Source organism: Pseudomonas fluorescens, assembly GCF_001307155.1.
Classification (GTDB): domain Bacteria; phylum Pseudomonadota; class Gammaproteobacteria; order Pseudomonadales; family Pseudomonadaceae; genus Aquipseudomonas; species Aquipseudomonas helvetica.
The window spans coordinates 4,023,716-4,079,664 of the sequence record NZ_CP012830.1 but is presented as its reverse complement, the minus strand read 5'-3'; the positions used below and the strand labels follow the sequence as shown (position 1 = coordinate 4,079,664).

Here is a 55,949-nt window from a genome sequence, read left to right as displayed (position 1 = left end):
GTTGATCCAGCGGCCTTCTTTGGGTTTCGGCATTTTGTCGAACACGGTCGGACGGCCTTCCGGGTCGTCACGGGTGCAGATTTCGCCGTCGGGTTTGTTGTACATGATCACGCGGCGGACCGATTCGGCCGCTTCTTCACGCTTGATCACCTTGCCATCGATGGTGATGGCGTCGTGCAGGTCGACTCGCAGGCCAAGGGTGGCATCTTTGCCGTTGACCTTGATCCGGCCATGACTGATCCAGGCTTCTACGTCGCGGCGCGAGCCGACGCCGATACGGGCGAGGACTTTCTGCAGTTTTTCGCCTGCTGGGCCGATTTCCTGGTCGTCTTTCTGGTCATTGATACTCATCTGGGCACCTCCCGGTGTGGTCTGTTCAGGCCTGGCCTGAAGAGTTGAAATCTGGTCTTTGGGCGAAAGGATCGCCGAAGGGTCGCGAATCATACGCGCATGACGCCGCTCGCGCATCAGAGACTAGCGGATAAACGGTCGGTTAATTGTTTTTCCGCTGACCGGTGGTGCGCAAGGATCTTTTGGCCCCCTCAATCCTCAAACTGGCGGCGTTCGTTCTCGATCGCTTCGGCGAGGGCCCGGGCTTCGGCTTCTTCTTCGCTCAGCTCGGGTTCGGGTTCGGGTTCGGGTTTGGGTTTGGGTTTGGGTTCGGGTTTGGGCTGCTCCAGTGCGGCGACGGCGGCGAGCAGTTTCTCCCGAGCTTCGGCAACGCCGAGGACGTCGTCTTCAGCCTCCTCCTCAACTTCTTCAGTTTCGGCCTCGGCTTCAACCTGGTGCTCGGTCTCTACCGCCACTTCGACGGGCGCATCAACGGGCGGCTGCGGCTCGCTGTCGCTGACCGCGCCATCACGCAGCAAGTCGTCGAAGTCGGTCTTGATCCCCTCTTCCATCGAGTCCAGTTCGAGCAGCAAGGTATGGAAACTGGTCTCGTCTTTCGGCTCTTCCGGCTCGGCGCTGGCATCGGCCAGTTCTTGCAGGCCCTGCGGCACCGGTGCGTCGTCGAACTCGAGCATCGGCTCGGGCTCCAGCTCGCGCAGTTCGGCCAGCGGTGGCAGGTCGTCGAGGTTCTTCAGGTTGAAATGATCGAGGAACGCCTTGGTGGTGGCGAACATCGCCGGCTTGCCCGGTACGTCGCGATAACCGACGATCCTGATCCACTCACGCTCCAGCAGGGTCTTGACGATGTGGCTGTTGACCGCCACACCGCGCACATCCTCGATCTCGCCACGGGTGATCGGCTGACGATAAGCGATCAACGCCATGGTCTCCAGCATCGCCCGGGAATAGCGCTGCGGGCGCTCTTCCCACAGACGTCCGACCCAGGGAGCGAACTTCTCGCGAATTTGCAGACGGTAGCCCGAGGCGACTTCCTTCAGCTCAAAAGCCCGACCGTCGCAGGATTTCGCGAGAATCGCCAAGGCCTTCTTGAAGACCGGCGGCTCCGGGCGCTCGCCCTCCTCGAAGAGTTCGTACAGACGCTCCATCGACTGCGGCTTTCCCGAGGCCAACAGAAAGGCTTCAAGCAGTGGCGCCAGCTCGCGGGGTTCACTCAGATTCATTGATTTTGCTCGTTATTCGGCTCGCGCCCGCACATGGATAGCCGCAAACGGCTCATTCTGCACCAGCTCGACCAAGGATTCCTTGACCAGTTCGAGGATCGCCATAAAGGTCACGACCACACCCAAGCGTCCTTCTTCGGCGGTGAACAGCTCGACAAAAGGCACAAAACCGCCGCCCTTGAGCCGTTCCAGCACATCGCTCATGCGCTCGCGCGTTGACAATGCCTCGCGGCTGACCTGATGGCTTTCGAACATATCGCCACGGCGCAGCACCTCGGCCATGGACATCAGCAACTCTTCCAGACTCACGTCCGGCAGCAATTTGCGCGCCATCGCCTGCGGGGCATCGAGCTTGGGCACCACCACATCGCGGCCGACCCGGCTCAGGCCGTCGATGCCTTCAGCCGCGGCCTTGAAGCGTTCGTACTCCTGCAAGCGCCGGATCAGCTCGGCACGCGGATCGTCCTCTTCCTCTTCGATCTCGGCCGAGCGCGGCAGCAGCATCCGCGACTTGATCTCGGCGAGCATCGCCGCCATCACCAGATACTCGGCAGCCAGTTCCAGGCGCACCGACTGCATCAACTCGACATAACCCATGTACTGCCGGGTAATTTCCGCCACCGGAATGTCGAGGATATTGATGTTCTGCTTGCGTATCAGGTACAGCAGCAAGTCGAGCGGGCCTTCGAAGGCTTCAAGGAAGACTTCCAGCGCGTCCGGCGGAATGTACAGGTCCAGCGGCATTTCCATGACCGCCTGGCCATAGACCATGGCGAACGGCAGCTCTTGCTGTGCACCGGTCTGGCTATCGACGGGCTCTACTGCGGACATCTAGGCCTCAACCGTAAAGGGCGCGGGGTCACCGCAACCGACGCGAATCACTTCGGGCTCGCCATCCGCCAGGTTGATCACCGTGGAGGCTTTGATACCGCCAAAACCGCCGTCGATGATCAGGTCGACCTGATGCTCAAGCAACTGGCGCATTTCATACGGATCGCTCAATGGGTCGGTGTCACCGGGCATGATCAGGGTCACGCTCATCAGCGGCTCGCCCAGCTCTTCGAGCAACGCCAGGGCAATCGGATGGCTCGGCACCCGCAGTCCGATGGTGCGCTTCTTCGGATGCAGCAGCAGACGCGGCACTTCACGGGTGGCGTTGAGAATAAACGTGTACGGTCCCGGCAAGTGGGCCTTGAGCAAGCGGAAGGTGCCGGTGTCGATCTTGGCGAACAGCCCCAGCTGTGACAGGTCGCTGCAAATCAGCGCGAAATTGTGCTTTTCATCCAGCTGACGTAGCCGACGCACGCGCTCCACAGCATTCTTGTCACCGATCTGGCAACCAATGGCGTAGGACGAGTCAGTGGGATAAATCACCACCCCGCCATTGCGGATGATCTCGACAGCCTGTTTGATCAGGCGCGCTTGCGGGTTTTCCGGATGAATCTGGAAAAATTGACTCACATTGTCTACCTGTTCAGACGGCAATAACGGCTGGGTCATGTTTGAACCGACACCAAAGCGGTGGAAGGTCCTCCGGGAGTGGGCGGTACTCACCGATCTCGGACCAGCCTCCGGGTCCATGGAAATCACTGCCGGCACTGACCAGCAGACCGAACTCACGCGCAAGAATAGCCAGGCTGCCGACCTGCTCGGCCGGCTGATGGCCATTGACCACCTCGATTGCGTGGCCGCCTGCTTGAATATAGTCGGCAATCAGGCGACGGCGTTTGCTGCGGGTGAAATCATAGTGCCAAGGATGCGCCAGACTGACCCAGGCCCCGGCAGCGCGCAGGGTTTCGACGGTTTCTTCCAGGGTCGGCCAGTGCTGCTTGACGTCCCCCAGCTTGCCGGCACCCAGCCACTTGCGGAAGGCTTCGGCACGGTCCTTGACGAAGCCTGCACGGACCAGATAGTCGGCAAAGTGCGGTCGGGCCGGCGCATTGCCGCTGTCACCGAGCTCCTGCTGGATAGCTCGCGCGCCTTCCAGCGCGCCCGGCATGCCCTTGAGTTCGAGCTTGCGGCTGATTTCTTCGGACCTCAGCCAGCGCCCGTCACGCAATTTGGCAATCGCCTCGACCAGCGCCGGGGCATTGACGTCGAACCCGTAACCGAGCACATGGATGGTCGCACCCCCCCAGGTACAGGACAATTCGACGCCGTTGATCAGTTGCATCCCCAGCGCAACCGCAGCGCTGCGGGCCTCGTCGAGGCCTTCAAGGGTGTCGTGATCGGTCAAGGCCAGGACTCGCACGCCTTTCTCGAACGCACGCGCAACCAGTACCGCAGGCGCCAGGGCGCCATCGGAGGCCGTGCTATGGCAGTGCAAATCAACATTCACAGGACTGTGTAACCTCAAATCAGCTGGCGCTTTCGCGACTCAATATGTTTGTTATTATGCCGCCACATCCTGCTTCTGGCTGCCACTGTGAAACAATTCATCGACTTCATCCCGCTTCTGCTGTTTTTCATCGTCTTCAAAATCGATCCACGAGTCGTCGACATCGCCGGTTATCCACTGACCGTAGGCGGCATTTACAGCGCCACTGCGATGCTGATCACCAGCTCCCTGGTGGTCTACGGCACGCTGTTCATCAAGCAGCGCAAGCTGGAAAAGAGCCAGTGGCTGACCCTGATCGCCTGCCTGGTCTTCGGTAGCCTGACCCTGGCGTTCCACAGCGAAACCTTCCTTAAATGGAAAGCACCGGTGGTCAACTGGCTGTTCGCCCTGGCCTTTATCGGCAGCCACTTCATCGGCGAGCAGTTGCTGATCAAACGCATCATGGGCCATGCGCTGACCCTGCCGGACCTGGTCTGGAGCCGTTTGAACATCGCCTGGATCGGCTTTTTCCTGTTTTGTGGCGCGGCCAACCTGTTCGTTGCGTTCACCTTCCAGGACTATTGGGTCGACTTCAAAGTCTTCGGCAGCCTGGGCATGACCCTGCTGTTCCTGGTCGGCCAGGGCATTTACCTGTCCCGCCACCTGCACGACGCCGACACTTCTACGCCAAAAACCGAGGACTGACATGCTTTACGCAATCATTGCTACAGACGTCGCCAACTCCCTGGAAAACCGCCTGGCTGCGCGCCCTGCCCACATCGAGCGGCTGCAACAGCTCAAGGCCGAGGGCCGCGTGGTCCTGGCAGGCCCGCACCCTGCCATCGACAGCAATGATCCGGGCGCAGCAGGTTTCACCGGCAGCCTGATCGTCGCCGAGTTCGCCTCCCTCGAAGCCGCCAAGGCCTGGGCCGACGCCGATCCGTATATCGCCGCAGGCGTCTACGCCAACGTTCTGGTCAAACCGTTCAAGCAAGTCCTGCCATAACCCGGCCTCTGCGCGATGAACCTTCGGTTCATCGCGTGTTCAATTGCTCATTATTCTCGTTCCACGGCCGACAACCTGCCCAACACTCGATTGGAATCAGGAGTTTCGATGCGCCAAGGTCCGCTGTGCCTGCTGTTGGTCACGTTATCGATCGGGGCCTTCGCCCATGCCGAAGAGCATTCGGACTCAGGCTATTCAACGCCTCTGTCGTTAAGCGCCGGAAGCCAGATCACCGAATTGCAGCAGCGCTTGAAAGAGAGCGAGCGGCAACGAGAAGAGCTGAACAAACAACTGCAAAATGCCGATAACGAACGCGAAAGCGCCTTGCTGGGCCGGTTACGCCAAGAGAATCAGCGCCTCAAGCTGCAACTCAAGGAAGCCCAGGCAAACCCGCTGCCGCGCCTGCTGACCGATCAACAGCAGTGGTTCGTCACTGGCGCCGGAGTAGCGCTATTGGCCCTGCTCTGCGGTATCTTCGCCAGTGGTGGACGTAGAACACGTCGGCAATGGCTAAATTGAGTGAGTCATGAGCGAGCTGTTACTAATTGATGATGACCAGGAGCTGTGTGAGCTCCTGAGCAGTTGGCTGAGCCAGGAAGGTTTTGTCGTGCACGCTTGCCACGACGGTCTGAGTGCGCGCCGCGCCTTGGCCGAGTCTGCGCCAGCAGCAGTGGTGCTGGATGTGATGCTGCCCGACGGCAGCGGTCTGGAGCTGCTCAAGCAGTTGCGCAACGACCACCCGGACCTGCCGGTGCTGATGCTCTCGGCCCGTGGCGAGCCGCTGGACCGGATCCTCGGGCTGGAACTGGGCGCCGACGATTACCTGGCCAAGCCTTGTGATCCCCGAGAACTGACCGCGCGCCTGCGTGCGGTGCTGCGACGCAGCCATCCGGCAGCGGTGTCCAGCCAGATGGAACTCGGCGACCTGTGCTTCAGCCCGGTCCGCGGCGTGGTCAGCATCGACGACCAGGAATTCACCCTGACCGTCTCGGAAAGTCGCCTGCTCGAAGCCCTGCTCAAGCAACCCGGCGAACCGCTGGACAAGCAGGAGCTGGCGCAGATCGCCCTGGGGCGCAAGCTGACCCTGTACGACCGCAGCCTGGACATGCACGTCAGCAACCTGCGCAAAAAGATCGGCCCGCACCCCGACGGTCGCCCGCGCATCGTTGCCCTGCGCAGCCGTGGTTATTACTACAGCCTCTGAACCGTCTTTACCCAAGCTTTACGCTCTGCTGACCGCCGCTGACCTTGATCTCCGTATTCTGTACTCATCCGGAACACACCGGGAACGAGACAAGGAGACACACCATGCGCAAGACCCTTATCGCTTTGATGTTCGCCGCTGCACTGCCAACCATTGCCATGGCTGCACCAGAAGGCCCAGGCCCGATGGGCCCAATGGAAGGCCACGGCTACAGCGAGCACATGCATGGCGGCAAAGGCATGTACAGAGAGTTGAACCTCAGCCACGAACAACGCGAGCAGATTCGCAAATTGATCGGCGAGCAGATGCATGCACGTAAAGAGTTGGTCGAGCAGTACCTGCAAAAACTCTCGCCAGCCGATCAGCAGGCCATGAAAGACCAAATGGCGGCCGGCCGCCAGAAAACCGAGAAGGACATTCGTGCCCTTCTCAAGCCGGACCAACAGCAGAAGTTCGATGCGATCCAAAAGAAGCAGGCCGAACGCAAAGCCGAATGGGAGCAGTTCCAGGCCTGGAAAGCCCAACAACCGCAAAAAACGCAATAATGCTCTAGCGTTTCTCCCCAGCCCAATGGTCAATCGCCATTGGGCTTTCTTTGTTTGAGGACTTACCGTGCGTTCATTGTTCTGGCGCATCCTTGCCAGTTTCTGGCTGGCCATCGCTCTGGTTGCAGGGCTGTCGATCCTGCTCGGGCACATGTTGAACCAGGACGCCTGGATTCTCAGTCGCCACCCGGGCCTCAATACCCTGGCGCAAGAGTGGACGCAGCTCTACGAAGAAAAAGGCGAGGACGCGGCACAAGCCTTGCTCGAACAACGCAAACGGCGTTACCACATCGATGTTCAGGTACTGAACGAAGGTGGTGACCCGGTGGTGCGCGGGACCTTTCCTCGCCGCGCGGCAGCCCTGGAAGCACGGCAAAACGACAACCCCGACGACAGCGGCCGTCACCTGCCCTGGCGGCGTCTGACCGTCGAGTACACCAGCCCGAAAAGCGCCGAAACCTACTTGCTGATCTACCGTATTCCGCATCCAGAGCTCAACGCCTGGCACCGCAACAGCCTGCTTTGGCCCTTCAGTGCGCTGGCGATTGCCTTGGTGGTGCTGACACTGTTCAGCCTGCTGGTGACGCTGTCCATCACCCGCCCGCTGAGCCGTTTGCGCGGCGCGGTGCACGATCTCGGTCAGACGACCTATCAGCAAAACAGCCTGGCGCGGCTGGCCAACCGGCGTGACGAGTTTGGCGTGCTGGCCAACGACTTCAACCGCATGGGCGCACGCCTGCAAAGCCTGATCGGCAGCCAGCGGCAACTGCTGCGCGACGTGTCTCACGAACTGCGCTCACCCTTGGCCCGGTTGCGCATCGCCCTGGCGCTTGCGGAACGGGCCGGTCCCGAAGAACGCGGAAAACTCTGGCCACGATTGACCCGCGAATGTGATCGTCTGGAAGCACTGATCAGTGAAATCCTGGTGCTGGCACGGGTCGACGCCGACAACGCAAGTGCCGAAGCGGTCGACCTCAACGCGCTACTCAATACTGTGCAAAAAGACGCTCAGCTTGGCGCGCCAGAGCAAAGCATCCGTATCGAAGCCGAACGGCAATTAAGCCTCAAGGGCTGGCCGACCATGATCGAGCGGGCGCTGGACAACCTGTTGCGCAACGCCCAGCGCTTCAATCCGGCAGGACAACCGATTGAAGTGCTGGCATTGCGTCAGGGAGATCGGATTGTGATCAGCGTGCGCGACCACGGCCCCGGTGTAGAAGCCGAGCATTTGAAGCAATTGGGCGAGCCGTTTTTTCGGGCACCCGGCCAGACCGCCCCCGGACATGGCCTGGGATTGGCCATCGCCCGTCGCGCGGCAGAGCGCCACGGCGGCAGCCTGATTCTGGCCAATCACCCGGAAGGTGGATTCATTGCCAGCCTGGAGCTGCCATTAGAGCCCGGTATCGCACCGTAACGATCATCCCCACGCTCCCGCGTGGGGACGATCATGTTCAGGGCTTGGCAGGCCAGGCGCTGACAAACTCGGCGAGATCGACTTTCCCAGCCACCCGCGGTTCGTTCTGCGGTGTGCCCAGGTAAAGGAACGCAATCACTTCTTCACCTTCGGCCAGGCCCAACCCCTGGGCCACATGCTCCGAATAGACCAGCTCGCCGGTACGCCACACCGCGCCGATCCCCTGAGCGTAAGCCGCCAGCAAGATAGCGTGGGCCGCACAACCTGCCGCCAGCAACTGCTCGGACTTTGGCACTTTGACGTGGTCTTGAACGCGCGCCACCACAACGACGACCAATGGCGCACGCAGCGGGCCATTGCGCGCCTTGTCCACCAGGGCCTGAGGCACATCGGCGTCTTGCAGGCGTGCAGCCTGCGCCAGTATCTCGCCCAATTGCTCGCGCGCCGCGCCTTCGACCGTAAGAAAACGCCACGGCTGCAAATGCCCGTGATCCGGCGCGCGCATGGCCGCGGAAAACAACACTTCCCGTTGTGCTGCGGTGGGCGCCGGGTCGAGCAAACGCGGAACGGATACACGGTTGAGCAAAGCGTCGAGAGCCTGCATCGGCCACCTCCTGAAAAAAATGTCTGGCTATTCTAGCGGCAACTGCCGCCGGGATGCCGGTTTACATGCCCTGCCTCGCAGGTAGAATGGCGCCCTTCCCTATCAGCCCGAGCGGACTTCATGGCGTTGCCGACCTTACGGATCATTGGTTTCATCATCGGCATCTTCCTGATCACCCTGGCCATCAGCATGGTTGTGCCGATGGCAACCCTGCTGATTTACGACCGCACCAGCGACCTGCCGTCGTTCCTCTGGGCCAGCATGATTACCTTCCTCGCCGGCCTGGCGCTGGTCATCCCCGGGCGACCAGAGCATATACACCTGCGCCCGCGGGACATGTACCTGCTCACGGTGTCGAGCTGGGTGGTGGTCTGCATATTCGCCGCCTTGCCATTTCTGCTAACCCAGCACATCAGCTACACCGACTCGTTTTTCGAAAGCATGTCAGGCATCACCGCCACCGGTTCTACTGTGCTCAGCGGCCTGGACAGCATGTCTCCGGGAATCCTGATGTGGCGTTCGTTGCTGCACTGGCTGGGCGGTATCGGCTTTATCGGCATGGCGGTCGCGATTCTGCCACTGCTACGCATCGGCGGCATGCGGCTGTTTCAGACCGAGTCATCGGACCGTTCCGAAAAGGTCATGCCGCGTTCGCACATGGTGGCCCGGCTGATCGTCGCCGCCTACGTCGGCATCACCATCCTCGGCAGCCTGGCGTTCTGGTGGGCGGGCATGAGCCCGTTCGATGCCGTCAACCATGCGATGTCGGCAATATCCACTGGCGGCTTCTCCACCTCCGACCAGTCCCTGGCCAAGTGGACGCAACCGGCTGTGCACTGGGTCGCGGTGGTGATCATGATTCTCGGCAGCCTGCCATTTACCTTGTACGTGGCGACCTTACGCGGCAATCGACGGGCGCTGATCAAGGATCAGCAAGTGCAGGGGTTACTCGGCATGCTGCTGGTGACCTGGCTGGTACTCGGCACCTGGTACTGGTGGACCACCGACCTGCATTGGCTGGACGCACTGCGCCACGTTGCGCTGAACGTCACCTCGGTGGTCACCACCACCGGTTTCGCGCTGGGGGACTACAGCTTGTGGGGCACCTTCTCATTGATGCTGTTTTTCTATCTGGGCTTTGTCGGTGGTTGCTCTGGGTCGACCGCTGGCGGGATCAAGATCTTCCGTTTCCAGGTGGCCTTTATCCTGCTCAAGGCTAACCTCAACCAACTGATCCACCCCCGTGCGGTGATCAAGCAGAAGTACAACGGTCATCGTCTCGACGAAGAAATTGTGCGCTCGATCCTGACGTTTTCGTTCTTCTTTGCAATCACCATTTGCGCCATCGCCCTGGCGCTGTCGCTGCTGGGCGTGGACTGGATGACCGCCTTGACCGGTGCCGCCAGTACGGTTTCCGGAGTGGGTCCGGGACTGGGTGAAACCATCGGACCGTCCGGTAACTTCGCCAGCCTGCCCGACGCCGCCAAGTGGATTCTGTCCCTCGGCATGCTGCTCGGGCGACTGGAGATCATTACCGTGTTTGTGCTGTGTATCCCGGCGTTCTGGCGTCACTGAGTTCTTTGGGCGCGTCCATCAACCGCGTCCGGTATTCGCCGGGCGTGGTATCGAACCAGCGCCGAAAAGCCCGAAAGAAATTGCTCGGATCGGCGAACCCCAACAGGTAGGCAGTTTCCAGCAGGGTCATGTTCGGTTGCGCCAGGTACTGCTCGGCCAACTCACGGCGCGTGTCGTCGAGCAGCGTCTGAAAACTCGTACCCTCTTCCTGCAAGCGTCGCTGCAAGGTGCGCTGGGACAAGTGCAGGATTTGCGCCACCGTATCGCGCTTGGGCTCGCCTTGCGGCAGTAGGCGACAGAGCACTTGCCGGGCCTTGTGGGTAACCTGGCTTTCAGAAAACCGAGCCAGGTATTCGCCGGCAAACCGGTCATGCAACAACGCCATCGCCTCGTTGGCAGTCGGCAACGGGGCTTCCATGTCTGCCCGTTCGAAAATCAGCGCGTCATAAGGCGCGCTGAACTCCAGCGGCGCATGAAAGGCAAATTTGTAGGGTTCGAGGTCTTGGGGTTGATCGCCCTGCATCAGCACTTTGCGTGGCTGCAAGGTGCGCCCGGTCAGCCAGCCACACAAGCCCAGCGCGCAGGCGAGTGACGCTTCGGCACTTTGTCGGGTGGGCGGCAGGTGGTCGCCATGCACCGTCAAAATCAGTGCATACCCTTCGGGTAACAGGCGAAAACTCAGGTCGGCGCTTTCGGCGATGATCCGCTGATAACGCACCAGGCGCTGAAAACCTTCCGCCAGGGTCTGGCTCGACATCAAGGCATAACCGACCACATGAAACGATGCCGGGCGGACCAACTTGCCCATGTTCAGACCGATTGCCGGGTTGCCGGACAGCTCTACCGCACGCTGCCAGAGTCGCGTCATCGAATCTTGAGGAAAGCGCGCATCCGGATCATTCAGCGCCGCGTAGTCGAGCCCCAGCTGTTTGAACAAGACCCGGCAATCCAGGCCGTCCATCTCCAGTGCCTTGACAATCCCCATCGCCCAGCTTGCAGAAGTCGTTCGTTCGCTCATGGCGTTTTCTTACTTGATGTGCCGCGCATCACGGCCAATTTCAGAAGGATACTAAAGTGGCGCCCAAGGTCACTGGCTGTTGCCACTGATGACTCTAGACTTAAATAAGCTGCCCGCAGAACATCCGCTCGGCAGCACAATAACCACAGAGAATGCAGTCGTGGAAAACATCAAACGTTTCAGCAGCTTCGCCGAGTTTTACCCGTATTACCTCAGCGAACACAGCAACAGTGTCTGCCGACGCCTGCACTTTGTCGGCACCAGCCTGGTGCTTTTCATCCTGGCCTTCGCTATCGGCAACGGTGCCTGGCTGTTGTTGCTGGCCCTGCCTCTGGCCGGCTACAGCTTCGCCTGGGTCGGACACTTTTTCTTTGAAAAAAACCGGCCAGCGACATTCCAGCATCCGTTTTACAGCCTGCTCGGCGACTTCATCATGTATCGCGACATGATCCTCGGCAAAGTGCCTTTCTAGGCTCGCCGGGCCATCAAGCCGTCCCACATGGCCAGTGCAGCATTGGATCCAAGTTCTACACTGCACGACGTCCCTTCGAAAACAATAAGAGGATAGCTGATGAATGCGCACGCCCGTTTCACCCACATGAAGGAGGGTACGCAGGAAGACTGGGCGATCATCGCCGCGGACTTCAGTGCCTACGCCAAACAATTGCCGACACGGATTGTGGCGCACCTGAAACTGCTGGAGGGTGATTTTGGCGGTTTCCCGGTCGATCGGCTGACCCACTCACTGCAAACCGCCACCCGCGCCTGGCGCGATGGCCGGGATGAGGAATACGTGGTGTGTGCGCTGCTCCACGACATTGGCGATACCCTTGGCTCCTACAACCACCCGGACATTGCGGCAGCGATCCTCAAGCCATTCGTCAGCCCTGAAAACCTGTGGATGGTCGAAAAGCACGGGATTTTCCAGGGCTACTATTTTTTCCATCACCTGGGCATGGACCGGCACCTGCGCGAGCAGTTTCGCGAACACCCGCAGTACCGGCAAACCCTCGAGTTCTGCGCCAGGTATGACGCGGCAGCCTTTGATCCGGACTACGAGACCCTGCCGCTGAGTTTCTTCGAACCGATGATGGAACGCCTGTTCGCCCGGCCGAAAAACTCGATCTACATGGCAGCGATGGAAGAATACGCACCGGTCTGAAATATCCGCGGACCTGTGGCGAGGGAGCTTGCTCCCGCGGGTCGGTCCGCGCTCGGGCGAAGCGACCCTGATGTCAGCCGCCGCGAGTATTCGGATGGATCGCGATTGCCGGATTACGACCGCTTCGCGGTCGAGCGGGAGCAAGCTCCCTCGCCACAAAAGCTAAACCTGTCGGATCAAGCCGGTTCAGCAACCTTAACGGCCTTGAGTTGTGCCTCGCGCGCCTGAGCATCCGCCAACCGGTACAACTCGATCGTGCCGTCCAAATGCTCGATCAAGGCTGTGCACGACTCCACCCAATCTCCGCAATTGAGGTAATCCACCTCACCGACCTTGCGGATTTCCGCGTGGTGAATGTGCCCGCAAACCACCCCGTGCAGCTCGCGTTTGACACACTCGTGGGCGATGGCCTCTTCGAAATCGCTGATGAAGCTGACCGCGGTTTTGACTTTGTGCTTGAGGTACGCCGACAACGACCAGTAACCGTAGCCGTACCGTGCACGCCAGTGATTGAGCCAGCGGTTGAGGGTCAGGGTGAACTCGTAGGCCGAGTCGCCAAGAAACGCCAGCCAGCGGTGATAACGCGTGATCACATCGAACTGATCGCCATGAATCACCAACAGGTGCCGGCCATCCGCGGTGACGTGGACCGCCTCGTCCACCAACTGAATATTACCCAGGATCAGCTTCGAATAACGCCGCAAAAACTCGTCGTGGTTGCCGGTGACATAAATCACCTCGGTGCCGCGCTTGCTCATGGTCAGCAAACGGCGAATGACGTTGGTGTGAGCCTGCGGCCAGTACATGCCGCTGCGCAGCTTCCAGCCATCGATGATGTCGCCGACCAGATAGATCTTGTCAGCCTGATAGCCCTTGAGAAACTGCGACAAATGCTCGGCCTGACAATCCCGGGTGCCGAGGTGCACATCGGAGATCCACAAGGTGCGCACGCGTTGTTTACGGCTGGGTTTTGCACGTTCGGCGCTGGTCATGGGCAACCTCTGCGAGATTTTTCGCAAGCTTGCACCGCAGCGATTAATAGCCCATGACACAAATACGGCAGTCTGATGACAACCCGGACCCAGGCGCGGCCGGTGTAGACTGCGAGTCTGCCCAGGAGACTGCGATGAGACCGATCCTCACGCTACGCCAGTACACCCACGACCTGATCGTCCACAGCCATGACCACGCGCAACTGGTGTTCGGCCTGTCGGGCGCGCTCGACTTCGAGGTCGGCGGTCATGGCAGCCAGGTGGTGCAGCAGAGTTTTGTGGTCGTACCGGCAGGTGCTCATCACGCTTGCGGCAGCCCGAATGGCAGCCGCTGCCTGGTGCTCGATGTGCCGAGCGACCAATGGGTTTCACAATCATTGGGCGAGCATGCCGAGGCCAGTCGGCGCTTGCTCGACAACCCCGGACGCTTGCCGCTGGATGCCGGGCAAAGCCAGCTGGTGAGCTGGCTGGCGAGCAGCCCGGTCGCAGACCCGCTGATCGCCCAGCAAGGCGCCGTATTGTTGCTCGCCAGCCTCAACAACGCCGCGCCAAGCAGCATCGCCGGGCGCCGCTTGCCTTACGCCGCGCTCAACGCGCACATCGACCAATACGCCGCCTATCCGCTGCAAGTCGCCGATCTGGCGCGCGTCGCCGGGCTGTCCAGCGCACGTCTGCACGCACGCTTTGTCGCTGAATGCGGACAGACGCCGATGGATTACATCCGCAGTCGCCGCCTGCATATCGCGGTGAAGTTGCTCCGTGAATCCGCGCTGCCCATCGGCGAAGTCGCCTGCCGTGTCGGTTATGGCTCCCAGAGCGCCTTCGCCGCAGCGGTGATGCGCGAGTTCGGCGCCTCGCCGGGCGCACTGCGTCGTACGGCGGGCAAGCGCTAGGCTGACGATAAAAAACGCGAGTTTGACGACAGACAGATCAGGCCGTCACGCGGTTCAATGTCGTCATTGCCTCTATGGATTAAGGATTGAAATGACTCCGCGTACCGCCCTTGGCGCCCTGCATATCGGCGCATTGATGTTTGGCCTGACGGGTGTGTTCGGCAAACTCGCCGCGGCCTCCCCTGCCATCATTGTCTTTGGCCGTGCGGCATTCGCGGTGATCGCTCTGGCATTCTTTGCCCGTTTCGCCAGCAGCACTGGCTGGCAGAAACTCGAAGCCGTGGACTGGCGTCGCCTGCTCCTCAGCGGCCTGTTGCTGGCCGGGCATTGGGTGAGTTTTTTCATTGCGGTGAAAGTTGCCGGCGTGGCGATTGCGACCCTGGGCTTTGCCAGTTTCCCGGCGTTCACGGTGATCCTCGAAGGCCTGATCTTCCGCGAGCGAATTCGCGCCAATGAAATTCTCCTGGTGGCGCTGGTGAGCGTCGGCCTGGTGTTGGTTACCCCGGATTTTGACCTCGCCAGTGAAGCTACCAGCGGTCTGCTCTGGGCGGTGGGCTCGGGCCTGCTGTTCGCCTTGCTGTCGCTGACCAACCGTGCCAGCTCCGGGCGTATACCCGCCGTGCAGGCAGCGCTGTGTCAGAACGTAGTGGTCGCCCTCTGCCTGTTGCCGGTGGCAGCACCGGGCTTGAGTGAGGTGCGCGCCATCGACTGGCTATGGATCGGTCTGCTTGGGGTGTTCTGCACCGGCGTCGCCCACAGCCTGTTCGTTGCCAGCCTGGCGGTGATCAAGGCCCGTACCGCCGCGGTGGTGTTTGCACTGGAGCCGGTTTATGGCATCACCGTCGCCTGGCTGCTGTTCGATGAGAATCCGACACTGCGGATGTTGATTGGCGGTGCGCTGATCATCATTGCGATTGTGGTGTCCAGCAGTCTGTCTGGCAGCTCAAGCAAGAAAAGCGTGACGGCCGAAGCCGCCTCTCACTGAGTTCTATCGTTGTGTCCGAGATCACGGTCGGGATCGATCTGATCCCGGACCCGCTGCTTGAGTACCTTGGCTTCCGGGAAACCACCATCAGCCTTGCGCTCCCAGATCTGCACCCCGTCGCAAGTAATGAAAAACACCCCGCCAGTTCCCGGCACCAGTGAAACTTTGCCCAGATCATCACTGAAGGTACTGAGCAACTCCTGGGCCAGCCAGGCGGCGCGCAACAGCCACTGGCATTGCGTGCAGTAAGTGATGACAACTTCCGGTTTGTGCGTGGTCATGGCGTGCTGGACTCCTGAACTCGATGGCGCCGCTATAATAGCCGCCTTTGCCGCTCGATCTACCTGAGCCTTGGGCAGACGTACTGATCGCAGGTATTGCGAAAATTGATGGCGGCGCGAGACCTGTAGGAGCACAGCTGCTGGCGATAGCGATCTCACGGACGCCATCGCTGGCAAGCCATGCTCCTACAGGAGCTCAGCGTATGCTGGCCAACAGGCTGCGGGCGGTTTGCTTCAAGGATTCGTCACTGTCCTTGAGTAACTCGTTCAATAGCGCAATGGCGCTGTCCAGATCACCGTCGTCGATGCAGTTCTGCGCCTCTTCCAGTTTGCCGGGGTGGATCTCTTCGTGCGCAGGTACCGCGAATTCGCCCGACAACGGCTCAAGCTCCAGGGTCGGTGATGCATCGGCGAAATCGTCGAGAAAGCCATCGTCCAGCGGTTCCAGCTGATCCACGGGTTCAGCCATTGCCGCTGTTGTGTCGGACGGACAGGCCAGATCCCAGCTCGAATCCATCGACAAGTCATCCAGATTCAACTGGAACTCATCCTCTACCGAGGCAGCAGGTTCAGCCGTCGTTTCAGCCGTCGACTCAAGAGTCGCCAACGATTGTGCACTGGCCAGTTTCGGCGAACGTGCGCGAATCTGCTCCAGCACCTCGGCACTGTAACCCGCTTCATGCAAACTGTTTTCATGCTCCGAATAAGCTGCGCTGTCGCCCTGCAGTCCCAGCACCTCCAACAGTTTCAGGTTCAAATCGCTGCGCTGCGGCTCTTTGAGCAAGGCTTCGCGCAATAGACTGGCCGCCTCGGCGTAGCGGTCATAGGTCAGGTAGATACCGACGCTCTCAAGCACTTCTGCCCCATGAGCGGTTTCGCGGTTCGCAGGGGGAGACGGCGTCGCAGAAAGCTCAATCGATGGTTTCTGTGCACTATCGGGCGCTCCCCGACTGACCACCGGCTCATGTCGCGGCGCGGGTGCTGATACAGGCTGTACCCGCCGCCGACGGAGCGCAAACAGGCCCAGTAGCAATAGCACGCCAAGCACCAACAGGCCGCCGATCAGCCACAACGCCCAACCACTGCTCGTCTCATCCATAGGGGCTGTGGGCACCGGAATTGGCACGACGGGAATGACGGGGGCGGGTAAAGGTTTTTTGGCGTCGGCCAACTCGGTTTGCAGATCGCTGACTTGCTTGCGCTGGCTGGCGATCTGTTCATCCTGGGCTTGTAGCCGGCTGTTCAACTGATCGATCGTTTGTTTCAGTTGCTGGTTTTCCAGGACACTGGCTGCCAGCAATTCGGAAGTCGGATCGGTAGCCGCAGGCGCCGTGCTCGCTGGAGCAACAGCTGGCGTTTTGGCGGGTGCGGCAGCAGTGGGTTGCTGGGTGATCGCCGGGGCCGGCTCGACATCACTCACCGGTACGATCCCCGGTGAACCCGGTGGATCGATCAGCACCGTGTATTCGCGCAGCAGATGCCCATTGGGCTGGTTCGCCTGCACCAGAAAATTCAGGAACGGTTCATTGACCGGCTTGCTGGACACCACCCGAATCACGCTGCGATTGCCACGCAGAACGGCGGTAAAACGCAGGTCGTTGAGAAAAAATACTCGCTCGACACCGGCGCGGGCGAACTCATCCGCCGTCGCCAGGCTGACCGAGAGTTCACCGTCACTCAGGGCACCGGGATCGACCAAGGCGATTTCGGCATTCAACGGCTGGTTAAGGGCTGAGTGCAACGTGATGTCGCCCAACCCCAACGCGGGTGCCAATGCGGAGTAACTCAAGGCACCGGCGACCGACAACAGGCTGACGGAGCGCCGTAACACAGACTGCAAACTCTTGAGCATGAGCATTCCTTAGCTAACCAGAATCAACCTGTGCGCATTCGCACGTCCAGTGTGAACACGTTATTGCCTGGTAGTTCTTATAGTCTGCTCTGCGCCAGTTCTCAAAAGTCTGCGGTGTGGTTATGCCTCAAGATTTTTCCAGATTGGCCAAAATGTGCCCATGGACCCGCATACACACCCGCATATCTTCCTCGTTGACACCCTCGAACAGCTCATGGCGCAACTCGGCGGCAATGGTTTCAATTTGCTCGATCAAGGGACGGGCGGGCGCGCACAGCACGATCTTTTTCGCCCGGCGGTCTTCCGCCACCGCCTGACGCTGCACCAGGCCTTGGGTTTCCAGGCTATCGAGCAGGCGCGCCAGTGTCGGTCCTTCAACACCGACGCTTTGTGCCAACTCACGCTGAGTGGGGGCTTCTTCGAAACGCGCCAGGTGCAACAGCACCAGCCAGCGGGCCTGGGACAGGCCAAGACCGGCAAGACGGCGATCCAGTTCGGCGCGCCAGCCGCGAGACATCTGCGCCAACTGCATGCCAAAACGGTGTTGATCGGTTAACGGCATAAAAAAAACTCATGGTTAGACTGAAATAGGCTGAAACTAATTATTAGTCAGCTAAGCATGGCCCTCGACTCTAGGCAAGGCTCGGTCTGTACTGAATCGTTACATCTTGATCTTCGACACTTAAATTTCAAACTCCGACTGCAATGCCGCTCTCACACAGTACAAAACGCCCTCGGGAACACGACCGGCAAACAACGCGGAAATCTCCGACACCGGCGGCAACTCGCCCTCGCCGTCCAGGAAGGCGTCCTGGACTTCACCCATCAGGTCTTCCGGAAGGTCCAGTGCCTGCTCCAGCGACAGTTGCTGCTTGCCGATGGCCTCGGCGAGCATCGTGTACACGTTCTTTTCCGAACACTGCAACTGGCCGGCAATCTGCATCGGCGTCATGCCGGCGCGCGCCAGTGTGATCAATTCGTGACGCAGGTCGGCAACCACTTTCGGGGCCTCGGCCTGGCCGCCCAGCACTTCGAGGAAGGCCTCGCCATAGCGCTCCAGCTTGCGTGCACCGACACCGCTGACCTTGGCCATTTCCGGCAACGAGCTTGGCTGGCTGCGGAGCATTTCGAGCAAGGTCGAATCGGGGAAGATGACGTACGGCGGCACGCCATGCTCTCCGGCGAGCTTGCGGCGCAGGGCGCGCAAGGCTTCCCACTGCTCGCGTTCTTCGCCTCGCACCAACTGGCTGGCCTGGCTGGTGCTGCTGCTTTTCGCGGTGGTTTGCGGTTTGAGGTCGCGGCGCAGCTCCAGGGTCACTTCGCCCTTGAGCAACGGCCGGCAGCTGTCGCTTAAACGCAGGCCGCCGTAGCCTTCCAGGTCAATGTCCGCCAGACCGCGCGCCACCAACTGTCGGAAAAGGGAACGCCATTCACCTTCGGCCCGCGCCTTGCCGACACCAAATACCGACAGATGCTGATGGCCGAAGCTGCGGACTTTTTCGTTGTCCTTGCCCAGCAACACGTCCACCAAATGCCCGACGCCATAACGCTGGCCGGTGCGGTAGATCGCCGACAGCGCCTGACGGGCGGGTTCGGTGGCGTCCCAGGTCTGCACACCGTCGACACAGTTGTCGCAATGCCCGCAGGGCTGCGGCATGTCTTCGTCGAAATAGGCCAGCAGCGTCTGACGGCGGCAGCGGGTTTCTTCACACAGCGAGAGCATGGCGTCGAGCTTGTGCTGCTCCAGACGCTTGTGGCGCTCATCGCCTTCGGAGTTCTGCAGCATCTGCTTGAGCATCACCACGTCTTGCAGGCCGTAAGCCATCCAGGCATCTGCCGGCAGACCGTCACGGCCACCCCGACCGGTTTCCTGGTAATAGGCCTCAAGGGACTTTGGCAAGTCCAGATGCGCGACAAAGCGCACGTTGGGTTTGTCGATGCCCATGCCGAATGCCACGGTGGCGACCATGATCAGGCCTTCCTCGTTGAGGAAGCGCTTCTGGTGGTGAGCCCGCGTATCGTTGGGCAGGCCGGCGTGGTACGGCAGTGCCGGGAAACCTTGCTCGCTGAGGAACACCGCTACTTCGTCGACCTTCTTGCGCGACAGGCAATAGACAATGCCGGCATCGCTACGCCGTTCAGCCAAAAACGCCAGCAACTGCTTGCGCGGCTGCTCCTTGGGCACGATGCGGTAAAAAATGTTCGGCCGATCGAAACTCGACAGAAAGCGCTCGGCGTTCTGCAGATGCAGGCGCTCGACGATTTCTTCCCGGGTGCGCTTGTCGGCCGTGGCGGTCAGGGCAATGCGCGGGACGTTGGGGAACAGTTCCGCCAACTGGCCCAGTTGCAGGTACTCCCGGCGGAAATCGTGCCCCCATTGCGACACGCAGTGAGCTTCGTCGATGGCAAACAGCGCGATTTCAAGACTTTGCAGAAACGCCAGCATCCGTGGCTGGACCAGGCGCTCAGGTGCCAGGTACAGCATCTTCACTTCGCCGCGCTTGATCCGCGCCGCCAGATCGCGTTGTTGCTCGGCACTCAAGGTCGAATTGAGCGCTGCCGCGGCCACACCGAGTTCTTCGAGGGTCGCAACCTGATCGTCCATCAAGGCAATCAGCGGTGAAACCACCACCGCCAAGCCATCGCGCAACAGTGCCGGGACCTGGAAGCACAGCGATTTGCCGCCGCCGGTCGGCATCAGCACCAGAGCGTCACCGCCGCTGGCCACGCGCTCAATGATGGCACCCTGACGGCCACGAAAACTGTCGTAGCCGAAGATGTCCTTGAGGACGCGCTGAGCCTGTTCGAGCATGAAAAACTCCAAATGGTGCTGAATATCCCTGTGTGCAGGCTGGATCAAAAAACCACGTTGTCACGGACAGATCCGTAAGCGGATTTGTCCGGGACCGTCGCGACACCTGCAGGGCTTTGCAAAACGCGCGAGTATACCCGAGCGATACCGGGCAATGGGGGTCACTGACGAATAGCCTCCCCGCCCAGATCAACAATTCCCTACGGATCGGGATTAGACTGGTCTGGAATGCGGGCAAATCTGCCGTGCGGCTGGCCGGACCGCTCAAGAACGCCTAGAATTGGGCATCGTATATTCCCAAGGTAGCCCTTCAATGTCCTTCGCTGAGCAACTAACCCGCCTGCAAGCCTTCCTCGACGCCGACGAGCTGCATGACGAGGCGCTGGACTATGTGGCCGCCCACGGCTATCTGACAGCCCTGTCGATCTGTTCCGAGACGGTGCCTGATCGTGAGTGGATCGACGCGCTGTTCGCCGAAGAGCCGCATTATCGCGATGACGCCGAGCGTCAGGAAATCGAATCGACCCTTCTGGCCCTCAAGGCTCATATCGCTCGCCAACTGGCGTCCGATGAAGAGTTCGAGCTGCCATGCGACCTGGACCTGGGCGAAGAGCCGGATGATTCCGACCTGCGCGGCTGGTGCATCGGTTTCATGGAAGGCGTATTCCTGCGTGAAGAAGCCTGGTTCGAAACCGCCGAAGACGAAGTCAGCGAAATGCTGCTGCCGATCATGGTCGGTTCCGGCCTGTTCGACGAACAGCCGGAGTTCTCCGACATCGCGGCCGACGCCAACCTGATGGACGACATGATCGTGCAGATCCCGGAAGCCCTGACCGCGCTGTACCTGCTGTGCAACGCGCCAGACGAAAAACCGGCGATCCTCAAGCCTCGTCACCACTAAGTCGTTGCCTGTGGCTGAACCCATAGGCAAACGCCCCCTGATCCTGCGCTACGTGCTGCTGGCCATCGGCTGGCTGAGCGTAGCGTTGGGGGTGATCGGGATCTTCCTGCCTGTACTGCCCACCACCCCTTTCCTGCTGTTGGCGGCCGCCTGTTTCGCCCGCAGTTCGCCACGCTTTTATCAATGGCTGGTCGAGCATCCACGACTCGGCCCCTGGATTCGCGACTATCTGGACGGCAACGGCATTCCGCTCAAGGGCAAGGTCTACGCCATTGGCCTGATGTGGCTGAGTATCGGCCTGTCCTGCATCCTCGTCCCACTGCCCTGGGCACGCGGCTTCATGCTGACCAGCGCAGTGCTGGTGACGGTGTATATCCTGCGGCAGAAAACCCTGATCAAACCCTGAATACGCCTCGCCACCTAAGCTCAACGATCCCCCCACCCCCGACAATCTGCCCTGCTTCCCGCAAAACAGCGCCTAAACTCCAGGCATCTGCACGTCTGCGGCCAGACATATCCCGTCGTCCAGGAAGGTCAACGCTCCGGAGCGTCTCATGTCGCTACTCAAACAGTTGTTTTTGGCCATCTGCCTGTTCTTGCTGGTCGCCTTCAGCGGCAGTTTCTTTGTCGGCCTGGAAAGCTCGCGTGCGCAGATACTCAGCCAATTGCGCTCCCATGCCCAGGACACTGCCACCGCACTGGGGCTGTCGTTGACCACACAGATCGACGATCTGGCGATGATTGAATTGATGGTCAGCTCGGTCTTCGACAGTGGCTACTTTTCCAGTATCCGGGTCATCAATATCGAGGACGAGCGCGTCCTGGTCGAGCGCAATGCGGTCGCCACCACCGAACGCGTACCGGGTTGGTTCGTCGATCTGGTGAACCTGCATCCGCAAGGCGGGGATGCGTTGGTAATGCGCGGTTGGGAGCAAGCCGCGCGGGTTGAAGTGGTGAGCAACCCACAGTTCGTCCTGAGCAAACTGTGGGACAGTACCCTCGGCAGTCTGGTCTGGTTACTGCTGTGCGGGTTGCTCAGCGCGATGTTCGGCGGCTGGTTGCTGCGTCGGCAACTGCGCCCGCTGGACGCCATGGTCAAACAGGCCGAAGCCATCAACAAGCGCGAGTTTCTCAGCCTGCCGAAGGTGCCCAGAACCCCGGAACTCAAACGCGTGGTGCTGGCGATGAACCAAATGGTTGAAAAGCTCAAAGGGCTGTTTGCCGAAGAAGCCGCACGCAGCGAACAACTGCGCGCCGAGTCGTTTCAGGACAGCCTCACGGGACTGGCCAACCGCCGTTTGCTCAACGAGCAACTCACCGATCAATTGCTGGTGACCGAGCAGAGCAGCGCCGGACACCTGCTGATGTTGCGGATCAATGACCTGACCGGGCTCAACCAGCGACTGGGTGGCCAGCGCACCGACGTGCTGATCAGCGCCGTGGCTCAGTTACTCAAGCGCCTGACTCAACAGCCGGATCGCCATACCTGGCTGGCCGCACGTAATCGTGGCGGTGAGTTCAGCCTGCTGACTCCAGGTCTGGACAGCAAGGACGCCGCGCGCCTGGCCGCCGAGATCAGCGCCACTCTGGAAAACCTGCGCCTGACCGGCGCCAGCGACTGCATGCCGGTGGCGCATCTGGGAATCGTCGCCTACACACCCGGCGAAGCCTCCACCGACATTCTGCTGCGCCTCGATCAGGCACTGACTCAGGCCCAGCAGCATCCAGAACGGCCGTGGGTGCATCTGCAGCAGTCCGATAACCCACCGAACCATACGCAGCACGACTGGCGCACCTGGATCGATGACGCCCTGACTCACGGCAAAATGCAGCTGTACTTCCAACCCGTGGTGCAATGCGCCGACACCAGCCAGGTGCTGCACCACAAGGTGCTGGCGCGCCTGCTCGATCCGCAGGGCAAAGCCATTTGTGCCGGGCACTTTCTACCCTGGATAGAACGGCTGGGCTGGTCGGCGCGATTCGACCTGGCAATGCTCGAACACACCCTCGACTACCTTGCCGAACACCCTTGGCCGCTGGCCCTTAGCTTGTCCGGCAGTACCCTGCGCGATGCTGCACAACGGCGCCTGATCCTCGATATGCTCGACGGCCTGCCCAGCCTCGGCCCCTTGCTGACCCTTGAACTCGACGAACGCCAACTGCCGCCCCCCGAAGAGTTGCGTCAACTGTGCCTGAGCCTGCACAACACCGGCTACGGGATCGGCCTGCAGCACTTCGGTGGCAGCTTCAGCCAGATCGGCAACCTCGCCCAACTCGGTTTGGCCTACCTGAAAATCGACGGCAGCTACATTCGCGCCATCGACCAACAAAGCGACAAGCGCCTGTTCATCGAAGCCATTTTCCGCGCGACCAACAGCATCGATTTGCCGCTGATTGCCGAGCAGATAGAAACGCAGGGGGAACTGGAGGCAATCAGGTCGCTGGGACTGTTCGGCGTCATGGGCCGGCTGATCGGACCACCAGAACCCATGTAGTACGCAGGTGTAGCCGCCTCGTGGCAAGCTACGCCAGCTTGCGTCGTGGCCTCTAGACTTTGCCACCATGATTACGCTGGTACGTCTCCTCCCCCATCGCCGCAATCTGCCCTTCGATCAGCGCTTCAAACGGTCGCAATAGCGGCTCGAAGGTCGTCGGTGCCTCAAGCACCTGCAACGCCTGCACGATCGCCTCCACCGTCGACAACGCTCCCGGCCCGGGAGCCTTGCGCAAGCGATAGCGCGAGACAGCGCCTTCGGCCAGCGTCACTCGGGGCAACGCTGCCAGCAATGGATTGAGGTGCAGCATCTTGCGCGCCTTGCGCCAGGTGCCGTCGGGCACCACCAGCAGCAACGGTTGATCGTCAGGCGTATAGGCCTGCAACGGTTGTGCATCGTCAGCCGGGAACAACAAGCGGGCCCGGTAACCCGGTTGATTCAGCAGACGCGGTAAATCCTCGAACACTTCGCCGACGATCAGCTCGGCATTGTTCAGCCCCAACGCCGCTAGCCGAGCGGTGTTCAGCGCATGGTTCACCTCGCTTGGATGCTGCAACAGCAGCACCCGGGTGCGGCTGTCGAGGCTCGGAATCAACGGGCACAGGCAGTGAGTTTGCGGGCGCAGGCAACGGGCGCATTGGATTCTGGACATACGATTTCCCCATCAGACCTGATTGAGCTGCGCTTTGAGCAAATCGCGGAAGGTCTGGATCAATGGCTCGCGACTGCGCCCACGACGCACGATCATCGAAAACGGGGCCTGGTAGCCGAAAGTGGCCGGCAGCAGCACGCGCAAATCGCCCTTGTCGGCCCAGGCTTGAGCGTAGTGCTCCGGCAGGTAGCCGATGTAGGCGCCGGACAACACCAGAATCAGCTGTGCTTCCATACTCTCCACAGTCGCCGCGCTGTGCTTGAAGCCGTGGCGGGCCAATTCGGCCTGGCTCCAGTAACCGCGACCGACCATGCGCTGCTGGGTGATGACTTGTTCGGGAATGCGCCGCTCGTTGAACAAGGGATGACGATTGCTGCAATACAGCCAATGTTGTTCACGGTACAGCGGCATGTAGACCAGCCCGCTCATGCGCGTGGAGAACGCACCGATGGCCAGATCGAGGCGGTTGTCCTGCACGCCGAGTTGCAGTTCGTAAGGGCTCATCACCGACAGGTGCAAATGCACCGCCGGGTGCTCCTGGCTGTAGGCACCAATGGCTTCGGCGAACGGCAAGGCCTTGTCGCTGACGGTCGAGTCGATCACCCCGAGGTTGAGCGTGCCGCGCAACTCGCCCTTGAGCGCCGCGGCGTATTGCTCGAAACCTTCCAGTTCACCGAACAGGCGCAAGGTTTCCTGATGGAACAGCTCGCCCTTGCTGGTCAGGCTGAAACCGCCACGCCCACGATGACAGAGCACCAAACCCAACGCCGCTTCGAGCTGGCTCATGTAGGTGCTGATGGCCGATGTCGAGAGGTTGAGCTCTTGCTGCGCGTTGGCAAACCCCTGATGACGCACCACGCTGACGAAGATGCGCAACAGTTTCAGGTCGGGTAAAGCGTTGGCCATGGGGGGATCTCCAAACACGATCAGTGTGAAGTCTATCGCTGCCGGGGCCATTAGTTTAGAAAAACCTGAACTAAGTATTTGCCGGTAGCGATTCTTCTCCCGCAGCGTATTTCGCAGAATCCGTCCAACAGGTGCCCGTGCGATCCCTTTGCGCGGTGCAACCCCATAAATAAAACAATGATGATGAGGCCATACCCGTGGACAAGATTCTTCACCAACCACTGGGCGGCAATGAAATGCCGCGCTTCGGCGGCATCGCCACCATGATGCGACTCCCGCACTTGCAAACCGCTGCCGGCCTGGACGCTGCCTTCATCGGCATTCCGCTGGACATCGGTACTTCGCTGCGCGCTGGCACCCGCTTCGGACCGCGCGAGATCCGTGCTGAATCGGTAATGATCCGCCCGTACAACATGGCCACCGGCGCTGCACCGTTCGACTCGCTGTCGGTTGCCGACATCGGTGACGTGGCAATCAACACCTTCAACCTGCTGGACGCCGTGCGGATCATCGAAGAGTCCTACAACGAGATCCTCGAACACGACGTGATCCCGCTGACCCTCGGTGGCGACCACACCATCACCCTGCCGATCCTGCGTGCCATCCACAAAAAGCACGGCAAGGTCGGTCTGGTGCACATCGATGCCCACGCCGATGTGAACGATCACATGTTCGGCGAGAAGATCGCCCACGGCACCACCTTCCGTCGCGCCGTCGAAGAAGGCCTTCTGGATTGCGACCGCGTCGTGCAAATTGGTCTGCGCGCGCAGGGCTACACCGCCGAAGACTTCAACTGGAGCCGCAAACAGGGCTTCCGCGTGGTTCAGGCCGAGGAGTGCTGGCACAAGTCGCTGGAACCGCTGATGGCTGAAGTCCGTGAAAAAGTCGGCGGTGGCCCGGTGTACCTGAGCTTCGACATCGATGGCATCGACCCGGCCTGGGCACCCGGCACCGGGACCCCGGAAATCGGCGGTCTGACGACCATTCAGGCGATTGAAATCGTTCGTGGCTGCCAAGGCCTCGACCTGGTTGGCTGCGACCTGGTAGAAGTCTCGCCGCCGTACGACACCACCGGCAACACCTCGTTGCTGGGCGCCAACCTGCTGTACGAAATGCTCTGCGTATTGCCGGGCGTGGCGCACCGCTGAGGCAGCGCCCCCAGCCTGCTGCTTCAGCACCGCTAACGGTTTCGCTTTCTGCACCCCGGACAACCGCAGCTATCGCGCAATGCCAATCAGGCGTTGTGCGACTGCCGACGTTGTCGAGCCTGTTCCCAGCACCAGTGGCGGTGTTCGGGCAGCACGGGCAGTACGGGCACGGATTCGCTCGCTAAAGCGGTCATGTGCAAACCGCCAGATTCAAGCATTACTCGTAGGGACAGGACGTTTGTGGCGAGGGAGCTTGCTCCCGCTCGACTGTGCAGCAGTCGCATTTTTGGGGCCGCTACGCAGCCCAGCGGGAGCAAGCTCCCTCGCCACAGCAAGCCTTGCTCCTACGAGACTCTTATAAGAAAGACAATCGGAGACACGCTTCATGGCTTTGGATTTATTCGTTGTACTCATCTATGCCGCCGGCATGCTCGTGCTGGGCTATTACGGCATGCGCAAGGCCAAGACCCACGAAGACTACCTCGTGGCCGGTCGTAACCTCGGCCCAACCCTGTACATGGGCACCATGGCCGCTACTGTATTGGGCGGTGCATCGACCGTCGGCACCGTTCGCCTGGGCTACGTCCACGGTATTTCCGGTTTCTGGCTCTGCGCCGCACTGGGTTGCGGGATCATTGCGCTGAACCTGTTCCTGGCCAAGCCGCTGCTCAAACTGAAGATCTTCACCGTCACCCAGATCCTCGAAAAGCGTTACAACCCAATGGCCCGCCAGGCCAGTGCGGTGATCATGCTGGCCTACGCGCTGATGATCGGCGTGACCTCGATCCTCGCGATCGGCACCGTGCTGCAAGTGCTGTTCGGCCTGCCCTTCTGGATTTCAGTGGTACTCGGCGGTGGCGTGGTGGTGGTGTATTCGACCATCGGCGGCATGTGGTCGCTGACCCTGACCGACATCGTTCAGTTCGTGATCAAGACCGTTGGCCTGATGTTCATCCTGTTGCCGATCTGCCTGTACCGCGTGGGTGGCTGGGATGAGCTGGTGTTGAAACTGCCGGCGTCCAGCTTCAGCTTCACCACCATCGGCTGGGACACCATCATCACCTACTTCATGATCTACTTCTTCGGCATCCTGATCGGCCAGGACATCTGGCAACGGGTGTTCACCGCCAAGAACGAAAAAGTCGCTCAGTACGCAGGCACTATCTCCGGCTTCTATTGCATCCTCTACGGTCTGGCCTGTGCGCTGATCGGTATGGCTGCACACGTGCTGATCCCGGACCTGGGCAACGTCAACAACGCCTTCGCCGCAATCGTCAAACTGTCCTTGCCTGACGGTATCCGTGGTCTGGTGATCGCTGCAGCCCTGGCCGCCATGATGTCCACCGCCAGCGCCGGCCTGCTCGCCGCATCAACCACCCTGACCGAAGACCTGCTGCCAAAACTGCGCGGTGGCAAACAGTCGAGCCTGAGCATCAACCGGCTGTTCACCCTGCTGACCGGTATTGTCGTGCTGGGTATCGCGTTGGTGGTGAGTGACGTGATCAGTGCCCTGACCCTGGCCTACAACCTGTTGGTGGGCGGCATGCTGGTTCCGCTGATCGGGGCCATTTTCTGGAAACGTGCAACCACCTCCGGCGCTATCGCCAGCATGGGCCTGGGCTTTGTGACTGCCCTGGTGTTCATGTTCAAGGATGGCCTGGATGCCAACACCCCGATCTACTACAGCCTGGCCGTCGGCCTGGTGAGTTTCGTCGTGGTCAGCCTGCTGTCCCCTCGCCCGGTTGCCGTGGCGAACGCGATATAAGCTGAAACCAATAATGGCTTGAACCTTTTCTTCGGCGGGTGCAGCGTCGGTTGCTGCACCCGTTTTTTTCGCCTGGAGGAAAGCACGATGAAAATCGTCAGTCGCGACCAATGGTTCGAAGTCAAACACCTGAGCGACGGTATTCGGCTGATTCACGAGCCGTACATACAACCGTTCTACCGCTGCAACCTGTGGCACATTCAGGGCCGCGACAAAGACCTGCTGCTCGATAGCGGCTCGGGCCTGGTCAGCCTGCGCGAGCAACTGCCCTGGCTGACCGACCGGCCGCTGGTGGCCGTGGCCAGCCATTGCCATTTCGACCATATCGCCGGTCATCACGAATTCCCCGAGCGGCTGGTGCATCCGGCCGAAGCGCAGATCCTCGCCGAACCCGACGGCGACAACACCCTTTCCAGGGCGTTTGTCGGCGACGAGATGTTCGAAGCCCACCCCGATTGCCCACTGTGCTACGCCGAATACCGGGTCAAAGCTGCACCCGCCACCGGGCTGATCGAAGAAGGTGACGTGCTGGACCTGGGAAATCGAACCTTGCAGGTGCTGCACACTCCCGGTCATTCACCGGGTGGTATCAGCCTTTTTGAAGTTGCCACTGGCACACTGTTCAGCGGCGACATCATCTACGACGGACCGCTGGTCGAAGACGCCTATCATTCCAACCTTGAGGATTACGCCCGCAGCCTGCAACGCTTGCGCTCGTTGCCGATTCGCACTGTGCATGGCGGACATTTCGGGAGTTTTTCCGGGGAGAAGTTGCACACGATGATTGACCAGTGGCTGCAACAGCACGCTTGAGGCAAGTGAGCTAGCGCAGCCGCGCCTCCGACGCGGTGGTCGAAGGCTGCGATCCTTTCACGCCTTACCTCGTTTACCGGCGGCGTTGCTGACGGCGGCGTTGCTCATCGTCGGTGCGGATTGGCACGGGTTGCAGAGGTGGTTCGATCAAACCAAGCGCGACACCGAGGTCATGGAGCCAGTTTTGCAGTTTCTCTTTCATGGTGCCCCCCCTTCAGGGTAGTGCTGAGCGACCGGGTTCTATAGACGCTTCATACAGATAGTAGTCCGAAGTCTTACGCAATGCTCGCCTCAAAAGGCAAAGATCTGTTACCGAATTCATCAAAATCACTGTGGCGAGGGAGCTTGCTCCCGCGGGTCGGTCCGCGCTCGGGCGAAGCGGCCCCAAAACCATTCACCCAACCCTTTAGGGCTGAACCCGCCAAACGCTTTACGACTGCTGCGCAGCCGAGCGGGAGCAAGCTCCCTCGCCACAATCGTTCGCCGAAGATGAGACCCCATACACCGCTTGTTGCACCTCGATCCAGGCATTGAGATTGGCGCCGAGCATACCCTTTCGCCACATCAGCCAGGTGGTGGCACTGGCGAAAGGCTCGGCCAATGGATGCACGGCCACACTCTCGCGTCCCGGCAGACTGGCCAGCATCGACTCGGACATCAGCGCCACGCCGGAACCGGCAATCACACACGCCAGCATCCCCTGATAGGACTCGATTTCCATCGCCCGCCCCATCGCCGCATGATAATGGGCGAACCAGGCCTCCAGGCGCATCCGGTAGGAACAGCCCTGGCGAAAGGTGAACACCGAACGCCCCTGCACATCCAGCGCGCTGCGCACCGGCGGGTGATCGGCTTCGCTGATCAGCACCAGTTTTTCGTCACACAGCGGCACACCGTCGAGCCCGGCCAGTTGCAGCGGGCCATCGACCAGCGCGGCGTCAAGACGCCCGGTGAGCAGGCCTTCGAGCAATTCACCGCTGGGCGCCGACTGCACTTGCAGGTTCACCGCCGGATAAGTGCGGTGATAGCGCGCCAGCAAACCCGGCAGATGAATCGCCGCGGTGCTGTACATGGTGCCCAGCACGAAATCGCCGGCCGGTTGCCCGCCCTGCACGGCTGCGTGGGCTTCGTCATGCAGGGCAAACAGCTTGGCGGTGTAGTCCAACAGTACTTTGCCTGCGGGCGACAACTGCAAACGCTGACGCTCACGCAAGAACAGTTCTACACCCAGCTGATCTTCAAGCTGCTTGAGCCGGGTCGACAAATTGGACGGCACCCGATGCAAGCGTTCGGCGGCGCGGGTGATGGAACCTTCCTCGGCCACCGCCTGGAAGATGCGCAATTGGCTGAATTCCACATCATTCTCCAAATAAGAACAAGTTACTCACTATTATTCATTTTTAAAGAAAGTCAATCAGTCCTAGCCTGACGGTCATTGCTCCGCTGCAGGAATCCTGACCATGTCGCCGCTTATACGCTTACTCGCCAGCTTCATTGCCTTGATGATGGCCATGGGCATTGGGCGCTTTGCGCTCACTCCGCAGCTGCCGCATTTGCTCAGCGAAGGTCAGATCGACCTGACTGCCGCGGGTCTGATTGCGGCAGCCAATTACCTGGGCTACTTCATCGGTGCCGTGGACGCGATGTTCGCCCATCGCCCCGAGCAAGTCCGTCGACGCTTGCTCGGCGGTTTGTGGCTGTGCGTGCTACTGACCCTCGCCTCGTTCTGGGCCAAGGGCTTCTGGCCGCATCTGGTTTTGCGCTTCGGTACTGGTGTAGCCAGTGCCTGGGTGCTGGTGATGATCACCGCGTTGAGTCAGCCATTAGCGATGGCCGCCGGACGTCCACGGCTCGGCGCACTGGTATTCGCCGGACCGGGCCTGGGGATTTTTCTGACGGGTTTGCTCGCACTTGGCTCGAACCTGTTGGGACAAAGCTCTGCGACCCTGTGGCTGGTGTATGCCGGCGTGGGCCTGGCGATGCTGTTGGTGATTCTGCCGATCCTGCCGCAACCGACTGCAAGCGTGGCAGCCACAGCCACGGCCGGCGCTCCAAAGAGTGCCGGTATCCCGCGACTGGGTTTGATTTACGCGCTGTACGGCCTGGGCTACATCATTCCGGCGACCTTCCTGTCACAGATGGCCAGCGCCCATTTTCACGGTCAATGGCAGGCCGATCTGTTCTGGCCGTGTTTTGGTCTGGCGTCCGCCACCGGTGTGCTGCTGGTGAGTTTGCGCCGGCATAACCCCAACGCCACGCGTCACTGGCTGATCGCGACGTTGTGGCTGCAAGCCGCCGGGGTCTTCGCTTGCCTGCTGGGCAGCGGTCTAGGTCTGGCTCTGGGGGTGATTCTGTGTGGCACGCCGTTTCTGGCCTGCATGCAATTGGTGATGCAGCGCTCGCGAGAACTGGCGCCGCAGGCCACCCAGCGCAATGCCGGCCTGCTGACCGCGTGTTTTGCCGTGGGTCAGCTCAGCGGGCCATTACTGGCAGCGCTGAGCAGCCACTTCAGTGGTGGCTTGCAACCGGCGTTGATGGTGGCGGGCAGCGGCCTGCTGGTAGCCGGTGGTTTGCTGCTGCGTCCACTCAACGCTCCAGCATTGTGCGCAAACGACGGCGCACCCACTGTTCTGCGCTGACAAAGGTGATGCCGAGCAACACCAGCACGGCACCGACGACAAAGTTGACACTCAACGGCTCACCGAGCAGCAACACCCCGAAGGTGACACCGAACAGCGGCGTCATGAAAGAGAACACCGCGAGGTTCGATGCCAGGTAACGGCGCAGCAGCCAGAACCACGTCAGGTAGCTGAAAAACGATACCACCAGCCCCTGGAACAGCACGCTGGCCACCGCCACGTTAGTCAGGTGGACGTGGGTGATCTGCCCGCTTAGCGCGGCAATCAGCAGCAGGCCGAGAAAGCCGACGATCAGTTGATAAAACAGGGTCAAGGTCGCCGGCGCTTCCGACAACCGTGAGGCGCGCACCACCACAGTCGTCGCGCCCCAGGCGGCCCCCGCCAGAACGCCGAACGCATCGCCGAGCAGCATCCGCCGGTCCAGATTGTCCCAGGACACGCCCCCGGCAAAGGCCACGGCAATACCAATAAACGCCAGCAAAATCCCCAGCCATTGCAACCGTCGCAAACGCTCGCTTGGCAGCAGCCAGTGCACGCCCAATGCGGTGAAGATCGGCGCGGTATAGAGGAACACCGACATGTGCGCCGCCGTGGTCAGTTTCAGGCCTTCGGCGATGAACAGAAACTCGGTGGCAAACAGACCGCCCGCCAGCAAACCGCCGCGCCAGGTGCTGCCAACCTGATTCCAGCCGCCCTTCCAGCAGATCAGCAAACCCACCAGCAATGCGGAAATTCCGGAACGTGCGGCGGCCTGCATCACGGGTGCGATGTCCGCCGCCGCCCATTTGATCATGACCTGCTGGATACCCCAGATCAGACACAACCCGAGCATCACTTGCAGGGCAAAACCATCGGCGCTGCGCCGAGTGGCAATCACCGCGAAACCTCGCGAACGGTTAACGACATGGCAGTTACTCACTAAAAACAAAATGCCCCGGTACTTGGCCGGGGCAGTCAGGTCTGGTCAGCTCGGATCAACTCAGTTCAATGCGATCCGCATGAATGACGATCTGGCCATTCTTGTAGAGCGCGCCGATGGCCTTCTTGAAGTTGCCTTTGCTGACGCCGAACAGGCTGCTGATCAGCGCCGGATCGCTCTTGTCGCTGACCGGCAAGGTGCCGTTGTTGTCGCGCAGTTTGGCGAGAATCTTCGAGTTCAGGCTGGTGGCGGCTTCTTCGCCCACGGGCTGCAGGCTCAGGCTGATCTTGCCGTCGGCGCGGATCTCCTTGATGAACCCCTTCTCTTCCTTGCCGGCACGCATGAACTTGAAGATTTCGTTCTTGTGGATCAACCCCCAATGCTTGTTGTTGATGATCGCCTTGAAACCCATGTCGGTCGCTTCGGCTACCAGCAAGTCAACTTCCTGGCCAGGCTTGTAGTTGGCCGGGGTTTTGTCCAGGTAGCGATCCAGACGCGCGGTCGCGGTAATACGGCGGGTGTGCTTGTCGAGGTAGACATGCACCACGCAGTATTCGCCCGCGGTCATCTGACGCTTTTCTTCGGAATACGGCAGCAGCAGGTCCTTGGGCAGACCCCAGTCGAGAAACACACCGATGCTGTTGACTTCAACGACTTTAAGACTGGCGAAATCACCGACCTGAACTTTCGGTTTTTCGGTAGTTGCGATGAGTTTGTCATCGCTGTCCAGATAAACAAAAACGTTCAGCCAATCTTCATCTTCGCTGGGAATATCTTTGGGGATATAACGATTCGGCAGAAGGATTTCGCCATCCGCGCCACCGTCCAGATATAAACCAAAGTTAGTGTGTTTAACCACTTGCAAGCTGTTGTAGCGCCCGACTAAAGCCATTTCCAATACCCTCATTGCTTGGGCGCCATTCTACCCGGTTTTGCCGGTGCTGTTAGGTGACTGGCAGGCTTGCGAAGAAAAATCCGCTGCAAGGCTCATTTTTCCTGGGTTTTGCACCAGAGCAGAGCCCGCTCGTCAGACCGTCCAGACGGTTTTCTGCTGATATCGGTAAGCCATACACGGTACTTTTCAGGCCTGCGTTCTTATTCAAAACAGCAGCTTAGGTGATTATTGCGAACAGTAACTTATGAATAATCGACACCCGCCCCCGGTTATTTCAGGCAGATATTTACCAAGCAATTGTCAAGTATTTCCTGTACGATGCCTGGCCAAGTTAATTTTCTACAGGTTAATGGCCGCCATGCGTGTAAAAGCATCCAACAGCAAAGCAAAGCCAGCTCCAGCCGTTGAAACCAGCGAATCGATCAACAACCAGATTGCTGCTTTCCTCAAGTCCGGCGGCGAGATCCAGCAAATTGCCAAAGGCGTCAGCGGCCAGACATTCGGCCCGTCCAAACAGATCACCCTGGGCAAAAAGTAATACCCCCCCTCGCGTCACCCTGGTCCCTAAGCGCTTTGAGCTTCGAAGCGCTAGGACTGGAACCCTCCTCCCCTGCCACACCCTTCAAGACCAAACGTGCGTTCGATTTGATCAGCTGAACAGCCGGGTCCATCCTGCATTCAGATACCAGAACTACGCCCTTGCAAGGATTGGCTCATGTCGCGCTGGTTGAAACACCTGGCCCTGTTCCTGACCCTGTGTCTCTCGCTACCGGCCTGCAACCGAGTGAGCCTGGCCTATCGCAATCTCGACATCATCATTCCCTGGACGCTCAACGACTACCTGGACATGAACAGCGAGCAGAAAGGCTGGCTCAGCGAACGTCTCAAGGAACACCTCAGTTGGCATTGCTCCACACAAATACCCGGCTACGTCGACTGGCTCGACCGTTTGCAGCAGATGGTCGAAACCAATCAAGTCACAGACGCCGCACTGCAAGCCCGCATCCTGGAAGCCAAGCAAGCCATTGCCCAGACCGCCCGGGAAATCACCCCGTCGGCGGTCGAGTTGTTGCAAGGCTTGAATGACCAGCAGGTCAACGAGATGAAACAGGCCTTCGCCAAAGACCAGCGCGTGCATCAGGAGAAATACCTCAAAGCACCGCTGGCACAACAGATCAAACATCGCATCGAGCGGATGGATAAACGCCTGGGCGACTGGCTTGGCCCGCTCAACACTATTCAGGCGCAGCGCGTTGTTGCCTGGGCCAACGCGCTGGGCGAGCAAAATCAGCAATGGCTCGCCAACCGCGCTCATTGGCAGGCACTGTTCAGCGCAGCAGTGGAACAACGCCACAGCAGCGACTTTGCGCAACGCATCGAAACCCTGCTGGTCGATCGCGAGACCTTATGGACCCCGGCCTATCGCCAGGCTTACAGCAACACCGAAGCCCAGGCACGCAGCCTGATTGTCGACCTGATGGCCGACAGTACCGCCGATCAACGTCAGCACTTGCTGAAAAAAATCGACAAGATGCGCAGCGATTTCAGCGCATTGAAGTGCTTGAAGGTCGCAGGAGCCTCTTAAGCGATCTGCGCTTTAGACGCCACCTCATCAAAGGTCGCCGGGTCCAATGCATCCACCTGCTCGTCGAGCACCTGCCGTGAATGATCATTGCCCGCACTGCTGCTGTCGATCATGTACAGCAGGCTCGAACCGCGCGGTGTCAGGATGAAGTTCTCGCCGTTACCACCTTCGTCCTCGGGGCGGGACTCGATATAGCCACGGTCGAGCAGGAGCTTTTCATATTCGGTGGCGGTCACTTTCAGCTCATCCAGATTGCCGATGGGCTCACCCTCTGCCGCCTTCTCTGCCGCATGCTGCTCGGCATAGACGCGCGGAGCAAAGCTGTGGTCGGCGCTGTTCTGCACTTCGTGCAGCATTCGTTCAAGCAAATCCCAGTTATAAGCCGTCATCCGATATCAACCTCCAGCCAGACAGTGAGAGGCCTCTCATAGGTTGTGACCGGCGCCATCGGCAGCCGTTCAGCCAGGTTGTCATGCGGGCAGATGACGGCGACAACCGATCAGCGGCTTGTCGATTACAGCGTCGATCAAACGACTAGGCTGTGTAAGCCACAACACGCCAACCTCGCAGGAGGGAAAGTCATGAACAGCGTGCAACAGCACAAGGTCGTGTCCCGAGAAGAATGGCTCGCGGCCCGTAAACAGCATCTGATCCACGAAAAGGCCTTTACCCGGGAACGCGACAAACTCAGCGCCGAACGTCGCGCACTGCCCTGGGTGAAAGTCGACAAGAACTATGTGTTCGAAGGCCCCGATGGACGGCAAAACCTCGCCGACCTTTTCGGTGGCAACAGCCAGTTGATCATCTATCACTTCATGTTTGCCAAGGGTTGGAAAGAAGGCTGTCATGGCTGCTCGTTTCTGTCCGACCACTTCGACGGCGCCAACCTGCACCTGGCCCACCACGACGTTTCACTGGTAGTGGTTTCCCACGCGCCATTGGCAGAATTCCAGGCGTTCCGCAAACGCATGGGCTGGAAGTTCAAATGGGTCTCATCGGCCGGCAGCGACTTCAACGCCGACTACAAGGTGACCATCAGCGATCAGGAACTCGCGGACGGCACCGCGACCTACAACTACGAAAAAAGCACCAGCACTGAAGGCGAACTGCCGGGGCTGAGTGTGTTTTATCGCAATGACGCCGGGGAAATCGTCCACACCTATTCCACCTACGCTCGCGGCCTGGACTTGCTGGTCGGTGCCTATAACTTCCTCGACCTGACGCCCAAGGGCCGCAACGAAGAGCACGGCATGGAATGGGTGCGCCATCACGATCGTTACGAGACCGCGCCGAGCGCCAAAGACTGTGGCTGCGAGTAATGCTGCCGGCCCCTCGCCCCGGCCGGGGCGAGGGAGTGCAAGCGCCCTCTCAACTCGAAGGCGTCCGCCACAGAAAATGCATTAACGCATTATAAATTTGCGCTAACGCATATTGCATCCTAAGGTTACAGCGAGACCCGATCGGAGCAGGCCATCGAAAATGGCAAATAGCGCAAGCCGATACCTCACCCGCTAAAAAGCAGTTTTATTTCAATTAGGTACATATACCCAAGCTGGACGCTTACGTTCATTCATGGAGGATGAATCATGTTACTGACTGAAGAAACACAGTTTAAAAGTTCGGCCACCGGCGAAGCACTTCCCAAATGCCTGTCCCAACACCTTATCAACCCTGAACTGACCGATATCGAAACATCGGTAGAGCCAGCAGCGTTGGCCGCTGCCAGTCTCAGCTTCAGCATGCAGCGGCAAACCCAAACCAACTGGTGCTGGGCAGCGGTTTCGGCGTCTATTGGCAACTATTACGGCACCGGGTCCTGGTCCCAATGCGTCGTCGCCAACTATGAACTCGACAGGAACTCCTGCTGTAACCAACCAGGCCCCTGCAACGTTTATGGCTATCTGGACTCAGCCCTCAGGACCACAAGAAGCTTTGCCAGCATGAGCCAGGGTTCGATTCAAATGAGCGCCATCGAAAACCAGATCAACATGGGAAGACCCATCGGCATACGCGTTGCCTGGTATGGCGGTGGCGCTCACTTCCTGACGTTTTATGGGACCAACGGCAACTATGTACTGGTTGCAGATTCCATCTATGGCTATTCCACGCGCGCATTAAATACGTTCCCCGGCTCATACAACGGCGGCGGCAACTGGACCAACACTTACTTCACCCGGAAAAACTAGGAGGGCAGCATGAAACTTTCTTACCCAATGGCGCCTTCCAACGGCGTACAAACACTGCGTCCTGCTCTTCAAGCGGCCTTGCAGACACAAGGTTTTGGCATCAACCGCCAGTTTGCAAATGCCGTCCCGAGCAAAATCAGCCTCTCCGAGCCTTACCGCGGTTATTCACTGAGCCTGGAAGACCTGACCCAGGGTAAAGGCTTGAAAGCGGCCACCCAAGGTAACTGGCACTACCTGGTGTTTTCCGATGGAACAACCATTGCCGATGCCGAACTGGCCGAAGTACACGGCAATGTCGAGTTCTCATCGCTGAACCATGGTGCTATGGCCCCCGCCACCGTCAGCGCGCTGAACCTGGCAGAAAACTCGGCGAGTTTGCAGGGGAAATCCTATGAGCTCAGAGTGTTGTTTGTCTCGGCACTGCACTTTGTGGCGATCTGGCTGCATGCAAACGACGCGGGTAATGAGGACATCATTATCCCGATTGAGCCGACACCCAAGAGCCTGGCCAGTACGCAGTTGTATAACGAGGCCAAACTACTTGCCCTGCTGACGCCTGCTGCCAACCAGACCAAAAAACTGTTTGATGCGGACACTACGGGATTGTTGGGGAGTTGAACCAGCTGTTGGTGAGCTGAAATGTAAAAAGCCCGGACAGTGTTTGCAATGCTGTTCACTTAAGGAAGTCTGGAGGCCTGAGAAGTATCTGTGGCGAGGGAGCTTGCTCCCGCTGGACTGCGTAGCAGGCCCAATTCAGGGCCGCTTCGCGCCCCAGCGGGAGCAAGCTCCCTCGCCACAACTGCGGATATGCCTGAAACATCGGCGTAAGTGAACAGCATTGCGGACACGTGTCCGGGCTTTTTGGTGAGTGTCTGGTCCTGAAACTGCTGTGAACCTTGATCAGGACGGGACCGGCTAATGGGTGTCCCCTTTTCCATATCGGTATCTGCGCACACGGCAACTGTCCGTTTCGGAACAAACCTACAAACAAACCACCTGCGTCAGACCTTAGGCCGATTGACTGACCTCGCCCCACTCCCTATCCTCGCGCCTGTCACGACTCATTCGTGATCGGGTTTGACGGCCCGTATTTTCTTACGACGCGCATAGCCTCTCTCTGCTCGAGCACTTTTGTGCCCGCTGCATTGCATTATGGCGACTGTGCGCGGGGCACCTTCGGGTGCGCCGGTGTTCGTGAGAGCCGGTCCGTCAACCCACGCACAGTTGCCACCCAATTTCGTTTGACGGCGTTTTTTGTGGTAGCTCTTTTGAATCTCACGGAGCTTCACCCATGACCGATCCAACCACAAAATCCACCCCCTTCGCCCGCTGCGACCATGTCGACCATTACCTGTTCGCCGTCCAACCCGACATCCCGTTACTCGACGCCCTCGAACACGCCTCGGTCTACCTGAGCTGCGCCGAAGCCCTCGCCCATCAAGCCCCCACCGCCACCACCCCGGAACACATCGTCTCGTTACGCTGGGCCAGCCAGCAGATGCTCGGCACCGCTCGATCATTACTCCAGGCGTCGATCGACGGACTGCACGCCGCCCAACCGGGAGATGACGCATGAACCCACACATGCCGATGACCAACAACGATTGCGACATCCCGGTGCTGCTGGTCGCCACCCAAGCGCCGCTGGATGTGCTGCACAGCAACGCTGCTGCACGGTTTCTGGCGGTCACGCAGATGATGGAAAGCCTGGCCAGCCTCGACATTACCCATGCCAAAGGCGCAGACGTGCAGCAAATCGCCCACGCAGCGGCCATGCTGCTGCGGGACGGTTGTGATGTGATGGATGTGTTGGGGCGCCAGATTCGGGCGCAGCACTGAAGTAACGCATAGGCTGTTCCCGCACGTAGTGGGGAAGGATCAACTGAGCCTTAGGTCGTGCGTGCAGAATCTTGCAAAGCGATGGTGTTCAACGCCGTACCCCGCGATAACTAGGTACCTCATCGCGGGGTGCGATTTATTTGTTGATGCAAACACGTCGATCGGCAAGGGCTGAGGTACGGAGGAATGGGCACCCGAAGAAGGTTAAGTAAGTGCCATTCAAATCTGTCCCCTTTTCACTGCGCCGCTAGAGCTTTTCAATGGTTTGCTCGCTACTTCTTTTGCACCGACAACTACCCGACAAAAAAGTACTGCCCACTACCGAGATCAATCAAATGACCTTCCAAGCACATTTCTATTAATAACGATGAAACTTTTCTCCTATCTACACATTTCCCACACGACTCTAGAAACTTGATTAGCCGCCATTCATCGATTCTTTTTGGCTCACCAAAAAACTTATGTACGTCCACAACCCAATGCGGCTCGCATGACGTTCTCTCAAAACGCAATCCTGCACCATGCTTAACAAATCGCCACTGAACACCATCAACTATCATTTCTCCACTCCGAGGAAAATCGATAAGCCATTTCAAATCCTTTACGTTGGGATGTAGCTCTGCGAACGCAAACACCAATTGGCACTGAAGCTCTACGAAAAGAAATACATCATTCATACTAATTGCCTCATAACTAGTATCTCACCCGAGCTTCAGCAGCCTCTCGCATAAGTTGGTCTGCCTCTTCCTTAGTCACGCTATGCACATTGACTGGCACGTCTTTGATCCCAGCTTTTGAAGCAGCCTCCGCGCGATGGTGGCCATCAAGGATAATCAACTTCCCGTCCACGTTAGCCGCATCGATAGGATAATTTTCATCATACCCATTAGCCTTAGAACAAAAAAGGGGACAGATTTATTTACGACAACAAAAATCAGTTATCCATAAATAAATCTGGCCCCGTCTCTCATAATAGCCATACAGAAATCAATTTATTTGACATTGACCACCATGGTCATGGCAAGCATATCGCCAAGACGTCGCCTAAACCCGAAAAACACAAAGACTGCGTCTAAAATACTAAACATCACTTTCGGAACGTTTCGTAAAAGCGACTGAAAAATCGTGCACTTCTTATTCACAGGAAACCCTACTACGGACATCTTCAACAACCGTTTACCCACACTCTGACCGTTCGGTAGAGCATCACAAAATAGAAAATAGCTGATCGCAAACACCAGCAGAATATTACTTATCACGCTGTAAAAAAGCGCGACGCCGTAGGAGCTACTCGCCATGAGCATATAACCAATCAATCCTTTCAAAAATATCAGAACAAACACAATAGACAGATCAATAAAATATCCAGCCAAGCGTTTGCCCGGACTGGCCAAATCGTATAACGACTTCAATGCTTCGGATTCAGTATTACGCATCAAACTCTCCACCATCTGAAAAAAACACAAAAAAACCTGACCAAAAGGAGACAGTTTTAATCTCAACGACCAAAATTGTTTGTCATTAAATAAACCTGCCCCCCTTTTTCAATAAATAACGCTCTTTTCTCGCTCAGCAACTAGCGTGAAGGAATATCCCTGATGTCGGACACGATAAATGTCGGCAAGGTACGAATATAGAAAGGCTCCACATCAGCATTATCTTTGTGAGTCAGCGCCGCCACCATCGTCTTCATATTGCGAAGCTGACCGAATGCACCGGCAGGCTGTAGACCCTCGCGAGCGTGGGAGAAATGCAAGACTTCGGTACCGGCCTTTTTGACCTTGACCTGATAACTGAAATCAACACTGGCGAGGATCGTATTGTCGTCGACAATGACCGACACCAATCCGCCATTGGAGTTACCGATCCGACGCTTGTAGACGGTGTTCACATCCAGCAGGTAATCGGCACTTTCCTTGCTCGTCGCGTAGCGATTAGCGCTCGACAATTGATTGATCAGCTCAACGCTGAGCTGCTCGCGCAACGCGTCTTGCGGCATAAACCGCTCATTCTTGCCGACCAGTTCAAGGTCGAAGTTGTCGATCCAGTAGGTAGCGGTCGCCGGGATCTGAACTGGCGTGGGGGAGATGTAGTAAGCAGGTTTCGAGGCGCAGCCCGACAAAAATAAGATCGCCAACAGTAAAGCCAACACACGCATGTCGATTCGTCCTTGAGGAGTTTCACGTTAGTTTAAGAGCGAGATTTTACAAACACAGAAGGGACTGATTTGTTTACGGCGACAAACGCCCTGATCGGTTTTTGCGCGACCCAATCGATGATACCAGATAGCCATCATTCCCTCGTAACGATATCCTTGCCTCACCCAATACATACACGCTGCGAGTCCTGTCCGACAGCCTCCGGCCACAAGGACAAACCATGAACGCCTTCCAGGGATGGCTCAAACGCATTTTTAATCGCACCGCTCATACTACTTCCACCATTGCGCTACACGACGAGACTCCGCTCCCAAGAGAGGTGCGCAATGAGGACCTGCGCACAGACGAAGAGATTCGCCGTGACCAAGCGATGGCTGTGCTCAGCACGGCTCAGAGCACCGGCGATTGGTGCGCTCTGAGTCGTCATCGTAATGGATTCGTCCGCGAGGCGGCCGTGCGCCGGCTCATGCAGGTTGAGGGCCGCGATGCACTGGCAGCGTTGATCGACAGCTTGAATGACTACGTGCCGCAGATTCGTACACTGGCCAGCGATCATGTGCAGCGCTTTCTCGATCCACAACATGCAGTAATGCTGATTCAGGTACTGGACTCATTCATCTCCCTGGCCCAGAAAAACCGTATCGATCACCAATCAACGCTGACAAACGTCATTCGTATTTTGGCGGCGCCTTCGGTGCGAGATACCACCCTTGAAGCGTTTAAGGCAACGCATGGTAAACCAGCACGCCTACTGCTGGAGGTATTAGAAAAGGCGTTTGCGCATGACCTCGCCCACATGCTGGAAATAGCCCTGAACCATCAGGACCCATCGGTCCAACGCCTGGCATTACAGGCAAGCCTGCAGTTGCCCGACGCACAGGTACAGGCTCTATTGCTCGGAGCATTGAGCAGTCACGCCGCAAACCTTCGGGTGAATGCGCTGCGCGCTTGGCTGAATCTGGCGAACACCCCGGACCAGATTCACTGCGTTTTGAAAAGAGCATTGTTCGACACTTCGACCTCGGTGCGTTCCCTTGCACGTTGGGCGTCGTCGAAGTGGCAACTCGACTGTCGAGAGGTGCTGCTGCAACGCCTGCAAGCGCCGTTACCGACTACCCAGCGTGAATGGATTGGCCTGATCGGGTTGGTTCGGGAGCTGAACGAACCGCAGGCCAGAGAGATGCTCGAGTCAGCCGTCGAATATTCCGCACCACGAGTTCGTGCGCAGGCTTTGGAGACATTCGAACAAGTGTGTGGCGAAGCTTCGTTGCCTGCACTGATCCGCGCACTGGGCGACCCCTCGCCTCGTGTGTTCCGTGTTGCAGTTGACGTGTTGAGAAAACAATCCAGTACCGCGGTTGATGGTCCGGTCTCGGATCTGCTCGAGTCCGGCTCACGAACGCTCAGTCATGAGCATCGCCGAGCACTGGTCAGCATCAAGGCAAGCTGGGAACAACTCAATTACTGGATGCGCGGTTTGAGTCAGGCCGACACCGATAACGGCGACTGGTTGGCTGAAATCAATCGATGGTGTGAGACACGCCACAAGACGTCGGACTACACGACACCCAAAGCCCTGCGCCTGCAATTGCTGCACGCACTGGGTGAACTCGAGAGTCAGGGCAAAGTAGCAGGTGGAACCGTCGCCAGTTTGCGTTGAACCCGGCGTACATCGAACATAAAAAACCCGGACACTGTCCGGGTTTTTTATGGGGTCGCCAAGGCGCGTTATTCAGCGGCCGGTGCTTGCGGCTTGCGGCGCTTGAGCGGCGCCATGCCGTCCTTGCTGACCAGCGACAAGGCGTCGGTCTTCGGGCGGTTGGCGATCTTGCGCTTGGTCGGAGCCTTGGCGCCGGTCTTTTTCTTGTCGCCTTTGGCGTCGACCTTTTTCTTCTTCACGCCAACGGCTTTGCCCGAGGCCTTGACCTTTTTCGGTCCGCCGTAGGTGCCTTTGACTTCCTTGATGGTGCGGCGCTCGAAGCTCTGCTTGAGGTAGCGCTCGATGCTCGACATCAGGTTCCAGTCGCCATGGCAGATCAGCGAGATGGCCAGGCCATCGTTGCCGGCACGCCCGGTACGACCGATACGGTGAACGTATTCGTCGCCGCTGCGCGGCATGTCGAAGTTGATCACCAGGTCCAGGCCTTCCACGTCCAGGCCGCGAGCGGCAACGTCGGTGGCGACGAGGATCTTGACCCCGCCCTGCTTCAGACGGTCGATCGCCAACTTGCGATCCTTCTGGTCTTTCTCGCCGTGCAAGACGAACGCCTTGTACTCCTGCGCCACCAAACGGCCGTAGATACGGTCGGCCATGGCTCGGGTGTTGGTGAAGACGATGGCCTTCTGGTAGGTCTCGTTGGCCAGCAACCAGTTAACGATCTGTTCTTTGTGCTGGTTGTGGTCAGCGGTGATGATTTGCTGACGGGTGGTGTCGTTCAACTGGCTGACCGCGTTGAGCTGCAAGTGCTCAGGGTTGTTCAGGACCTTGGCGATCATCTCGCGCAGGCCCGAACCGCCGGTGGTGGCAGAGAACAGCATGGTCTGCTGACGGTTGGTGCACTCGTCGACCAGACGCTGTACGTCTTCGGCAAAGCCCATGTCGAGCATGCGGTCGGCTTCGTCGAGCACCAGCACTTCAACTTCTTTCAAGTCGAGGTTGCCGGCGTTCAGTTGCTCGATCATCCGGCCCGGAGTACCGATCAGGATGTCCGGCACCTTGCGCAACATGGCGGCCTGGACCTTGAAGTCTTCACCGCCGGTGATCAGGCCGGACTTGATGAACGTGAACTGCGCGAAGCGTTCAACTTCCTTGATGGTCTGCTGGGCCAGCTCGCGGGTCGGCAGCAGGATCAGGGTCTTGATGCTGACGCGGACTTTGGCCGGGCCGATCAAACGGTTGAGGATCGGCAATACGAATGCAGCGGTTTTGCCGCTACCGGTTTGCGCAGTCACCCGCAGGTCACGCCCTTGGAGCGCGAGCGGGATAGCCGCTGCTTGCACTGGCGTTGGCTCGACAAATTTAAGCTCGGCCACGGCTTTGAGCAGGCGTTCGTGCAGGGCGAATTGGGAAAACACGGGTGCTACCTCGAAGAAATACAAAAAATCAGCTGCATAGGGTAACGGTTTCGAGCGCGAAGGCCGAGTTTCTTTATGCAATCGGACGCAAACAATGGCGATTTTGTTAGCGGATTTGTCCCTGAACGTAACTCGATGCGTCTTAAATGCTCTAATCACCCCCTCTCGTCCCACAGAAGAATCGTTTTAACCCATGGATCTCAAACAGCTCTGGCTCAATACCCAAGACCTTTGGGGCGCTCTCGACCAGCACCCGCTTCTGCATTCCAGCCTGGCGCTGATGGTGTTGTTGGTGATCGCCTTGCTGCTCGGACGAGTGGCGCGTTATGTGGTGCTGCACGCCGTCAAATTGCTTGGCCGGCAACCGGCGATGCAGTGGTTCAACGATTTGTTCCAGAACAAGGTGTTCCATCGCCTGGCGCAAATGACCCCGTCGCTGGTGATCCAGTTCGGTTTGAACCTGGTGCCGGAACTGAGCAAAACCATTCAAAACTTCCTCGGCAACGTTGCCCTGTCCTTCACCATTCTGTTCTTGGTACTGGCCCTGAGCGCCCTGCTCAACGCCATGCTGGACATCTACGCACGCACCGAACATGCCCGCACGCGCTCGATCAAAGGCTACGTGCAGTTGGCGAAAATGGTGCTGTTCGTGTTTGGCGCGATCATCATCGTCGCGACCCTGATCGACCGTTCGCCGCTGTTGCTGCTGTCGGGGCTGGGCGCCATGTCGGCAGTGATTCTGTTGGTCTACAAGGACACCCTGCTGTCGTTCGTCGCCAGCGTGCAGCTGACCAGCAATGACATGCTACGGGTTGGCGACTGGATCGAAATGCCACAAGTGGGCGCCGACGGTGACGTGGTGGATATCACCCTGCACACGGTCAAAGTACAGAATTTCGACAAGACCATCGTCTCGATCCCGACCTGGCGCTTGATGTCCGAGTCGTTCAAGAACTGGCGCGGCATGCAGCAGTCAGGCGGCCGACGGATCAAGCGCAGCCTGTTCATCGACGCCAGTGGCGTGCGCTTCATCCATGACGATGAAGAACAGAAGTTGACCCAGGTGCGCTTGCTCACCGATTACATCAGCCGCAAGCAGGCCGAGCTCAAGAGCTGGAACGAGGCCCAGGGCAACGTCGCGGCGATGTCGGCCAACCGTCGGCGGATGACCAACATCGGGACGTTTCGCGCCTATGCACTGGCGTATTTGAAGAGCCATCCGGAAATTCAACCGAACATGACCTGCATGGTCCGCCAGATGCAGACCACTGCTCAGGGTGTGCCACTGGAAATCTATTGCTTCACCCGCACCACGGCGTGGGCCGACTACGAGCGGATCCAGGGCGATATCTTCGATTATCTGCTGGCGGTGCTGCCGGAGTTTGGCTTGAGCCTGTATCAGCAACCGAGCGGCGGGGATCTCAGGGCCGGATTACTCCCGGCAGTACTCGGCGCCAGCCACATCCCCGAGCCAGAAAAACGCTCGATGTAATTGCCTATGCCGTTGTAGGAGCAAAGCTTGCTCGCGATGAACGATAACGCGGTGTATTTGACAGACCGCGGTGCCTGCATCGCGGGCAAGCCTTGCGCCTACGAAGAGCGGACCTCAATGGATCTTATACCCAACCGACTAATCCACACCGCCGCCAGTATCACCGAGCCGCCCAGGAACAACCGCCCCAGCGCTTCATGCTGATTCCAGATCAGCAAGTTGATCAGCAGCCCCACCGGCACGTGCAGGTTGTTCATCACTGCCAGTGTCCCGCCATTGACCAGACACGCCCCTTTGTTCCACCAGTACAGGCCCAACGCGGTGGACACCAGTCCGAGGAACACCAGCACGCCCCACTGCAAGGGTGCTTCCGGCAGGAAGTTCTGTTTGCCGAACAGCAGAAACGCCGGCAGGGCCACGGCCAGCGCGCCGAGGTAAAAGTAACCGAAGCGCCGATAATGCGGCAGGTCGCTCGGATGGCGCGCCACCAGATGTTTGTACAGCACCTGGCCTGCGGCGTAGGTGAAGTTGGCCAGTTGCAGCAGCAGGAACCCCATGAAGAAGTCCGGGTTGATCCGGTCGTAGCGAATCACCGCCGCGCCTGCGACCGCCACCAGTGCGGCAATCAGCGCCCACGGGTTGAAGCGTCGGTTCAGCGCGTCTTCAATCAGCGTCACATGCAATGGCGTGAGAATGGTGAACAGCAGGACTTCCGGCACGGTCAGTACGCGGAAGCTCAGGTACAGACAGACGTAGGTCACGCCGAACTGCAGCGCGCCGATCAACAGCATGCCGCGCATGAACGCCGGTTCCACCGAGCGCCAGCGGGTCAGCGGGATGAACACCAGCCCGGCCAGCAACACCCGCACCAGCACCGCGAAATAGCTGTCGACATGACCGGCCAGGTATTCACCGATCAAACTGAAGGAAAACGCCTGGATCAGCGTGACAAAAAGTAGATAGCCCATGCTCGCCTCGTTTCGAATGGCGGCGACGATAGCGGGTTTTGCCGGTTATCGCGAACAGTCAGCCACTACACAAAATCGCAGGCAAAAAAAAGCCCGATCTCGCTAAAGCGTTCAATCGGGCTAGAGCACTCATGAGCAACAAGTGCAAAGGGAGGTTCGATGCGCGAACCGGCTTGAAGGAGGTGCGGGAGCTACTTAACCATCAGGTGATTATCTGGCGATTAACGGCTCAGGCGACCTGGGCAAGCTTGGCGTTGGCCTGGTTCAGACCTTTTTCGTGGAAGTCACCGCCCAGGTTCATGCCTTCGGCGTGAATAAAGGTGACGTCGTGGATGCCGATGAACGCCATGACCTGACGCAGGTACGGTTCCTGGTGATCGGAGGTGCTACCGGCGTAGATGCCACCGCGAGCGGTCAACACATAAGCACGCTTGCCGCTGAGCAGACCTTGCGGGCCGGTTTCGGTGTACTTGAAGGTCACACCGGCACGCAGCACGTGGTCGAGCCAGGCTTTGAGGGTGCTGGGGATTGCGAAGTTGTACATCGGTGCGGCCATGACCAAGACGTCGGCAGCCAGCAATTCGTCGGTCAACTGGTTGGAGCGCTCCAGCGACGACTGTTCGGTTTCGTTGCGTTGCTCGGCAGGTTTCATCCAGCCGCCCAGCAGGTTGGCATCCAGGTGTGGAACCGGATGGGTCGCCAGGTCACGAACGGTGATCTGGTCGGCCGGGTGTGCGGCTTTCCATTGACTGATGAAGGTTTGGGTCAGCTGACGCGATACCGAGTCTTGCTGGCGGGCACTGCTTTCGATGATCAGAACGCGGGACATGGGATGTAGCCTCCATCGGTGAATGCTGTAAGTCGATGGAGTGGAGATTAAACAGTGTTGTATCGATGAAAAAGCACAAATAACTGCTATAAACCATCAATAAATTCGTTTATAAGCGGAGCGTATCTGCCCCGCTGGTGCAACGACCCTATTTGGGTTTGCAGGTCAGGGTGATGTACAGCTTGATGATTTCACGGTTGAACCTGGCCGAGAGGTCGGCGCTTTTGCCTGCCTCCAGGCTCACGCGGCGAGTACGCGGTAATTCCGGGCCATTGCGAAATGCCACCGTGCATTCGACGGCTTTACCGCTGGAGTTGTTCAGCGTAATGGCGCCCATGTCGCGAGCGGTGTCATGGGTGGTGTAGTCGATTTTCAGGCCGTTGAGTTGTTTTTGTACATCAATGGGGTAGGCAAACGCGGTCAGCGGCAACATCGCCAGCACCACACAACAGATTTTTTTCATTCGGCAGCCTCCAATGGAAGCTGCCAGCTTAGGACAAGAGGAGCTCATCATGAAAGCGCCCCGCGTGACCCTTGATCAATGGCGAACACTACAGGCCGTGGTCGACCACGGTGGTTTCGCCCAGGCCGCCGAAGTGCTGCACCGTTCGCAGTCCTCCGTCAGCTATACCGTCGCACGCATGCAGGACCAGCTCGGTGTGCCGCTGTTGCGCATCGACGGCCGTAAGGCAGTGCTGACCGAAGCCGGCGGCGTGCTGCTGCGCCGCTCGCGACAACTGGTCAAACAGGCCAGTCAGCTAGAAGATCTGGCGCACCATATGGAGCAAGGCTGGGAGGCGGAAGTGCGGCTGGTGGTCGACGCCGCTTACCCGAGCGCCCGCCTCGTCCGCGCCTTGACCGCGTTCATGCCGCAAAGCCGCGGCTGCCGGGTGCGTCTGCGTGAAGAAGTATTGTCCGGAGTCGAGGAAGTCTTGCTCGAAGGCGTAGCCGACCTGGCCATCACCGGTCTCAGCATTCCCGGTTACCTGGGCGCGGAATTGAGCGACGTAGAGTTTGTGGCCGTGGCCCACCCCGAACACCCGCTGCATCGTCTGAACCGCGAACTGAATTTCCAGGATCTGGAAACCCAGATGCAAGTGGTGATCCGCGACTCCGGTCGGCAGCAACCGCGCGATGTCGGCTGGCTCGGCGCTGAACAGCGCTGGACCGTCGGCAGCCTCGCCACCGCCGCGACCTTTGTCAGCAGCGGCCTGGGCTTCGCCTGGTTGCCCCGGCACATGATTGAGCGGGAACTGAAAGAAGGTACGCTCAAACTGCTACCGTTGGATCAGGGCGGCAGTCGAAACCCGAGCTTCTATCTGTATTCAAACAAGGACAAACCCTTGGGCCCGGCGACGCAGATTCTCATCGAGTTGCTGCGCACCTTCGACACCGCACCGCTCGATGCGCCGTTCGCGGCCCCGGAACAAGCCTGACAAGGAGTTGCGCGATGGCCTATTTCGAACATGAAGGTTGCACCTTGCACTACGAGGAATATGGCCACGGCACACCCCTGCTGCTGGTTCACGGGCTGGGCTCGAGTACGCTGGACTGGGAAAAACAGATCCCGGAGCTCTCGACCCGTTACCGGGTGATCGTCCCGGATGTACGCGGCCACGGTCGCTCCGACAAACCCCACGAGCGCTACAGCATTGCCGGTTTCAGCGCCGACCTGGTCGCGTTGATCGAACACCTGAAGCTCGGCCCGGCGCATCTGGTCGGGTTGTCCATGGGCGGGATGATCGGTTTTCAGCTGGCGGTGGACCAACCCTCGCTGCTTAAAAGCCTGTGCATCGTCAACAGTGCCCCCGAGGTCAAAGTCCGCACGGCGGATGATTACTGGCAGTGGTTCAAGCGCTGGAGCCTGATGCACCTCCTCAGTATGCGCACCATCGGCACGGCCCTGGGCGGCAAGCTGTTTCCCAAACCCGAACAGGCAGAGTTGCGGCATAAAATAGCCGAGCGCTGGGCAAAAAACGACAAACGTGCTTATCTCGCCAGCTTCAATGCCATTGTTGGTTGGGGAGTTCAGGAACGACTGGCAAAAGTCACCTGTCCAACCCTGATCGTCAGCGCCGACCGCGACTACACGCCGGTGGCACTGAAAGAAGCCTATGTAAAACTGCTGCCCGATGCGCAGTTGGTGGTGATCGAAGATTCACGCCACGCAACGCCATTGGACCAGCCACACCGTTTCAACCAAACCCTGCTTGAATTTCTAACCGCAGTCGACACCACTACTCAGGATCACTGACCCATGCTGAAAAAAATCGCCCTAGCCACAGGCGTAGTATTGTTCGCCGCCAACCTGATGGCCGCCCCGGCACCGCACGTGCTGCTGGAAACGACCAACGGCCAGATTGAAATCGAACTGGACCCGGTCAAGGCGCCGATCAGCACCAAAAACTTTCTCGCTTACGTCGACAAAGGTTTCTACAACAACACCATTTTCCACCGCGTGATTCCGGGTTTCATGGCTCAGGGCGGCGGCTTCACGACGTCGATGCAACAGAAGCCTACCGATGCACCGATCAAGAACGAAGCCAGCAACGGCCTGCATAACGTGCGTGGCACCCTGTCGATGGCGCGTACTTCCGATCCGGATTCGGCCACCAGCCAGTTCTTCATCAACGTCAAGGACAACGACTTCCTCGACCCGGGCCGCGATGCTGGTTACGCAGTGTTCGCCAAAGTCGTGAAAGGCATGGACGTCGTCGACATCATCGTCAACTCGCCAACCACCACCAAGCAAGGCATGCAGAATGTGCCCATCGACCCGGTGCTGATCAAGTCGGCCAAGCGCATCGACTAAACTGCATAAGGCGTCCTGAGCGGCAGCGGTGTATCACCGCGCCGCTCGCATCGAAAAAAGGAGAGCCCGTACGCGGGCGTTTATCTGATGCTCTATCGTCGTTTCGAAAAACTGATCGATATTTTCCGTGACGCCCCGACGGCGGCTCCGCCGAGCCGGGTTCTCCCCTTCTATACCTATTATTTGCGTCAGGTCTGGCCGAGTTTTGCCGCGCTGTTGGTCGTCGGTTTGATCGGCGCACTGATCGAAGTGGCGCTGTTCAGTTACCTGAGTCGAATCATCGATTTGGCCCAAGGCACGCCAAACGTAGACTTCTTCAAAATCCACGGCGTCGAGCTGGCCTGGATGGCGGTGGTCGCACTTTTTCTGCGGCCGATATTCGTCGGCCTGCATGACCTGCTGGTGCATCAAACCCTGAGCCCCGGCATGACCAGCATGATTCGCTGGCAAAACCACAGTTACGTGCTCAAACAGAGCCTGAATTTTTTCCAGAACGATTTCGCCGGACGCATCGCCCAACGGATCATGCAGACCGGCAACTCCCTGCGCGACTCGGCGGTGCAAGCCGTCGACGCGTTATGGCATGTGCTGATCTACGCGATCAGCTCGCTGGTGCTGTTCGCCGAAGCCGACTGGCGCCTGATGATCCCGCTGCTGACCTGGATCGCTTGCTACATCGGCGCTCTGTGCTACTTCGTGCCACGGGTCAAGGAACGCTCGGTGGTGTCCTCCGATGCGCGCTCCAAACTCATGGGCCGGATCGTCGACGGCTACACCAACATCACCACGCTGAAGCTCTTCGCCCACACCAACTTCGAACAGCAATACGCCCGCGAAGCCATCGCAGAACAAACCGAAAAATCCCAACTGGCGGGCCGCGTCGTCACCAGCATGGACGTGGTCATCACCAGCATGAACGGCCTGCTGATCGTCGGCACCACAAGCCTTGCGCTGTGGCTGTGGACCCAGTCGCTGATTTCGGTGGGTGCCATTGCCCTGGCCACCGGCCTGGTGATCCGCATCGTCAACATGTCGGGCTGGATCATGTGGGTGGTCAACGGCATCTTCGAAAACATCGGGATGGTCCAGGACGGCCTGCAAACCATCGCCCAACCGATCAGCGTCACCGACCGCGTACCGGCACCGCGCCTGGAAGTGGCCCGTGGCGAAGTGCGTTTCGAACACGTGACGTTTCACTATGGCAAGAAAAGCGGAATCATCGACGACCTCAACCTGATCATCAAACCCGGTGAAAAAATCGGTTTGATCGGCCCTTCAGGTGCTGGCAAATCGACCCTGGTCAATCTGCTGCTGCGCCTCTACGACCTGCAGAGCGGGCAGATCCTGGTCGATGGGCAGAACATCGCCAGCGTAGCCCAGGAAAGCCTGCGCGAGCGGATCGGCATGATCACTCAGGACACCTCGCTGCTGCACCGTTCGATCCGTGACAATTTGCTTTACGGCAAACCCGACGCCACCGACGAAGAACTCTGGGAAGCAGTCCGCAAGGCCCGCGCCGACGAGTTCATCCCGTTGCTATCGGATGCTGAAGGCCGCAACGGTTTCGATGCTCATGTCGGTGAACGTGGGGTGAAACTCTCTGGCGGCCAGCGCCAACGGATCGCTATCGCCCGAGTGCTGCTCAAGGACGCGCCGATCCTGATCATGGACGAAGCGACCTCGGCGCTGGACTCGGAAGTCGAAGCGGCGATTCAGGAAAGCCTGGAAACCCTGATGCAGGGCAAGACCGTGATTGCCATCGCTCACCGACTCTCGACCATCGCGCGGATGGATCGCCTGGTGGTGCTGGAAAAAGGCCACATCGCCGAAACCGGCAGCCATGCCGAACTGTTGGCCCATGGCGGGTTGTATGCGCGGCTGTGGCAGCACCAGACCGGTGGGTTTGTCGGCATCGATTGAGGATTGCGTCTGTGGCGAGGGAGCTTGCTCCCGCTCGGGCGCGAAGCGGCCGCAGATTCAGGTTGTCGGGTTTACCTGGCACAACGCCGTCTCGTGCATTGGGACAGCTTCGCTGTCCAGCGGGAGCAAGCTCCCTCGCCACAAGTGCCTCCGTCAGCTCAAAAAATCCGCCACAGCGCTCTGACATCAGCCCTGGCGGTAGGGCAAGGCGCTCTTCGCCTCTTCTGCATAGCCCATGACACCCAAACGTTCGCGCTCAAGAAAATCCTTCACCGCCGACTTCAATCCCGGGTGACGCAAGTAGTGCCAGGAATGGGTGATCACCGGTTCAAAACCACGAATCAATTTGTGCTCGCCCTGGGCACCGGCATCGAAACGCTGAAAACCGTTGGCGATGGCGTAGTCCATGCCTTGATAGAAACAGGTCTCGAAGTGCAGGCGGTCGAACTCCGCCAGGCAGCCCCAATAACGTCCATAAAAGCTATCGCCACCGACCAGACTGAAGGCCATGGCCACCGGCCGTGAGCCTTGCTTGGCCAGCACCACCCGGATGGCTTCGGGCATGCGTTCGGCCAACAGGCTGAAAAATTCCCGCGTCAGGTACGGCGACTGCCGACGCACTGCATAGGTGTTGGCGTAGCAGGCATAGACGAAATCCCACTGTGCCTGGTCAAGTTGATTCCCCTCAAGCCATTCAAACTCGATACCCTGCCCCGCCACTTGTTCACGCTCCTTGCGCATCTGCTTGCGCTTGCGTGAACTCAACGCATCAAGGAAGTCCTGAAAATCCCGATAACCGCGATTCTGCCAGTGGTACTGGCAACCGATGCGTTGCAACCAGCCCGGTTGCTCGGCCAATGCTGCGTCGGTAAAGGCGTCGGTAAAGTTGATATGGGCGCTGGAGAGCCCTTCAATTTCCAGATAACCCGGCACGCTGTTGAGCAGTTCGAAACCATCCTGCACATTCGCCGCCAACAACCGTGGCCCGCTGACCGGGCTGAACGGCACAGCCGTCAACAGTTTGGGGTAGTAATCGATCCCGGCGCGCTCGCAGGCATCGGCCCAGGCATGGTCGAACACGTATTCGCCGTAGGAATGCCATTTGCGGTAACTCGGCATTGCCGCGAGCAGCCGACCGTCTTCGATGTGCAGCAGATGCTCCGGCTGCCAGCCGGACTGCGGCCCCAGGCTGCCACTGTCTTCCAGCGCCCTGAGAAAAGCGTGCCGCAGAAACGGCTGAGTCTCGGGCACCAGCGCGTCCCACTCTTGAGGCGCGATGGCGGACAGACTGTGCAAAACATGTAACGGCATCCTGTTCCCCAGCGGTTATTGCCTACAGACCCGCCGAGTATCGCCCATCCCTCGACGAGCCGGAATAGCCCTGCCGCACGTTGCGATCACTGCCCCAGGTGCAATAGCAGGAAATCGATGAACGCCCGCGACTTGTGCGGCAGGTGTGGGCTGTTGGGGAATACCACATTGACCGACTGCGACGGCAGGGTGTATTCGGGCAGCAGATGGACCAGACTGCCGTTGGCAATATCGTCGTCCACCATCCAAACGGGAAGCACCGAAACGCCGAGAGACGACAAGGTCATGGCACGAATGACGGTGGATGAGTTGGACTCGAAGTGATTCGGCCCCGTGACCTCAACCTCACCCTGGAACCGATGACGCAAAACCCAGTGGGTCGGACCTTGCAAATTACTGTTGGCGATCCAGGGCACTGTATTCAGGTCCTGGGGGTTGAGCACCGGCCAACGCTTGAGAAACGTCTCGGTCGCCACCAGCACGATTTCATAGTCCGCCAGCTTGCGGCTCTTGAACGCTGAGTCCGCCAGATTGCCCAGACGAATAACCAGATCAAGTTTTTCGGCAACAAGATCATTGAGCGAAGCGTTAAAACTGTAACTCAAGCGTAGTTCCGGATAGCACTCGGTAAACCTGGAGAGGATCGGAAGAATGTACTTCTCACCGTACTCACTCGTTGAGCTGAAGCGCAACTTACCGGAAATACGATTATGCCCCTGCAACACATTTTCAAAGGCGTTATCGATAGTAGCGACAATACCCTTGAACTCATCATAAAAGTTCTGCCCTACTTCTGTCAGGGCAATATTTCGAGTATTACGGATCAGCAGGCTTACTGAAAGAACTTCCTCCAGCGCCTTGACATGAAGGCTGGCCATGGCTTTGCTGATGCACAGGTAGTTGGCAGCCTTGGTGTAGGAGCCGAAGTCGACAACCGCGAGGAATGTCTGGACGCGGTTAAGATGGGTGTGCATGTTATAACCCATTGTTAAATTCCATCAAACAATGTTTCAAGTATAGGCGCATCGACACTTTCGGTCTATCGCTCCTATGATCCCCGGCAAAAGGGAGATCATATGACTTATCGCTACACAGTGGCTCTTATATTCCTCATCGGCTTCTTTATCGACTGCGTCAATATATTCATGTCGGCAGTGGCATTGCCGAGTATTGCTGATGACATGCATGTCTCGACGTCCTCCGTGGCCTGGGTGGCCAATGCCTATATTCTCGGTCTGACGTTGATCATTCCGATCAGCACCTGGCTGGCGGGACGATTTGGCAGCCGGGAAATTCTCACCGCCTCAATGCTCGTATTCAGTGTCGCAGCCGGGTTGTGCGGCATGGCAGGCAGCTTTCACGAACTGGTCGGTTGGCGTTTCGTCCAGGGCATCGGAGGCGGCTTGCTGATTCCCGTGGGCCAGGCCTTGACCTTCAACTTGTTCAAGGGAGACCAGCGGGCGAAAATCTCCACGCTGGTGATGGCTGTCGCCCTGATCGCACCGGCCATTTCCCCGACCATCGGCGGCGTCATCGTCGACACCAGTTCCTGGCGCTGGGTGTTCTATTGCAACATCCCGTTTTCGTTGATCGCCGCCGGCTTGTCCTGGCTGTGGATCAGGGAAGAGCGCCCGGCCGGCCTCACGAGGCCCGACATCAAGGGGCTGTTACTGGTGAGCGCGGCGCTGGGCTGTGTATTGATGGGTATGTCACTGTACGGCGGCGATTACCCGGCCATGGCGGCGCTGATCTGTCTCGCGGCAGGCGTGACCTTTATCCTGCTGTACCTGCTGCATTATCGCCGTTGCAAGAACGCCATCGTTGAACTGAGTCTGCTCAAGAGCAAAAAGCTCAGCACCTCGATTTTCATTTATTACGCCATTCCCGGGGTATTCACCGGGGTCAACCTGCTCAACATTTTCTACCTGCAAAACAGCCTGGAGTTCAGCGCACAGCTGACAGGCATGTTCATGATTCTCTACGCCATCGGCGCCTTCGTCGCCATGCTGATCTGTGGCCGGGTCTACAACCGGCTGGGCGCAAGGTATCTGTTCACCCTGGGCATGTTGCTGCACAGCGCCGGTATCGCCACGCTGTATCTGGTGAACAGCCCGTCGGACCTTCCGGTCATCATCATCGCTTACTGCCTGATGGGCATCGGCGGCGGCATTGGCGCAAACACTGCGCAGACCACCTCGCTCATGGACTTCGAAGGCGACGCCACCCACAAGGGCAGCGTGATCTGGAATATCAACCGGCAGATGTCTTTCAGCATCGGTACCGCGTTGTTTCTGATGATCTACAACCTGCTACTCAAGCACCTTGAGTCGACCCAGGCCTACCACCTGACCTTCGCCATTGCCGCCTTGATCGGATTGTTTCCCCTGTTGCAGATGAGCAACCTCAACA

General features: G+C 58.9%; 61 protein-coding genes (2 of these 61 running past the window's edge). 32 read left to right on the top strand and 29 right to left on the bottom strand.

Annotation, left to right across the window (positions count from 1 at the left end; all coding sequences use genetic code 11):
- The 5 genes from rluB to AO353_RS18520 form a co-directional block, all read right to left on the bottom strand.
- Positions 1–351, bottom strand: partial view of a 23S rRNA pseudouridine(2605) synthase RluB gene (rluB, locus tag AO353_RS18540; protein WP_054596262.1) — the start only. 933 nt of this gene lie to the left of the window's left edge; the window shows 351 of its 1,284 coding nt (coding positions 1–351); it begins with the start codon at positions 349–351; its stop codon lies beyond the left edge, outside the window.
- Positions 352–542: 191 nt separating this feature from the next.
- Complete coding sequence (gene scpB / locus AO353_RS18535) at positions 543–1,571, bottom strand: SMC-Scp complex subunit ScpB (RefSeq protein WP_054596261.1); 1,029 nt, start codon at positions 1,569–1,571, stop codon at positions 543–545.
- Positions 1,572–1,583: 12 nt separating this feature from the next.
- Complete coding sequence (locus tag AO353_RS18530) at positions 1,584–2,282, bottom strand: segregation and condensation protein A (RefSeq protein WP_173859978.1); 699 nt, start codon at positions 2,280–2,282, stop codon at positions 1,584–1,586.
- Positions 2,283–2,402: 120 nt separating this feature from the next.
- Positions 2,403–3,032, bottom strand: coding sequence for an L-threonylcarbamoyladenylate synthase (locus AO353_RS18525; RefSeq protein WP_054598268.1), 630 nt, complete (start codon positions 3,030–3,032; stop codon positions 2,403–2,405).
- Between the two features lie 13 nt (positions 3,033–3,045).
- Positions 3,046–3,909, bottom strand: coding sequence for a PHP domain-containing protein (locus AO353_RS18520; protein ID WP_054596259.1), 864 nt, complete (start codon positions 3,907–3,909; stop codon positions 3,046–3,048).
- A gap of 87 nt (positions 3,910–3,996) precedes the next feature.
- Between AO353_RS18520 and AO353_RS18515 the strand changes: the two genes are divergently transcribed.
- The 6 genes from AO353_RS18515 (at position 3,997) to AO353_RS18490 (ending at position 8,057) form a co-directional block, all read left to right on the top strand.
- Entirely contained in the window at positions 3,997–4,593 is a 597-nt protein-coding gene (locus tag AO353_RS18515) for a septation protein A (RefSeq protein ID WP_054596258.1), read from the top strand.
- A 1-nt stretch (position 4,594) separates the two neighbouring features.
- Positions 4,595–4,894, top strand: coding sequence for a YciI family protein (locus AO353_RS18510; protein ID WP_054596257.1), 300 nt, complete (start codon positions 4,595–4,597; stop codon positions 4,892–4,894).
- Between the two features lie 108 nt (positions 4,895–5,002).
- On the top strand, positions 5,003–5,413 hold the full coding sequence (locus AO353_RS18505) for a hypothetical protein (protein ID WP_054596256.1): 411 nt from the start codon (positions 5,003–5,005) through the stop codon (positions 5,411–5,413).
- A gap of 7 nt (positions 5,414–5,420) precedes the next feature.
- Complete coding sequence (locus tag AO353_RS18500) at positions 5,421–6,098, top strand: response regulator transcription factor (protein WP_054596255.1); 678 nt, start codon at positions 5,421–5,423, stop codon at positions 6,096–6,098.
- Between the two features lie 104 nt (positions 6,099–6,202).
- Positions 6,203–6,643 carry a Spy/CpxP family protein refolding chaperone gene (locus AO353_RS18495; protein WP_054596254.1) on the top strand — a complete coding sequence of 147 codons (441 nt, stop codon included), beginning with the start codon at positions 6,203–6,205 and terminating at the stop codon, positions 6,641–6,643.
- 67 nt (positions 6,644–6,710) lie between these two features.
- Positions 6,711–8,057: a sensor histidine kinase gene (locus tag AO353_RS18490; protein ID WP_054596253.1), complete on the top strand. Its 1,347-nt coding sequence runs from the start codon at positions 6,711–6,713 to the stop codon at positions 8,055–8,057.
- Positions 8,058–8,094: 37 nt separating this feature from the next.
- Here the strand turns inward: AO353_RS18490 and AO353_RS18485 are convergent, their stop codons facing one another.
- Entirely contained in the window at positions 8,095–8,661 is a 567-nt protein-coding gene (locus tag AO353_RS18485) for an NAD(P)H nitroreductase (RefSeq protein WP_054596252.1), read from the bottom strand.
- 120 nt (positions 8,662–8,781) lie between these two features.
- Between AO353_RS18485 and AO353_RS18480 the strand changes: the two genes are divergently transcribed.
- The gene (locus tag AO353_RS18480; protein ID WP_054596251.1) at positions 8,782–10,236 is read left to right on the top strand and encodes a TrkH family potassium uptake protein; all 1,455 of its coding nucleotides are present in this window, start codon (positions 8,782–8,784) and stop codon (positions 10,234–10,236) included.
- Here the strand turns inward: AO353_RS18480 and AO353_RS18475 are convergent.
- Entirely contained in the window at positions 10,193–11,254 is a 1,062-nt protein-coding gene (locus AO353_RS18475) for an AraC family transcriptional regulator (protein ID WP_081013763.1), read from the bottom strand. The genes AO353_RS18480 and AO353_RS18475 overlap by 44 nt on opposite strands.
- 160 nt (positions 11,255–11,414) lie before the next feature.
- Here AO353_RS18475 and AO353_RS18470 point away from each other — a divergent pair, with 160 nt between their 5' ends.
- Both AO353_RS18470 and AO353_RS18465 read left to right on the top strand, forming a co-directional pair.
- Complete coding sequence (locus AO353_RS18470) at positions 11,415–11,726, top strand: DUF962 domain-containing protein (protein ID WP_054596249.1); 312 nt, start codon at positions 11,415–11,417, stop codon at positions 11,724–11,726.
- Between the two features lie 99 nt (positions 11,727–11,825).
- Positions 11,826–12,416: an HD domain-containing protein gene (locus tag AO353_RS18465; RefSeq protein WP_054596248.1), complete on the top strand. Its 591-nt coding sequence runs from the start codon at positions 11,826–11,828 to the stop codon at positions 12,414–12,416.
- A gap of 176 nt (positions 12,417–12,592) precedes the next feature.
- Here the strand turns inward: AO353_RS18465 and AO353_RS18460 are convergent, their stop codons facing one another.
- Complete coding sequence (locus AO353_RS18460) at positions 12,593–13,408, bottom strand: UDP-2,3-diacylglucosamine diphosphatase (RefSeq protein WP_054596247.1); 816 nt, start codon at positions 13,406–13,408, stop codon at positions 12,593–12,595.
- Between the two features lie 134 nt (positions 13,409–13,542).
- On the opposite strand from AO353_RS18460, the gene AO353_RS18455 reads away from it, so the two are divergent.
- Positions 13,543–14,301, top strand: coding sequence for a helix-turn-helix transcriptional regulator (locus tag AO353_RS18455; RefSeq protein WP_054596246.1), 759 nt, complete (start codon positions 13,543–13,545; stop codon positions 14,299–14,301).
- A gap of 91 nt (positions 14,302–14,392) precedes the next feature.
- Positions 14,393–15,286: a DMT family transporter gene (locus AO353_RS18450; protein ID WP_054596245.1), complete on the top strand. Its 894-nt coding sequence runs from the start codon at positions 14,393–14,395 to the stop codon at positions 15,284–15,286.
- Here AO353_RS18450 and AO353_RS18445 read toward each other — a convergent pair.
- The 4 genes from AO353_RS18445 to recQ all read right to left on the bottom strand — a co-directional run bounded on the left by AO353_RS18445 (position 15,280) and on the right by recQ (position 20,231).
- Positions 15,280–15,567 (bottom strand): SelT/SelW/SelH family protein, encoded by a 288-nt coding sequence (locus tag AO353_RS18445; RefSeq protein ID WP_054596244.1) that lies wholly within the window; start codon positions 15,565–15,567, stop codon positions 15,280–15,282. The two genes, AO353_RS18450 and AO353_RS18445, sit on opposite strands and share 7 nt — an antisense overlap.
- A gap of 196 nt (positions 15,568–15,763) precedes the next feature.
- On the bottom strand, positions 15,764–17,419 hold the full coding sequence (locus tag AO353_RS18440) for a FimV/HubP family polar landmark protein (protein ID WP_054596243.1): 1,656 nt from the start codon (positions 17,417–17,419) through the stop codon (positions 15,764–15,766).
- A gap of 127 nt (positions 17,420–17,546) precedes the next feature.
- Positions 17,547–17,981 (bottom strand): MarR family transcriptional regulator, encoded by a 435-nt coding sequence (locus tag AO353_RS18435; RefSeq protein ID WP_054596242.1) that lies wholly within the window; start codon positions 17,979–17,981, stop codon positions 17,547–17,549.
- A 120-nt stretch (positions 17,982–18,101) separates the two neighbouring features.
- Positions 18,102–20,231, bottom strand: a complete 2,130-nt coding sequence (gene recQ, locus AO353_RS18430) for a DNA helicase RecQ (RefSeq protein ID WP_054596241.1) — start codon at positions 20,229–20,231, stop codon at positions 18,102–18,104.
- 313 nt (positions 20,232–20,544) lie between these two features.
- On the opposite strand from recQ, the gene AO353_RS18425 reads away from it, so the two are divergent.
- The 3 genes from AO353_RS18425 to lapD all read left to right on the top strand — a co-directional run bounded on the left by AO353_RS18425 (position 20,545) and on the right by lapD (position 23,627).
- On the top strand, positions 20,545–21,132 hold the full coding sequence (locus AO353_RS18425) for a YecA family protein (RefSeq protein WP_019692442.1): 588 nt from the start codon (positions 20,545–20,547) through the stop codon (positions 21,130–21,132).
- A 10-nt stretch (positions 21,133–21,142) separates the two neighbouring features.
- A complete protein-coding gene (locus tag AO353_RS18420) occupies positions 21,143–21,538 on the top strand; it encodes a YbaN family protein (protein WP_054596240.1) in 396 nt (131 codons plus the stop codon).
- A gap of 148 nt (positions 21,539–21,686) precedes the next feature.
- Positions 21,687–23,627, top strand: coding sequence for a cyclic di-GMP receptor LapD (gene lapD, locus AO353_RS18415; RefSeq protein WP_054596239.1), 1,941 nt, complete (start codon positions 21,687–21,689; stop codon positions 23,625–23,627).
- A 52-nt stretch (positions 23,628–23,679) separates the two neighbouring features.
- On the opposite strand, the gene AO353_RS18410 is transcribed toward lapD, so the two are convergent.
- Positions 23,680–24,279: a tRNA-uridine aminocarboxypropyltransferase gene (locus AO353_RS18410; RefSeq protein ID WP_054596238.1), complete on the bottom strand. Its 600-nt coding sequence runs from the start codon at positions 24,277–24,279 to the stop codon at positions 23,680–23,682.
- A gap of 12 nt (positions 24,280–24,291) precedes the next feature.
- On the bottom strand, positions 24,292–25,185 hold the full coding sequence (locus AO353_RS18405) for a LysR family transcriptional regulator (protein ID WP_054596237.1): 894 nt from the start codon (positions 25,183–25,185) through the stop codon (positions 24,292–24,294).
- Positions 25,186–25,382: 197 nt separating this feature from the next.
- Here AO353_RS18405 and speB point away from each other — a divergent pair, with 197 nt between their 5' ends.
- The 3 genes from speB (at position 25,383) to AO353_RS18390 (ending at position 28,911) form a co-directional block, all read left to right on the top strand.
- Positions 25,383–26,333 carry an agmatinase gene (gene speB, locus AO353_RS18400; protein ID WP_054596236.1) on the top strand — a complete coding sequence of 317 codons (951 nt, stop codon included), beginning with the start codon at positions 25,383–25,385 and terminating at the stop codon, positions 26,331–26,333.
- Between the two features lie 385 nt (positions 26,334–26,718).
- Positions 26,719–28,098, top strand: coding sequence for a sodium:solute symporter (locus AO353_RS18395; protein WP_054596235.1), 1,380 nt, complete (start codon positions 26,719–26,721; stop codon positions 28,096–28,098).
- An 87-nt stretch (positions 28,099–28,185) separates the two neighbouring features.
- A complete protein-coding gene (locus AO353_RS18390; protein WP_054596234.1) occupies positions 28,186–28,911 on the top strand; it encodes an MBL fold metallo-hydrolase in 726 nt (241 codons plus the stop codon).
- Positions 28,912–28,984: 73 nt separating this feature from the next.
- Here AO353_RS18390 and AO353_RS31865 read toward each other — a convergent pair whose 3' ends face one another.
- Together AO353_RS31865 and ptrR are read right to left on the bottom strand one after the other, a co-directional pair.
- Positions 28,985–29,113, bottom strand: coding sequence for a PA1414 family protein (locus AO353_RS31865; RefSeq protein ID WP_009042667.1), 129 nt, complete (start codon positions 29,111–29,113; stop codon positions 28,985–28,987).
- Positions 29,114–29,341: 228 nt separating this feature from the next.
- Positions 29,342–30,268, bottom strand: coding sequence for a putrescine utilization regulator PtrR (gene ptrR, locus AO353_RS18385; RefSeq protein ID WP_054596233.1), 927 nt, complete (start codon positions 30,266–30,268; stop codon positions 29,342–29,344).
- Positions 30,269–30,371: 103 nt separating this feature from the next.
- Here ptrR and AO353_RS18380 point away from each other — a divergent pair, with 103 nt between their 5' ends.
- On the top strand, positions 30,372–31,550 hold the full coding sequence (locus AO353_RS18380; RefSeq protein WP_054596232.1) for an MFS transporter: 1,179 nt from the start codon (positions 30,372–30,374) through the stop codon (positions 31,548–31,550).
- Here AO353_RS18380 and AO353_RS18375 read toward each other — a convergent pair.
- Both AO353_RS18375 and AO353_RS18370 read right to left on the bottom strand, forming a co-directional pair.
- Positions 31,498–32,427, bottom strand: a complete 930-nt coding sequence (locus AO353_RS18375) for a DMT family transporter (RefSeq protein ID WP_054596231.1) — start codon at positions 32,425–32,427, stop codon at positions 31,498–31,500. The genes AO353_RS18380 and AO353_RS18375 overlap by 53 nt on opposite strands.
- A gap of 97 nt (positions 32,428–32,524) precedes the next feature.
- Entirely contained in the window at positions 32,525–33,361 is an 837-nt protein-coding gene (locus AO353_RS18370) for a S1 RNA-binding domain-containing protein (RefSeq protein ID WP_019692453.1), read from the bottom strand.
- 352 nt (positions 33,362–33,713) lie between these two features.
- On the opposite strand from AO353_RS18370, the gene AO353_RS18365 reads away from it, so the two are divergent.
- Positions 33,714–33,902 (top strand): hypothetical protein, encoded by a 189-nt coding sequence (locus tag AO353_RS18365; RefSeq protein WP_017337097.1) that lies wholly within the window; start codon positions 33,714–33,716, stop codon positions 33,900–33,902.
- A gap of 177 nt (positions 33,903–34,079) precedes the next feature.
- The gene (locus AO353_RS18360) at positions 34,080–34,949 is read left to right on the top strand and encodes a DUF6279 family lipoprotein (protein ID WP_054596230.1); all 870 of its coding nucleotides are present in this window, start codon (positions 34,080–34,082) and stop codon (positions 34,947–34,949) included.
- Here AO353_RS18360 and AO353_RS18355 read toward each other — a convergent pair.
- Complete coding sequence (locus AO353_RS18355; protein ID WP_054596229.1) at positions 34,946–35,338, bottom strand: hypothetical protein; 393 nt, start codon at positions 35,336–35,338, stop codon at positions 34,946–34,948. The two genes, AO353_RS18360 and AO353_RS18355, sit on opposite strands and share 4 nt — an antisense overlap.
- Before the next feature lie 192 nt (positions 35,339–35,530).
- On the opposite strand from AO353_RS18355, the gene AO353_RS18350 reads away from it, so the two are divergent.
- The 5 genes from AO353_RS18350 to AO353_RS18330 all read left to right on the top strand — a co-directional run bounded on the left by AO353_RS18350 (position 35,531) and on the right by AO353_RS18330 (position 38,974).
- Positions 35,531–36,268, top strand: a complete 738-nt coding sequence (locus tag AO353_RS18350) for a DUF899 domain-containing protein (RefSeq protein ID WP_054596228.1) — start codon at positions 35,531–35,533, stop codon at positions 36,266–36,268.
- Positions 36,269–36,535: 267 nt separating this feature from the next.
- The gene (locus AO353_RS18345) at positions 36,536–37,135 is read left to right on the top strand and encodes a papain-like cysteine protease family protein (RefSeq protein ID WP_054596227.1); all 600 of its coding nucleotides are present in this window, start codon (positions 36,536–36,538) and stop codon (positions 37,133–37,135) included.
- Between the two features lie 9 nt (positions 37,136–37,144).
- On the top strand, positions 37,145–37,753 hold the full coding sequence (locus tag AO353_RS18340) for a hypothetical protein (RefSeq protein ID WP_054596226.1): 609 nt from the start codon (positions 37,145–37,147) through the stop codon (positions 37,751–37,753).
- Positions 37,754–38,426: 673 nt separating this feature from the next.
- Positions 38,427–38,711: a DUF3077 domain-containing protein gene (locus AO353_RS18335; RefSeq protein ID WP_054596225.1), complete on the top strand. Its 285-nt coding sequence runs from the start codon at positions 38,427–38,429 to the stop codon at positions 38,709–38,711.
- A complete protein-coding gene (locus tag AO353_RS18330; RefSeq protein ID WP_054596224.1) occupies positions 38,708–38,974 on the top strand; it encodes a hypothetical protein in 267 nt (88 codons plus the stop codon). The genes AO353_RS18335 and AO353_RS18330 overlap by 4 nt, the downstream gene beginning before the upstream one ends.
- 293 nt (positions 38,975–39,267) lie before the next feature.
- On the opposite strand, the gene AO353_RS32190 is transcribed toward AO353_RS18330, so the two are convergent.
- From AO353_RS32190 to AO353_RS18315, 4 genes are all read right to left on the bottom strand, one after another.
- On the bottom strand, positions 39,268–39,651 hold the full coding sequence (locus AO353_RS32190) for a DUF6896 domain-containing protein (RefSeq protein WP_054596223.1): 384 nt from the start codon (positions 39,649–39,651) through the stop codon (positions 39,268–39,270).
- A 16-nt stretch (positions 39,652–39,667) separates the two neighbouring features.
- The gene (locus tag AO353_RS32185) at positions 39,668–39,838 is read right to left on the bottom strand and encodes a ParB N-terminal domain-containing protein (RefSeq protein WP_371917626.1); all 171 of its coding nucleotides are present in this window, start codon (positions 39,836–39,838) and stop codon (positions 39,668–39,670) included.
- Positions 39,839–39,966: 128 nt separating this feature from the next.
- The gene (locus AO353_RS18320) at positions 39,967–40,410 is read right to left on the bottom strand and encodes an RDD family protein (protein ID WP_054596222.1); all 444 of its coding nucleotides are present in this window, start codon (positions 40,408–40,410) and stop codon (positions 39,967–39,969) included.
- 140 nt (positions 40,411–40,550) lie between these two features.
- Positions 40,551–41,132, bottom strand: coding sequence for a hypothetical protein (locus tag AO353_RS18315; RefSeq protein WP_054596221.1), 582 nt, complete (start codon positions 41,130–41,132; stop codon positions 40,551–40,553).
- Positions 41,133–41,353: 221 nt separating this feature from the next.
- Here AO353_RS18315 and AO353_RS18310 point away from each other — a divergent pair, with 221 nt between their 5' ends.
- A complete protein-coding gene (locus AO353_RS18310) occupies positions 41,354–42,793 on the top strand; it encodes a HEAT repeat domain-containing protein (RefSeq protein WP_081013761.1) in 1,440 nt (479 codons plus the stop codon).
- Between the two features lie 68 nt (positions 42,794–42,861).
- Here AO353_RS18310 and AO353_RS18305 read toward each other — a convergent pair whose 3' ends face one another.
- Entirely contained in the window at positions 42,862–44,208 is a 1,347-nt protein-coding gene (locus AO353_RS18305; RefSeq protein WP_019692457.1) for a DEAD/DEAH box helicase, read from the bottom strand.
- A 193-nt stretch (positions 44,209–44,401) separates the two neighbouring features.
- On the opposite strand from AO353_RS18305, the gene AO353_RS18300 reads away from it, so the two are divergent.
- Positions 44,402–45,700 (top strand): mechanosensitive ion channel family protein, encoded by a 1,299-nt coding sequence (locus AO353_RS18300; protein ID WP_054596219.1) that lies wholly within the window; start codon positions 44,402–44,404, stop codon positions 45,698–45,700.
- A gap of 98 nt (positions 45,701–45,798) precedes the next feature.
- Here the strand turns inward: AO353_RS18300 and AO353_RS18295 are convergent, their stop codons facing one another.
- From AO353_RS18295 to AO353_RS18285, 3 genes are all read right to left on the bottom strand, one after another.
- A complete protein-coding gene (locus tag AO353_RS18295; protein WP_054596218.1) occupies positions 45,799–46,668 on the bottom strand; it encodes a carboxylate/amino acid/amine transporter in 870 nt (289 codons plus the stop codon).
- Between the two features lie 229 nt (positions 46,669–46,897).
- Positions 46,898–47,497, bottom strand: coding sequence for an FMN-dependent NADH-azoreductase (locus tag AO353_RS18290; protein ID WP_054596217.1), 600 nt, complete (start codon positions 47,495–47,497; stop codon positions 46,898–46,900).
- A gap of 148 nt (positions 47,498–47,645) precedes the next feature.
- Positions 47,646–47,960, bottom strand: coding sequence for a hypothetical protein (locus AO353_RS18285; RefSeq protein ID WP_054596216.1), 315 nt, complete (start codon positions 47,958–47,960; stop codon positions 47,646–47,648).
- 49 nt (positions 47,961–48,009) lie between these two features.
- Between AO353_RS18285 and AO353_RS18280 the strand changes: the two genes are divergently transcribed.
- The 4 genes from AO353_RS18280 to AO353_RS18265 all read left to right on the top strand — a co-directional run bounded on the left by AO353_RS18280 (position 48,010) and on the right by AO353_RS18265 (position 52,229).
- Positions 48,010–48,933 (top strand): LysR family transcriptional regulator, encoded by a 924-nt coding sequence (locus tag AO353_RS18280; protein ID WP_019648027.1) that lies wholly within the window; start codon positions 48,010–48,012, stop codon positions 48,931–48,933.
- Positions 48,934–48,947: 14 nt separating this feature from the next.
- The gene (locus tag AO353_RS18275; protein ID WP_054596215.1) at positions 48,948–49,751 is read left to right on the top strand and encodes an alpha/beta fold hydrolase; all 804 of its coding nucleotides are present in this window, start codon (positions 48,948–48,950) and stop codon (positions 49,749–49,751) included.
- Between the two features lie 3 nt (positions 49,752–49,754).
- Entirely contained in the window at positions 49,755–50,309 is a 555-nt protein-coding gene (locus AO353_RS18270) for a peptidylprolyl isomerase (protein ID WP_054596214.1), read from the top strand.
- An 87-nt stretch (positions 50,310–50,396) separates the two neighbouring features.
- Positions 50,397–52,229, top strand: a complete 1,833-nt coding sequence (locus tag AO353_RS18265; RefSeq protein ID WP_054596213.1) for an ABC transporter ATP-binding protein — start codon at positions 50,397–50,399, stop codon at positions 52,227–52,229.
- Positions 52,230–52,415: 186 nt separating this feature from the next.
- Here the strand turns inward: AO353_RS18265 and AO353_RS18260 are convergent, their stop codons facing one another.
- Together AO353_RS18260 and AO353_RS18255 are read right to left on the bottom strand one after the other, a co-directional pair.
- Complete coding sequence (locus AO353_RS18260; protein WP_054596212.1) at positions 52,416–53,540, bottom strand: GNAT family N-acetyltransferase; 1,125 nt, start codon at positions 53,538–53,540, stop codon at positions 52,416–52,418.
- A gap of 86 nt (positions 53,541–53,626) precedes the next feature.
- Entirely contained in the window at positions 53,627–54,514 is an 888-nt protein-coding gene (locus AO353_RS18255; protein ID WP_054598267.1) for a LysR family transcriptional regulator, read from the bottom strand.
- 102 nt (positions 54,515–54,616) lie between these two features.
- Here AO353_RS18255 and AO353_RS18250 point away from each other — a divergent pair, with 102 nt between their 5' ends.
- On the top strand, positions 54,617–55,949 hold the 5' portion of the coding sequence (locus AO353_RS18250) for an MFS transporter (protein ID WP_054596211.1). It continues 35 nt past the right edge of the window; the window shows 1,333 of its 1,368 coding nt (coding positions 1–1,333); it begins with the start codon at positions 54,617–54,619; its stop codon lies beyond the right edge, outside the window.

Coding starts and splice junctions, on each gene's coding strand:
- AO353_RS18395 (WP_054596235.1), top strand. CDS start 26,719: ATGGCTTTGGATTTATTCGTTGTACTCATCTATGCCGCCGGCATGCTC.
- AO353_RS32190 (WP_054596223.1), bottom strand. CDS start 39,651: ATGAATGATGTATTTCTTTTCGTAGAGCTTCAGTGCCAATTGGTGTTT.
- AO353_RS18270 (WP_054596214.1), top strand. CDS start 49,755: ATGCTGAAAAAAATCGCCCTAGCCACAGGCGTAGTATTGTTCGCCGCC.
- AO353_RS18500 (WP_054596255.1), top strand. CDS start 5,421: ATGAGCGAGCTGTTACTAATTGATGATGACCAGGAGCTGTGTGAGCTC.
- recQ (WP_054596241.1), bottom strand. CDS start 20,231: ATGCTCGAACAGGCTCAGCGCGTCCTCAAGGACATCTTCGGCTACGAC.
- lapD (WP_054596239.1), top strand. CDS start 21,687: ATGTCGCTACTCAAACAGTTGTTTTTGGCCATCTGCCTGTTCTTGCTG.
- AO353_RS18485 (WP_054596252.1), bottom strand. CDS start 8,661: ATGCAGGCTCTCGACGCTTTGCTCAACCGTGTATCCGTTCCGCGTTTG.
- AO353_RS18425 (WP_019692442.1), top strand. CDS start 20,545: ATGTCCTTCGCTGAGCAACTAACCCGCCTGCAAGCCTTCCTCGACGCC.
- AO353_RS18465 (WP_054596248.1), top strand. CDS start 11,826: ATGAATGCGCACGCCCGTTTCACCCACATGAAGGAGGGTACGCAGGAA.
- AO353_RS18390 (WP_054596234.1), top strand. CDS start 28,186: ATGAAAATCGTCAGTCGCGACCAATGGTTCGAAGTCAAACACCTGAGC.
- AO353_RS18360 (WP_054596230.1), top strand. CDS start 34,080: ATGTCGCGCTGGTTGAAACACCTGGCCCTGTTCCTGACCCTGTGTCTC.
- AO353_RS18380 (WP_054596232.1), top strand. CDS start 30,372: ATGTCGCCGCTTATACGCTTACTCGCCAGCTTCATTGCCTTGATGATG.
- AO353_RS18295 (WP_054596218.1), bottom strand. CDS start 46,668: ATGGGCTATCTACTTTTTGTCACGCTGATCCAGGCGTTTTCCTTCAGT.
- AO353_RS18510 (WP_054596257.1), top strand. CDS start 4,595: ATGCTTTACGCAATCATTGCTACAGACGTCGCCAACTCCCTGGAAAAC.
- AO353_RS18435 (WP_054596242.1), bottom strand. CDS start 17,981: ATGCCGTTAACCGATCAACACCGTTTTGGCATGCAGTTGGCGCAGATG.
- AO353_RS18285 (WP_054596216.1), bottom strand. CDS start 47,960: ATGAAAAAAATCTGTTGTGTGGTGCTGGCGATGTTGCCGCTGACCGCG.
- AO353_RS18455 (WP_054596246.1), top strand. CDS start 13,543: ATGAGACCGATCCTCACGCTACGCCAGTACACCCACGACCTGATCGTC.
- AO353_RS18440 (WP_054596243.1), bottom strand. CDS start 17,419: ATGCTCAAGAGTTTGCAGTCTGTGTTACGGCGCTCCGTCAGCCTGTTG.
- AO353_RS18450 (WP_054596245.1), top strand. CDS start 14,393: ATGACTCCGCGTACCGCCCTTGGCGCCCTGCATATCGGCGCATTGATG.
- AO353_RS18370 (WP_019692453.1), bottom strand. CDS start 33,361: ATGGCTTTAGTCGGGCGCTACAACAGCTTGCAAGTGGTTAAACACACT.
- AO353_RS18330 (WP_054596224.1), top strand. CDS start 38,708: ATGAACCCACACATGCCGATGACCAACAACGATTGCGACATCCCGGTG.
- AO353_RS18480 (WP_054596251.1), top strand. CDS start 8,782: ATGGCGTTGCCGACCTTACGGATCATTGGTTTCATCATCGGCATCTTC.
- AO353_RS18365 (WP_017337097.1), top strand. CDS start 33,714: ATGGCCGCCATGCGTGTAAAAGCATCCAACAGCAAAGCAAAGCCAGCT.
- AO353_RS18350 (WP_054596228.1), top strand. CDS start 35,531: ATGAACAGCGTGCAACAGCACAAGGTCGTGTCCCGAGAAGAATGGCTC.
- AO353_RS18280 (WP_019648027.1), top strand. CDS start 48,010: ATGAAAGCGCCCCGCGTGACCCTTGATCAATGGCGAACACTACAGGCC.
- AO353_RS18275 (WP_054596215.1), top strand. CDS start 48,948: ATGGCCTATTTCGAACATGAAGGTTGCACCTTGCACTACGAGGAATAT.
- AO353_RS18260 (WP_054596212.1), bottom strand. CDS start 53,540: ATGCCGTTACATGTTTTGCACAGTCTGTCCGCCATCGCGCCTCAAGAG.
- AO353_RS18345 (WP_054596227.1), top strand. CDS start 36,536: ATGTTACTGACTGAAGAAACACAGTTTAAAAGTTCGGCCACCGGCGAA.
- AO353_RS18475 (WP_081013763.1), bottom strand. CDS start 11,254: ATGAGCGAACGAACGACTTCTGCAAGCTGGGCGATGGGGATTGTCAAG.
- AO353_RS18310 (WP_081013761.1), top strand. CDS start 41,354: ATGAACGCCTTCCAGGGATGGCTCAAACGCATTTTTAATCGCACCGCT.
- AO353_RS18290 (WP_054596217.1), bottom strand. CDS start 47,497: ATGTCCCGCGTTCTGATCATCGAAAGCAGTGCCCGCCAGCAAGACTCG.
- AO353_RS18410 (WP_054596238.1), bottom strand. CDS start 24,279: ATGTCCAGAATCCAATGCGCCCGTTGCCTGCGCCCGCAAACTCACTGC.
- AO353_RS18505 (WP_054596256.1), top strand. CDS start 5,003: ATGCGCCAAGGTCCGCTGTGCCTGCTGTTGGTCACGTTATCGATCGGG.
- AO353_RS18335 (WP_054596225.1), top strand. CDS start 38,427: ATGACCGATCCAACCACAAAATCCACCCCCTTCGCCCGCTGCGACCAT.
- AO353_RS18445 (WP_054596244.1), bottom strand. CDS start 15,567: ATGACCACGCACAAACCGGAAGTTGTCATCACTTACTGCACGCAATGC.
- AO353_RS18355 (WP_054596229.1), bottom strand. CDS start 35,338: ATGACGGCTTATAACTGGGATTTGCTTGAACGAATGCTGCACGAAGTG.
- AO353_RS18320 (WP_054596222.1), bottom strand. CDS start 40,410: ATGCGTAATACTGAATCCGAAGCATTGAAGTCGTTATACGATTTGGCC.
- AO353_RS18300 (WP_054596219.1), top strand. CDS start 44,402: ATGGATCTCAAACAGCTCTGGCTCAATACCCAAGACCTTTGGGGCGCT.
- AO353_RS31865 (WP_009042667.1), bottom strand. CDS start 29,113: ATGAAAGAGAAACTGCAAAACTGGCTCCATGACCTCGGTGTCGCGCTT.
- scpB (WP_054596261.1), bottom strand. CDS start 1,571: ATGAATCTGAGTGAACCCCGCGAGCTGGCGCCACTGCTTGAAGCCTTT.
- AO353_RS18460 (WP_054596247.1), bottom strand. CDS start 13,408: ATGACCAGCGCCGAACGTGCAAAACCCAGCCGTAAACAACGCGTGCGC.
- AO353_RS18495 (WP_054596254.1), top strand. CDS start 6,203: ATGCGCAAGACCCTTATCGCTTTGATGTTCGCCGCTGCACTGCCAACC.
- AO353_RS18340 (WP_054596226.1), top strand. CDS start 37,145: ATGAAACTTTCTTACCCAATGGCGCCTTCCAACGGCGTACAAACACTG.
- AO353_RS18405 (WP_054596237.1), bottom strand. CDS start 25,185: ATGGCCAACGCTTTACCCGACCTGAAACTGTTGCGCATCTTCGTCAGC.
- AO353_RS18265 (WP_054596213.1), top strand. CDS start 50,397: ATGCTCTATCGTCGTTTCGAAAAACTGATCGATATTTTCCGTGACGCC.
- AO353_RS18315 (WP_054596221.1), bottom strand. CDS start 41,132: ATGCGTGTGTTGGCTTTACTGTTGGCGATCTTATTTTTGTCGGGCTGC.
- AO353_RS18255 (WP_054598267.1), bottom strand. CDS start 54,514: ATGCACACCCATCTTAACCGCGTCCAGACATTCCTCGCGGTTGTCGAC.